The organism is Sanguibacter suarezii NBRC 16159 (genome assembly GCF_001552735.1).
In the GTDB taxonomy this organism is placed as follows: Bacteria; Actinomycetota; Actinomycetes; order Actinomycetales; family Cellulomonadaceae; genus Sanguibacter; species Sanguibacter suarezii.
In genome coordinates this window covers 1-57671 of the sequence record NZ_BCRT01000020.1, presented here as the reverse complement: position 1 = coordinate 57671, position 57671 = coordinate 1, and the positions used below count along the sequence as shown (strand labels likewise).

The 57671-nt window shown below is 70.5% G+C and carries 44 protein-coding genes, 1 tRNA gene and 1 pseudogene (1 of these 46 running past the window's edge); 32 read left to right on the top strand and 14 right to left on the bottom strand.

What is annotated here, in order from left to right; translation table 11 throughout:
* From SS2_RS13215 to SS2_RS13150, 14 genes are all read left to right on the top strand, one after another.
* Positions 1-2093, top strand: partial view of a glycoside hydrolase family 2 protein gene (locus SS2_RS13215; protein WP_066464922.1) — the 3' portion only. Its footprint begins 454 nt before the window's first position; only the last 2093 of its 2547 coding nucleotides appear in the window; its start codon lies beyond the left edge, outside the window; it ends in the stop codon at positions 2091-2093.
* Complete coding sequence (locus SS2_RS13210) at positions 2090-2971, top strand: LacI family DNA-binding transcriptional regulator (protein ID WP_066464917.1); 882 nt, start codon at positions 2090-2092, stop codon at positions 2969-2971. Before SS2_RS13215 ends, SS2_RS13210 begins: the two co-directional genes overlap by 4 nt.
* A 100-nt stretch (positions 2972-3071) precedes the next feature.
* A complete protein-coding gene (locus tag SS2_RS13205) occupies positions 3072-4517 on the top strand; it encodes a GH1 family beta-glucosidase (RefSeq protein ID WP_066464915.1) in 1446 nt (481 codons plus the stop codon).
* A 607-nt stretch (positions 4518-5124) separates the two neighbouring features.
* Complete coding sequence (gene nrdH, locus SS2_RS13200; protein WP_066464913.1) at positions 5125-5367, top strand: glutaredoxin-like protein NrdH; 243 nt, start codon at positions 5125-5127, stop codon at positions 5365-5367.
* A gap of 31 nt (positions 5368-5398) precedes the next feature.
* On the top strand, positions 5399-5815 hold the full coding sequence (nrdI, locus tag SS2_RS13195; protein ID WP_066464912.1) for a class Ib ribonucleoside-diphosphate reductase assembly flavoprotein NrdI: 417 nt from the start codon (positions 5399-5401) through the stop codon (positions 5813-5815).
* The gene (nrdE, locus tag SS2_RS13190; protein ID WP_066464910.1) at positions 5785-7929 is read left to right on the top strand and encodes a class 1b ribonucleoside-diphosphate reductase subunit alpha; all 2145 of its coding nucleotides are present in this window, start codon (positions 5785-5787) and stop codon (positions 7927-7929) included. The genes nrdI and nrdE overlap by 31 nt, the downstream gene beginning before the upstream one ends.
* 228 nt (positions 7930-8157) lie before the next feature.
* Positions 8158-9135 carry a class 1b ribonucleoside-diphosphate reductase subunit beta gene (gene nrdF / locus SS2_RS13185; protein WP_066464904.1) on the top strand — a complete coding sequence of 326 codons (978 nt, stop codon included), beginning with the start codon at positions 8158-8160 and terminating at the stop codon, positions 9133-9135.
* A 377-nt stretch (positions 9136-9512) separates the two neighbouring features.
* On the top strand, positions 9513-9725 hold the full coding sequence (locus SS2_RS13180; protein ID WP_066464902.1) for a heavy-metal-associated domain-containing protein: 213 nt from the start codon (positions 9513-9515) through the stop codon (positions 9723-9725).
* A complete protein-coding gene (locus SS2_RS13175; protein ID WP_066464900.1) occupies positions 9722-10666 on the top strand; it encodes a DUF8832 domain-containing protein in 945 nt (314 codons plus the stop codon). Before SS2_RS13180 ends, SS2_RS13175 begins: the two co-directional genes overlap by 4 nt.
* A 49-nt stretch (positions 10667-10715) precedes the next feature.
* Positions 10716-12986, top strand: coding sequence for a heavy metal translocating P-type ATPase (locus SS2_RS13170; protein WP_066464898.1), 2271 nt, complete (start codon positions 10716-10718; stop codon positions 12984-12986).
* Between the two features lie 49 nt (positions 12987-13035).
* Complete coding sequence (locus SS2_RS13165; RefSeq protein ID WP_066464894.1) at positions 13036-13308, top strand: YHS domain-containing protein; 273 nt, start codon at positions 13036-13038, stop codon at positions 13306-13308.
* 95 nt (positions 13309-13403) lie between these two features.
* Positions 13404-14630: an FAD-dependent oxidoreductase gene (locus SS2_RS13160; RefSeq protein ID WP_083942226.1), complete on the top strand. Its 1227-nt coding sequence runs from the start codon at positions 13404-13406 to the stop codon at positions 14628-14630.
* Positions 14609-15127, top strand: coding sequence for a carboxymuconolactone decarboxylase family protein (locus SS2_RS13155; RefSeq protein ID WP_066464893.1), 519 nt, complete (start codon positions 14609-14611; stop codon positions 15125-15127). The genes SS2_RS13160 and SS2_RS13155 overlap by 22 nt, the downstream gene beginning before the upstream one ends.
* 9 nt (positions 15128-15136) lie before the next feature.
* Positions 15137-15210: transfer RNA gene (locus SS2_RS13150), tRNA-Cys, on the top strand.
* Positions 15211-15226: 16 nt separating this feature from the next.
* On the opposite strand, the gene SS2_RS13145 is transcribed toward SS2_RS13150, so the two are convergent.
* From SS2_RS13145 to SS2_RS13135, 3 genes are all read right to left on the bottom strand, one after another.
* Positions 15227-15739, bottom strand: a complete 513-nt coding sequence (locus SS2_RS13145; RefSeq protein WP_066464891.1) for a phosphoribosyltransferase — start codon at positions 15737-15739, stop codon at positions 15227-15229.
* A 120-nt stretch (positions 15740-15859) separates the two neighbouring features.
* Entirely contained in the window at positions 15860-16795 is a 936-nt protein-coding gene (locus SS2_RS13140) for an FKBP-type peptidyl-prolyl cis-trans isomerase (RefSeq protein ID WP_083942225.1), read from the bottom strand.
* 63 nt (positions 16796-16858) lie between these two features.
* Complete coding sequence (locus SS2_RS13135; protein ID WP_066464887.1) at positions 16859-17809, bottom strand: FKBP-type peptidyl-prolyl cis-trans isomerase; 951 nt, start codon at positions 17807-17809, stop codon at positions 16859-16861.
* A gap of 144 nt (positions 17810-17953) precedes the next feature.
* On the opposite strand from SS2_RS13135, the gene SS2_RS13130 reads away from it, so the two are divergent.
* Together SS2_RS13130 and SS2_RS13125 are read left to right on the top strand one after the other, a co-directional pair.
* On the top strand, positions 17954-18241 hold the full coding sequence (locus SS2_RS13130; RefSeq protein WP_083942224.1) for an Rv1322 family protein: 288 nt from the start codon (positions 17954-17956) through the stop codon (positions 18239-18241).
* A 46-nt stretch (positions 18242-18287) separates the two neighbouring features.
* The gene (locus tag SS2_RS13125) at positions 18288-19103 is read left to right on the top strand and encodes an alpha/beta fold hydrolase (RefSeq protein WP_066464881.1); all 816 of its coding nucleotides are present in this window, start codon (positions 18288-18290) and stop codon (positions 19101-19103) included.
* Positions 19104-19164: 61 nt separating this feature from the next.
* Here SS2_RS13125 and SS2_RS13120 read toward each other — a convergent pair whose 3' ends face one another.
* Complete coding sequence (locus SS2_RS13120; RefSeq protein ID WP_066464879.1) at positions 19165-19599, bottom strand: hypothetical protein; 435 nt, start codon at positions 19597-19599, stop codon at positions 19165-19167.
* A gap of 5 nt (positions 19600-19604) precedes the next feature.
* Complete coding sequence (locus tag SS2_RS13115; protein ID WP_066464877.1) at positions 19605-21764, bottom strand: coiled-coil domain-containing protein; 2160 nt, start codon at positions 21762-21764, stop codon at positions 19605-19607.
* A gap of 252 nt (positions 21765-22016) precedes the next feature.
* On the opposite strand from SS2_RS13115, the gene SS2_RS13110 reads away from it, so the two are divergent.
* The 3 genes from SS2_RS13110 to SS2_RS13100 all read left to right on the top strand — a co-directional run bounded on the left by SS2_RS13110 (position 22017) and on the right by SS2_RS13100 (position 25310).
* Positions 22017-23297, top strand: a complete 1281-nt coding sequence (locus SS2_RS13110) for a hypothetical protein (protein WP_157607341.1) — start codon at positions 22017-22019, stop codon at positions 23295-23297.
* Entirely contained in the window at positions 23297-24289 is a 993-nt protein-coding gene (locus SS2_RS13105) for a DUF8094 domain-containing protein (protein ID WP_066464874.1), read from the top strand. Before SS2_RS13110 ends, SS2_RS13105 begins: the two co-directional genes overlap by 1 nt.
* Positions 24290-24368: 79 nt before the next feature.
* Positions 24369-25310 carry a co-chaperone YbbN gene (locus SS2_RS13100; RefSeq protein ID WP_066464873.1) on the top strand — a complete coding sequence of 314 codons (942 nt, stop codon included), beginning with the start codon at positions 24369-24371 and terminating at the stop codon, positions 25308-25310.
* A gap of 123 nt (positions 25311-25433) precedes the next feature.
* Here the strand turns inward: SS2_RS13100 and glgB are convergent, their stop codons facing one another.
* From glgB to SS2_RS13080, 4 genes are all read right to left on the bottom strand, one after another.
* Positions 25434-27647 carry a 1,4-alpha-glucan branching protein GlgB gene (gene glgB / locus SS2_RS13095; RefSeq protein WP_066464872.1) on the bottom strand — a complete coding sequence of 738 codons (2214 nt, stop codon included), beginning with the start codon at positions 27645-27647 and terminating at the stop codon, positions 25434-25436.
* Between the two features lie 76 nt (positions 27648-27723).
* Positions 27724-29280, bottom strand: coding sequence for a maltokinase N-terminal cap-like domain-containing protein (locus SS2_RS13090; RefSeq protein WP_066464869.1), 1557 nt, complete (start codon positions 29278-29280; stop codon positions 27724-27726).
* A 54-nt stretch (positions 29281-29334) separates the two neighbouring features.
* A complete protein-coding gene (gene treS / locus SS2_RS13085) occupies positions 29335-31128 on the bottom strand; it encodes a maltose alpha-D-glucosyltransferase (protein WP_066464867.1) in 1794 nt (597 codons plus the stop codon).
* Positions 31125-33182 carry an alpha-1,4-glucan--maltose-1-phosphate maltosyltransferase gene (locus SS2_RS13080; RefSeq protein WP_066464996.1) on the bottom strand — a complete coding sequence of 686 codons (2058 nt, stop codon included), beginning with the start codon at positions 33180-33182 and terminating at the stop codon, positions 31125-31127. Before SS2_RS13080 ends, treS begins: the two co-directional genes overlap by 4 nt.
* Positions 33183-33575: 393 nt before the next feature.
* Here SS2_RS13080 and SS2_RS13075 point away from each other — a divergent pair, with 393 nt between their 5' ends.
* Positions 33576-34115, top strand: coding sequence for a hypothetical protein (locus tag SS2_RS13075; protein ID WP_066464866.1), 540 nt, complete (start codon positions 33576-33578; stop codon positions 34113-34115).
* Between the two features lie 184 nt (positions 34116-34299).
* On the opposite strand, the gene SS2_RS13070 is transcribed toward SS2_RS13075, so the two are convergent.
* Positions 34300-35400 carry a hypothetical protein gene (locus SS2_RS13070; protein WP_066464865.1) on the bottom strand — a complete coding sequence of 367 codons (1101 nt, stop codon included), beginning with the start codon at positions 35398-35400 and terminating at the stop codon, positions 34300-34302.
* Entirely contained in the window at positions 35397-37676 is a 2280-nt protein-coding gene (gene glgX / locus SS2_RS13065) for a glycogen debranching protein GlgX (RefSeq protein WP_066464863.1), read from the bottom strand. Before glgX ends, SS2_RS13070 begins: the two co-directional genes overlap by 4 nt.
* A gap of 129 nt (positions 37677-37805) precedes the next feature.
* Between glgX and SS2_RS13060 the strand changes: the two genes are divergently transcribed.
* The 6 genes and pseudogenes from SS2_RS13060 to SS2_RS13035 all read left to right on the top strand — a co-directional run bounded on the left by SS2_RS13060 (position 37806) and on the right by SS2_RS13035 (position 44615).
* Positions 37806-38612: an electron transfer flavoprotein subunit beta/FixA family protein gene (locus tag SS2_RS13060; RefSeq protein WP_066464861.1), complete on the top strand. Its 807-nt coding sequence runs from the start codon at positions 37806-37808 to the stop codon at positions 38610-38612.
* Positions 38613-38631: 19 nt separating this feature from the next.
* Positions 38632-39633, top strand: coding sequence for an electron transfer flavoprotein subunit alpha/FixB family protein (locus tag SS2_RS13055; RefSeq protein WP_066464859.1), 1002 nt, complete (start codon positions 38632-38634; stop codon positions 39631-39633).
* A gap of 89 nt (positions 39634-39722) precedes the next feature.
* Entirely contained in the window at positions 39723-40976 is a 1254-nt protein-coding gene (locus tag SS2_RS13050) for a cysteine desulfurase family protein (protein WP_439646316.1), read from the top strand.
* A complete protein-coding gene (gene mnmA, locus SS2_RS13045) occupies positions 40976-42205 on the top strand; it encodes a tRNA 2-thiouridine(34) synthase MnmA (RefSeq protein ID WP_066464857.1) in 1230 nt (409 codons plus the stop codon). The genes SS2_RS13050 and mnmA overlap by 1 nt, the downstream gene beginning before the upstream one ends.
* A complete protein-coding gene (locus tag SS2_RS13040; protein ID WP_369405216.1) occupies positions 42127-43248 on the top strand; it encodes a uroporphyrinogen decarboxylase/cobalamine-independent methonine synthase family protein in 1122 nt (373 codons plus the stop codon). The genes mnmA and SS2_RS13040 overlap by 79 nt, the downstream gene beginning before the upstream one ends.
* 43 nt (positions 43249-43291) lie before the next feature.
* Positions 43292-44615: pseudogene (locus SS2_RS13035) on the top strand (MFS transporter).
* Between the two features lie 40 nt (positions 44616-44655).
* Here SS2_RS13035 and SS2_RS13030 read toward each other — a convergent pair.
* Positions 44656-46728 carry a prolyl oligopeptidase family serine peptidase gene (locus tag SS2_RS13030; protein ID WP_066464852.1) on the bottom strand — a complete coding sequence of 691 codons (2073 nt, stop codon included), beginning with the start codon at positions 46726-46728 and terminating at the stop codon, positions 44656-44658.
* Positions 46729-46814: 86 nt separating this feature from the next.
* Between SS2_RS13030 and ligA the strand changes: the two genes are divergently transcribed.
* The gene (gene ligA, locus SS2_RS13025; RefSeq protein ID WP_217995607.1) at positions 46815-49160 is read left to right on the top strand and encodes an NAD-dependent DNA ligase LigA; all 2346 of its coding nucleotides are present in this window, start codon (positions 46815-46817) and stop codon (positions 49158-49160) included.
* A 44-nt stretch (positions 49161-49204) separates the two neighbouring features.
* Here the strand turns inward: ligA and SS2_RS13020 are convergent, their stop codons facing one another.
* The gene (locus SS2_RS13020) at positions 49205-49891 is read right to left on the bottom strand and encodes a ThuA domain-containing protein (RefSeq protein WP_066464850.1); all 687 of its coding nucleotides are present in this window, start codon (positions 49889-49891) and stop codon (positions 49205-49207) included.
* Between the two features lie 15 nt (positions 49892-49906).
* On the bottom strand, positions 49907-51040 hold the full coding sequence (locus SS2_RS13015; protein WP_066464991.1) for an ROK family protein: 1134 nt from the start codon (positions 51038-51040) through the stop codon (positions 49907-49909).
* Positions 51041-51265: 225 nt separating this feature from the next.
* On the opposite strand from SS2_RS13015, the gene SS2_RS13010 reads away from it, so the two are divergent.
* From SS2_RS13010 to SS2_RS12990, 5 genes are all read left to right on the top strand, one after another.
* The gene (locus tag SS2_RS13010) at positions 51266-52795 is read left to right on the top strand and encodes a sugar ABC transporter ATP-binding protein (RefSeq protein WP_066464848.1); all 1530 of its coding nucleotides are present in this window, start codon (positions 51266-51268) and stop codon (positions 52793-52795) included.
* Positions 52792-53835 carry an ABC transporter permease gene (locus SS2_RS13005; protein ID WP_066464845.1) on the top strand — a complete coding sequence of 348 codons (1044 nt, stop codon included), beginning with the start codon at positions 52792-52794 and terminating at the stop codon, positions 53833-53835. The genes SS2_RS13010 and SS2_RS13005 overlap by 4 nt, the downstream gene beginning before the upstream one ends.
* A gap of 151 nt (positions 53836-53986) precedes the next feature.
* Positions 53987-55051, top strand: a complete 1065-nt coding sequence (locus SS2_RS13000; RefSeq protein ID WP_066464843.1) for a substrate-binding domain-containing protein — start codon at positions 53987-53989, stop codon at positions 55049-55051.
* A 78-nt stretch (positions 55052-55129) separates the two neighbouring features.
* Positions 55130-56353, top strand: a complete 1224-nt coding sequence (locus tag SS2_RS12995) for a Gfo/Idh/MocA family protein (RefSeq protein ID WP_066464841.1) — start codon at positions 55130-55132, stop codon at positions 56351-56353.
* A gap of 71 nt (positions 56354-56424) precedes the next feature.
* Positions 56425-57429: a sugar phosphate isomerase/epimerase family protein gene (locus SS2_RS12990; RefSeq protein ID WP_066464839.1), complete on the top strand. Its 1005-nt coding sequence runs from the start codon at positions 56425-56427 to the stop codon at positions 57427-57429.
* Positions 57430-57671 lie beyond the last annotated feature (242 nt).

The window sequence follows — 57671 nt, the reverse complement described above, 5'->3', positions numbered from 1 at the left end:
GCCCCCGCGCCTATGACCACCCCTTCAACATGGTGCGCAAGATGGCCTGCAGCTTCGGCTGGGACTGGGGCCCCGACCTGCAGACCGCCGGCCTGTGGAAGCCCGTCCGCCTCGAGCGCTGGACGACGGCGCGGCTCGCCCAGGTGCGCCCGCTGGTCACCGTCGACGACTCCGGGACCGGGCACGTCGACGTCCATGTCGACGTCGACCGTTCCCACCTCACCGACGCCGCGGACCGCCACGGCGACCTCGTGGTGACCGCGGCCCTGGGGGCCGCGCACGGCGTCGGCGACCACGTCGCCACGCTCGCGGTGCCCCACGACGGGAGCACCGCCGTCGTGCACCTGGAGTTCCCCGGCGTGCCGTTGTGGTGGCCGGCCGGGTACGGCGAGCACCCCCTCTTCGACCTCACGGTGACCCTGGGCACGACGGACGGCGACGACTACGGCAGCTACGAGCGCCGGATCGGGTTCCGCACGGTCGAGCTGGACACCACCCCGGACGAGATCGGCACGCCGTTCACGCTCAAGGTCAACGGGCAGCCGATCTTCGTCAAGGGCGCCAACTGGATCCCGGACGACCACCTGCTCACCCGGATCACGCGCGACAAGCTCGCCCGCCGAGTCGACCAGGCCCTCGACGCGAACATGAACCTGCTGCGCATCTGGGGCGGCGGCATCTACGAGTCCGAGGACTTCTACGACGTCTGCGACGAGCGCGGGATCATGGTCTGGCAGGACTTCCTGCTGGCCTGCGCGGCCTATGCCGAGGAAGAGCCGATCTGGAGCGAGCTCGAGGCCGAGGCTCGCGAGAACGTCGCCCGGCTCACCCCGCACGCCTCGCTCGTGGTGTGGAACGGCGGCAACGAGAACCTCTGGGGATTCCTGGACTGGGGCTGGCAGAGCGAGCTCGAGGGACGTACCTGGGGCCACCGCTACTACACCGAGTTGTTCCCGGCGATCGTGGCCGAGCTCGACCCGACCCGTCCCTACTGCCCGGGCAGCCCGTACAGCCCCGGCTTCGCCGAGGAGATCGCGGTCGGCGCGCCGCCCGCGGTGCACCCCAACGACCCGGACCACGGCACCCACCACCAGTGGGAGGTGTGGAACCGGATCGACTACACCCACTACCGCGACGACGTCCCTCGCTTCAGCTCGGAGTTCGGCTTCCAGGGACCACCTGCCTGGACCACCCTCACCCGATCCATCCCCGCCGAGGCCCTGACCAAGGAGTCCCCGGAGTTCCTCCTCCACCAGAAGGCGGCCGACGGCAACCTCAAGCTCGACCGCGGCTTCGCCCCGCACCTGCCCGAGCCGGCCACCTTCCAGGACTGGCACTGGACCACCCAGCTCAACCAGGCGCACGCCGTCCAGCACGCCATCGAGCACTACCGCTCGTGGTGGCCGCGAACAGCCGGGTCCATCGTCTGGCAGCTCAACGACTGCTGGCCGGTGACCTCGTGGGCCGCGATCGACGGCGACGAGCGGCCCAAGCCGCTCTTCTACGCGCTGCGCCATGCCTACGCCGACCGGCTGCTCACCGTCCAGCCGCGCGGGGAGGACACCGCCCTCGTCGCCGTGAACGACCACGCCCAGACCTGGCAGGGCGACCTCGTGCTGCTGCGCATCGACGTCAGCGGCGCCGAGCTCGCCCGGGCCGAGGCGACGCTCTCCGTCGATCCCCGCTCGGCGCACACGCTGATCATCCCGGCCGAGATCCTCGCCGCCGACGACCCGGCACGCGAGATGCTCGTCGCCGAGATCGACGGGGTCCGCACCGTGCACCTGTTCGCCGAGTACAAGGACCTCGCGCTCGACGCGGACCCCGTGCAGGTCACGGTCCGACGGACCGGCGACGGCGTCGCCTTCGACGTGGTCGCCACCTCCGCCGCGATCGATCTCGCCGTGCTGGCCGACCTGGTCGCCCCGGACGGGGTGGTCGACGACATGCTCGTCACGGTCCTGCCGGGGGAGTCGCACACCTTCACGGTCACCACCGCCCAGGAGATCTCTGACCAGCGGCTCGTCGAGCTCGGCGACCCGGCCGTGCTGGCGACGATCCTGCGCTCGGTCAACAGCTGCCTGCGGCCATGACCACAGCGCAGGACCGTCGCGCCCGCCCCGGCGCGATCGGCATGGTGCGCACCTCCTCACGGCGGGTGGTGAGCGTCGAACCGTTCTTCATGGAGTTCATCGCCGGAGCCGAGGAGGTGCTCAGCGAGGACGGGCTCTCCGTCCTGCTCGCCGTCGTGGCCGACGAGGAGGCCGAGCACGCGATGTACGCGCGCTGGGCCGCCTCGGGCATCGTCGACGCGGTGCTCGTGATGAACGTCCTCGTCGACGACCCGCGTCCGGAGCTGCTCGACCGTCTGGGCCTGCCGGCGGTGGCAGTCGGCAACTGGGCCGGGCCGCCCCCGCTGCCCTCGGTCCGGGCCGACGACGCCTCGGCCATGGAGGTCGTCGCGGACTACCTGCTGCGCCTGGGGCACCGGTCGATCGCCCACGTCACCGGGCCGCCCGGCTACCTGCACACGCGCGACCGGGTGACCACCCTGGCCCGGGTGTGCGCGCGCCATGCGATCACGCCGATGACCATCGAGGGCGACTACTCCGACCTGGTCAGCGCCCAGATCACCCGCACGCTGCTGACCGGGCCGGACCGGCCGACCGTCATCGTCTACGACAACGACGTGATGGCGGTGGCCGGACTGCACGTGGCACGCGAGCTGGGCGTGGCAGTGCCGCAGGAGCTGTCCCTCGTGGGCTGGGACGACTCCGCGCTGTGCCAGCTGACGCTCCCGCCGCTGACGACGATGAGCCTGGACGTGCACCTGCTCGGCCGGCTCGCGGGCTCGGCCGTGCTCGCCACCCTCGCCGGGTCGCCTCCCCAGGACCACCCGGTCGTGCCAGCGGTGCTGAGCGTGCGCGGGTCCACCGCAGCGCCCCCGGTCCCGCCTTCCCCGCAGGGGTAGGGCGGCGGTCTCTCGCCCTCCCCTCTCCTCCCGTCCTCTCTCCCCTCATCCTGACCCCGGTCCCTGGCCTCGGCCGGGGACGCACTCGCAAGGAGCAGCTGTGCCCGAATCTGCAGGACCGTCCGTCGCCACCACCGGCGCTCGCCAGTTCCCCGCCGACTTCGTCTGGGGGTCGGCCACCGCCGCCTACCAGATCGAGGGCGCGGTCGAGGAGGGAGGGCGTGGCGTGTCGATCTGGGACACGTTCTCTCGCACCCCGGGAAAGACCCTCAACGGAGACACCGGCGACGTGGCGGACGACCACTACCACCGGTGGGCCGAGGACGTGCAGCACATCGCCGACCTCGGCCTCGGTGCCTACCGCTTCTCGATCTCGTGGCCCCGGGTGCAGCCCGGCGGCTCGGGGGAGTTCAACGCCGAGGGCATCGCCTTCTACTCCATGCTGGTGGACGCGCTCCTCGCCGCGGGAGTCAAGCCTGTGGTGACCCTCTACCACTGGGACCTGCCCCAGGAGCTCCAGGACGAGGGTGGCTGGACCAACCGTGCGACGGCCTACGCCTTCGCCGACTATGCCCGTCGGATGGCCGTCGAGCTCGGTGACCGGATCGACGTGTGGACCACGATCAACGAGCCGTGGTGCGCGGCGTACCTCGGCTATGCCAACGGAGAGCACGCACCCGGCCACACCGACCCGGTGGAGGCGCTCACCGCCGCTCACCACCTCAACCTCGGGCACGGGCTGGCAGCACGGGCCATCCGGGAGGTGCTCGGCGAGGACGCCAAGGTCTCCATCACGCTCAACCTGCACGTCAACCGGCCCGCTGACCCCACCTCGGCGCTCGACCTGGAGGCCGTGCGCCGCGCGGACGCCGTCGGCAACCGGATCTTCCTGCAGCCGCTCCTGGAGGGGGTCTATCCCTCCGACCTGCTGGCTGACCTCGCGCACGTGACGGACTGGTCGTTCATCCAGCCCGGTGACGCCGAGCTGTGCCAGGTGCAGATGGACGTCCTGGGCATCAACTACTACTCCACCGGGATGGTGCGCTTCGTCGAGGGCGCTGGCCGCGTCCCGGAGGGCCAGACGCCGGCGTCGGTCCTGGTCGGCGTGCTCGACGTCGAGGGAGTCCCGGTCCCGGGGCCCTACACGGCGATGGGGTGGAACATCGACCCCTCCGGGATGACGGAGCTGCTGCTCTCGTTGCACGCCAGGTACCCCGGTCAGCCGCTCATGGTCACCGAGAACGGCGCGGCCTTCGGCGACGAGGTGTCCGCGGACGGCCGGGTGCACGACGAGCGACGGGTCTCCTACCTCCACGACCACATCGACGCCGTGGGCGCGGCGATCGACGCCGGCGCGGACGTGCGGGGCTACTTCGCCTGGTCGCTGCTGGACAACTTCGAGTGGTCCTTCGGCTACGACAGGCGCTTCGGCATCATCCGAGTCGACTACGACACCCAGGTGCGCACGTGGAAGGACTCCGCGTACTGGTACCGCACGCTGGCCACGAGCGGGGTGCTGCCTGCATCGGAGGACATCCGGTACTGAGCACATGCACAGCTCGCCGTCGGTCTCGACCTGTGGGCAGCGCGGAGGCTTGTGACGATCTTCACCCGGCCCGGGCTGGCCGGGTGGGCACCACCTGACAGGGGTCGTCCACCACCCGTGGACGATGGTCGTCCACAGGGGGTGGACGACCCCGCTCTGCATGCTCGGACCGGCGCGGAGCGCGGCGCGAGGCACCCAACTCCACGGAATGTCAGGGGTCCCGAGGAGACTGGATGCAGACCCCGCAGCGGGGCTCGTCAGGAAAGGTCGCAGACGCCATGACGGTCGCTGGAGTTGTCCACAGAGCAGTCCACACCCTCCGAGGCGTCACTGTGTCTTGCCCGACACGTCCTACAAGTTCTAGGGGTAGCGTCCCGGTCGAACCCCTAGGTATAGTGGTTACATGCTTAGCGCCCCGCAGTCATCGACAGCACAGGGCGCGAACATCACCCCCGTAGTTTCAGTCGTGTAGTTCAAGGTCACCCGCCGCTCCGGTCGACGGCGACCGGTCGGCGAAGCATCTGTGACAGTGCTCGCAACGCACGTGATCGACCCATCAGCATGAGAACCCCGGGCTGAAGAAGCCCCATACCGAGGAGACCCCAGGATGAGCATCACGGTCTACAGCAAGCCGGCATGTGTCCAGTGCGACGCGACCTACCGAGCTCTCGACAAGCGCGGCATCGAGTACACGATCGTGGACATCAGCCAGGACGCTGAGGCGCTGGAGATGGTGCGTGGCCTCGGCTACCTCCAGGCTCCGGTCGTCGTGGCCGGTAACGAGCACTGGTCCGGCTTTCGCCCCGACCAGATCAGCGCCCTGGCGGAGAAGGTCGCCTCGGTCGCCTGAGGCCGGGTGGAAGCTTGTGAGGTGAGGTGACATGGCGAATCTCGTCTACTTCTCATCCACGTCCGAGAACACCCACCGGTTCGTCCGCAAGCTCGGGATCGATGCTCATCGCATCCCCTTGCGGCCCACTGACGGATTCCTGCGGGTCGACGAGCCGTACGTCCTCATGGTCCCCACCTACGGCGGGGGCAACGAGGGCGGGGCCGTCCCCCGTCAGGTCGTGAAATTTCTTAACGACGAGCACAACCGCTCGCTCATCCGCGGTGTCATTGCTGCTGGCAACACGAACTTCGGTTCGGCGTACTGCATAGCCGGTGGCATCGTCTCTGCCAAGTGTGACGTCCCGTACCTGTACGGGTTCGAGCTCCTTGGAACTGCTGAGGACGTGCAACGCGTCCGCGAAGGATTGGATCAGTTTTGGCAACGACAGTCACGGATTCCGGCGTAGAGACCGAGTTCGACTACCACTCGCTCAACGCGATGCTCAACCTCTACGGGCCCGACGGTGAGATCCAGTTCGACAAGGATCGTCAGGCGGCGCGGCAGTACTTCCTGCAGCACGTCAACCAGAACACGGTGTTCTTCCACAGCCTCGCCGAGAAGCTCGAGTACCTCGTGGAGAACAAGTACTACGAGCCTGAGATCCTCGCCAAGTACGACGCAGACTTCGTCAAGCGTCTCTTCGACTTCGCGTACTCCAAGAAGTTCCGCTTCGAGACCTTCCTCGGCGCCTTCAAGTACTACACCTCGTACACGCTCAAGACCTTCGACGGCAAGCGGTACCTCGAGCGCTTCGAGGACCGTGTCTCGATGGTGGCCCTGACCCTGGCCGACGGCAACGAGCAGACCGCCCTCGACATCGTCGAGGAGATCATCTCCGGTCGCTTCCAGCCGGCCACCCCGACCTTCCTCAACGCGGGCAAGGCCCAGCGCGGGGAGTCGGTGTCCTGCTTCCTGCTGCGCATCGAAGACAACATGGAGTCGATCTCGCGCGGCATCAACTCCTCCCTCCAGCTGTCCAAGCGTGGTGGTGGCGTCGCTCTGCTGCTGAGCAACATCCGCGAGCACGGTGCGCCCATCAAGCACATCGAGAACCAGTCCTCCGGCATCATCCCCGTGATGAAGCTCCTCGAAGACTCCTTCTCCTACGCGAACCAGCTCGGCGCGCGTCAGGGTGCGGGTGCGGTGTACCTGCACGCCCACCACCCGGACATCATGCGGTTCCTGGACACCAAGCGTGAGAACGCCGACGAGAAGATCCGCATCAAGACCCTCTCCCTCGGCGTGGTCATCCCGGACATCACCTTCGAGCTGGCCCAGAAGAACGAGGACATGTACCTCTTCTCCCCGTACGACGTCGAGCGGGTCTACGGCGTGCCCTTCGCCGACGTGTCCGTCACGGAGAAGTACCGCGAGATGGTCGACGACGGCCGGATCCGCAAGACGAAGATCAAGGCGCGCGAGTTCTTCCAGACCCTCGCCGAGCTCCAGTTCGAGTCCGGCTACCCCTACGTCATGTTCGAGGACACGGTCAACGCCGCGAACCCGATCAAGGGCCGCATCACGCACTCCAACCTGTGCTCGGAGATCCTCCAGGTCTCCACGCCCTCGACGTACAACACGGACCTGTCCTACGACCACGTCGGCCGCGACATCTCCTGCAACCTCGGCTCGCTCAACATCGCCAAGGCCATGGACTCCCCGGACTTCGCCAAGACGATCGACACCGCCATCCGTGCGCTGACGGCCGTCTCGGACCAGACCAGCATCGAGTCGGTCCCGTCCATCAAGCGTGCCAACGAGGGCGGTCACGCCATCGGCCTGGGTCAGATGAACCTGCACGGCTACCTCGCTCGGGAGCGGGTCTTCTACGGTTCCGAAGAAGGCATCGACTTCACGAACATCTACTTCTACACGGTGGCCTTCCATGCGATCGCGGCGTCCAACCGCCTCGCGATCGAGCGCGGGCGCGCCTTCGACGGCTTCGAGGACTCCAAGTACGCCACGGGCGAGTACTTCGACAAGTACACCGAGCAGGAGTGGGTGCCGGCCACCGCCAAGGTCGCCGGGCTCTTCGAGACCGCGGGCGTGCACATCCCCACGCAGGACGACTGGCGCGAGCTCAAGGCGTCGGTCATGGAGCACGGCATCTACAACCAGAACCTCCAGGCTGTGCCGCCCACCGGGTCGATCAGCTACATCAACAACTCGACCGCGTCGATCCACCCGATCGCCTCGAAGATCGAGATCCGCAAGGAAGGCAAGCTCGGGCGCGTGTACTACCCGGCTCCCTACCTGACCAACGACAACCTGGAGTACTACCAGGACGCGTACGAGATCGGCTACGAGAAGATCATCGACACGTACGCCGCGGCGACGCAGCACGTGGATCAGGGCCTGTCCCTGACGCTGTTCTTCAAGGACACCGCGACCACGCGTGACGTCAACCGCGCGCAGATCTACGCGTGGCGCAAGGGCATCAAGACGCTCTACTACATCCGTCTGCGCCAGCTCGCCCTGGAGGGCACCGAGGTCGAGGGCTGCGTGTCCTGCATGCTGTAGTTCTTTGCTGTCGCTCGGACCGCACCTTCCGCGATCCGGGTCTGTGATCGCCGGGCCGCTGCGCGGCCTGCCAGGCCCGCCACGATCACAGACCCGGATCGCTCCAGGTGCTCGGTGCCCGTCGCCCCTTCGAGGGTGGCCGGGTGAGCAGGTCGGCTCCGGTAGACGGGGTGTTGTGCACTTTATGTATGTCAGGATCCCCGCCTTCGGGTGGGAGAGGGAGTAGAGATGTCCACCGGAAAGCTCAAGCTGGTCAGCCGAGTTCAGGCGATCAACTGGAACCGCATCGAGGACGACAAGGACCTTGAGGTCTGGGACCGCCTGGTGGGGAACTTCTGGTTGCCCGAGAAGGTCCCGGTGTCCAACGACATCCAGTCCTGGGCGACCCTCACGCCGGCCGAGAAGGAGCTGACCACCCGCGTCTTCACCGGTCTGACGCTCCTCGACACGATCCAGGGCACGGTGGGCGCTGTCAGCCTCATCCCCGACGCCGTCACCCCGCACGAGGAAGCCGTCTACACGAACATCGCGTTCATGGAGTCGGTGCACGCCAAGAGCTACTCCTCGATCTTCTCCACCCTCATCTCCACCCAGGAGATCGACGAGGCCTTCCGCTGGTCGGAGGAGAACCCGAACCTGCAGCGCAAGGCTGAGATCGTCCTGAAGTACTACCACGGCGACTCCCCGCTCAAGCGCAAGGTCGCCTCGACCCTGCTGGAGTCCTTCCTCTTCTACTCCGGCTTCTACCTGCCCATGTACTGGTCCAGCCGGGCCAAGCTGACCAACACCGCTGACCTCATCCGCCTCATCATCCGCGACGAGGCTGTGCACGGGTACTACATCGGCTACAAGTTCCAGAAGGGTCTGGAGAAGCTCACCCAGGCCGAGCGCGACGAGATGAAGGCCTACACCTTCGAGCTGCTCTTCGAGCTCTACGAGAACGAGGTCCAGTACACCGCAGACCTCTACGACGGCGTCGGCCTGACCGAGGACGTCAAGAAGTTCCTGCGCTACAACGCCAACAAGGCGCTCATGAACCTCGGCTACGAGGCGCTCTTCCCCAAGGACGAGACGGACGTCAACCCGGCGATCCTCTCGGCCCTGAGCCCCAATGCTGACGAGAACCACGACTTCTTCTCCGGCTCCGGTTCCTCCTACGTCATCGGCAAGGCTGTGAACACCGAAGACGAGGACTGGGACTTCTAGCTCGTCGACCTCGGTGAGTCTGCGGCCCCCGGCATCCATGCCGGGGGCCGCTTCGTCGTGGCCCCCAGCTGCAGCCCCAGCAAGCCCCCAGCAGCCCCCGACGGCGACGGATCCCGCCTCTCAGAGGCCGACGGCCGTGTCCTGCTGTTCTCTCACAAGCCCGCCTGACCTTGATGGTCAGGCGGGCTTTGTCGTACCACCGGCACGGGGGGGGGCGTCGGCTGGGCGCAGGGTCGTGTCCAGCCGACGGTCCCGGGCCGCGCCGACCTCCTCCCGCCTGGCTCGGTCACCAGCGTCTCGGCTTGTAGGAATACCCATGGGGGGTATACGGTGGCGATACGCATACCCGGTAGGGGTATCCATGGAAGGGGAAGTCGATGACTGCCAGCGAGTACCAGGTGACGGGCATGACCTGCGGACACTGCGAGCTGTCCATCCGCGAGGAGGTCAGCGAGATCGCTGGCGTCGAAGACGTTCAGGTCAGCGCCGCGACGGGCACGCTCGTCGTGACCGCCGCAGGCGAGATCGACGACGCGACGGTGCTTGCCGCAGTCGCCGAGGCCGGTTACTCGGCGGTGAGCGTCAGATGAACGCCGGAGCGCGGCTCGCGACCTTCGGGGCGGGGCTGGTGGTGGCCTTCGGTGGTGCTCTTGCAGCATCTGGCGCCGTCGTCCCCGACAGCTACGTAGCGCAGTGGTCGGAAGGAAACGACGTGAACACGCACGACGAGAACGGCAACGCGGCTGATCAGCAGCCGACTGCACCCACCTTCAGCGGTCTCTCGATCGATGCCGACGGCTTTGTGCTCTCGCCGGTCGAGGCTCCCGGGACCACTGGGGCCGCAGGCGACCTGAGCTTCCAGATCCAGACCGCGTCAGGCGAAGCCGTGAGGGAGTTCACCGAGGCCCACGACACGGACCTTCACCTCATCGTGGTGCGCACGGACGGCGCCGAGTACCGGCACGTCCACCCAGAGCTCGATGCGAGCAGCGGCACCTGGTCGGTGCCGTGGACGTGGGACGCGGCCGGCACCTACAGGGTGTACGCCACCTTCACACCCGGGGCCGCGGACGCGCACGACGCGGCGAGCATCACCGTGACGCGCTCGGTCGATGTCCCGGGGGATCTCACCCTTGCCGCACGGGAGGTGCAGCGTGCCACCGAGGTCGACGGCTTCACCGTCTCCCTCGACGGAGACCTGACAGCTGGGGAACCGAGCCGTCTCACGGTCACGGTCCAGCGTGGCGGACAGCCAGTGACCTCGCTCGAGCCGTACCTGGGGGCGTTCGGGCACCTGGTCGCGCTGCGTGAGGGGGACCTCGCCTACCTGCACGTGCATGCGGAGGGAGACGAACCTCAAGCCGGCGACCTGGCAGGGCCAGAGGTCGGGTTCATGGCTGAGGCGCCGACCGCGGGCCGGTACCTCATGTACCTGGACTTCCAGGTCGACGGTGAGGTTCACACTGCCGAGCTCGTGATCGATGCCGGGCACAGCGACGGCAAACCGTCGAATGACGAGGGTGGGCACTGACCCCCGGGTCAGGCCGTCGCACTCAGACTCTGAGAGAGAAGGAAGAAGCATGAGCACATCAGCACCCCTCACCGGTGGGCTGGGCATCGAGCTGGAGATCGGCGGGATGACCTGCGCCTCCTGTGCGAACCGGATCGAGAAGAAGCTGAACAAGCTCGACGGCGTCTCGGCGACGGTCAACTACGCCACCGAGAAAGCACGAGTCACCGTGCCCGCAGGATATGACCCCGCAGTGCTGGTGGCTGAGGTCGAGAAGACGGGCTACACAGCCGCGCTACCCCGACCGAAGAACGCCACGGGTGCGCAGGGCGGCTCGAGCGAGGCAGACGAGCTCGATCCCGAGCTCACCTCGCTGCGGTACCGGCTGATCGGGGCGATCGTCCTGACGGTTCCCGTGATCGCGATGGCCATGATCCCCGCGCTGCAGTTCACCTACTGGCAGTGGGCGTCCCTCGCCCTTGCCGCGCCGGTGATCGCGTGGGGGGCGTGGCCGTTCCACAAAGCCGCATGGACGAATCTCAAGCACGGCACCGCGACGATGGACACGCTCATCTCGCTCGGCACCTCGGTCGCGCTCCTGTGGTCGCTCTACGCGCTGTTCTTCGAAACCGCTGGGATGCCAGGCATGACGCACCCCTTCGAGCTCACCATCGCCCCGTCCGACGGCGCCGCGAACATCTACCTCGAGGTCGGTGCGGGCGTGACGATGTTCATCCTCGCCGGCCGCTACTTCGAGAAGCGCTCCAAGCGTCAGGCGGGAGCCGCGCTCCGTGCGCTGCTCGAGCTCGGTGCGAAGGAAGTCTCCGTGCTGCGTGATGGTGCAGAGGTCAAGATCCCGAGCGAGGAGCTCCTCGTCGGCGACGAGTTCGTCGTGCGCCCCGGCGAGAAGATCGCCACCGACGGCATCGTCACCTCCGGCTCCTCTGCCGTGGATGCGTCCATGCTCACCGGCGAGTCTGTGCCCGTCGAGGTCGGTGTCGGCGATGCCGTCACCGGTGCGACCGTCAACGCCGGTGGACGCCTGGTCGTCCGCGCCACCCGCGTCGGCTCCGACACGCAGCTCGCACAGATGGCCAAGCTGGTGGAGGACGCGCAGACAGGCAAGGCCGAGGTGCAGCGGCTCGCCGACCGCATCTCCGGCGTGTTCGTGCCGATCGTGATCGTCGTCGCCGTCGTCACCCTCGGTGCGTGGCTCGGTGCGGGCTTCCCCGTGGCCGCCGCATTCACGGCGGCCGTCGCGGTGCTCGTGATCGCCTGCCCGTGCGCCCTGGGTCTGGCGACCCCGACCGCGCTGCTGGTCGGCACCGGACGTGGCGCGCAGATGGGAATCCTCATCAAGGGTCCCGAGGTGCTGGAGTCGACCCGCAAGGTCGATACCGTGGTCCTGGACAAGACCGGGACCGTCACCACAGGCAAGATGACCCTCGTCGACGTCGTGACCGAGCCCGGCGTCGACCGCGCGCGGCTCTTGCGTCTGGCAGGCGCGCTCGAGGATGCCTCTGAGCACCCGATCGCGCAGGCGATCGCCAAGGGCGCCACGCAGGAGGTCGGTCAGCTGCCGACGCCCGAGGACTTCGCGAACGTCGAGGGCAAGGGCGTGCAAGGGATCGTCGAGGGCACCTCGGTCGTGGTCGGGCGTGAGTCGTTGCTGGCCGACTGGTCGCAGAAGCTCTCCCGTGAGGTCGCCGCCGCGAAGGCGAGCGCTGAGAACGAAGGCAAGACCGTCGTCGCGATCGGGTGGGACGGTCAGGCGCGCGGCATCCTCGTCGTCGCCGACACCGTCAAGCCGACGAGCGCCGAGGCGATCGCCCAGCTCAAGGCGATCGGCCTCACTCCGGTGCTGCTCACCGGTGACAACGAGGCGGTCGCCCGCCGGATCGCCGCCGAGGTGGGTATCGACCAGGTCATCGCGGAGGTCCTGCCCAAGGACAAGGTGGATGTCGTCGCTCGTCTCCAGAAGGAGGGCAAGGTCGTCGCGATGGTCGGCGACGGCGTGAACGACGCCCCGGCGCTGGCGCAGGCCGACCTCGGGCTTGCGATGGGAACCGGCACCGACGTCGCGATCGAAGCGTCTGACATCACGCTCGTGCGCGGCGACCTGCGCTCGGCAGTCGACGCGATCCGGCTGTCACGCAAGACGCTCGCCACGATCAAGACCAACCTGTTCTGGGCATTCGCCTACAACGTCGCCGCGATCCCGGTCGCAGCGCTCGGCATGCTCAACCCCATGCTCGCAGGCGCGGCGATGGCGTTCTCCAGCGTCTTCGTCGTCGGCAACAGCCTCCGCCTGCGCGGGTTCAAGAGCGTCGCCGCCCTGTGACGCCACGACCCACTCCACCAGTGACAACGACGAAAGGTTCTCACCGATCATGACAGACGAGACCCCGGCAGCTTCGAGCTGCTGCAGCACCCCCGCACCGAACTCTGCTGCTGACGGCGACGGCCGCGCCAACCTGCTCGGCGGAGGGACCGACGACATGACGACGTGCCCGGTCATGGTCGGGAGCCCGGTCAGCAAGACAGCTGCTGAGGCGGCCGGTCTCTTCCGCGACTACGACGGCCAGCGTTACTACTTCTGCTGCGCCGGTTGTGGCCCCGCCTTCGACTCAGACCCGGCCACCTACGCCGCCACCGTGGCGTAGATCATCAGCTCGTGGGGTGTCGCGGCCGCCCGGCCGCGACACCCCACCCCTCAGAGCGCCGCCCGCGTTGCAGCCGCCCAGCTCAGGAGACCCCCATGACCAGCCCGCCCCAGATCCTCATCCTCGGCGCAGGAGCGGCCGGCACCGCTGCCGCGCGCGTCCTTGCCCCCCGGGACGATGTCCGAGTCACCCTCCTCGGCCCCACCGGCGAGACGCCCTACAGCCGGATGCTCATCAAGGGGATCGCCTTCGGACCCGCATCCCCGGAGGCCATCAAGCTCCCGCTGCCCGACGTCCCCATCAGCTCCGACTCCGTCGTCGCAGTCGCCACCACCGCACGCGAGGTGGAGCTGGCATCGGGCACACGACTGAGCTACGACGCGCTCGTCGTCGCCACAGGGAGCCGAGCCCGCGCGCTGCCCGTCGACGTCGTCGGTGGCCTGACCGCGGCGACGGCCGGCCGTGTGAGCGCTCTGCACACCCTCGACGACGCACGACGCATCCGCGAGCTGCTGACCGGCCAAGGGCGACGCGCCCGCGTCGCGATCTACGGCGGAGGGATCATCGCGGCTGAGGCTGCCTCGATCCTGCGCGACGAGGGGCACAGCGTCGTGCTGATCTCTCGGAGCGCCATCCCCGGCATCGGTGCCTTCGGGGTTCACGTCGCCGAGCGCATGGCCGCTGAGCACAGCTCACGAGGCACCATCCACGTCGGCCGAACCGTGCAGCGCGTGGACGTGACCGACGCCGGGGTCGTGACCACGCTCGACACCGCCAGCCAGGTCGTCGCGGACCTCCTCCTGGTCGCGCTTGGCACGACGCCGGCGGCTCCGGCGCCCTGGATCGACGGCCTCGATGTCGACGACCGCCTCCGTGCGGACGCGCCAGACGTCTACGCAGCCGGCGGCGTCGCCACACACCACGACGCCCTCGGCACCTGGCGCATCGACCACTGGCAGGACGCCTCCGCGCAGGGTGCGCACGCGGCCGAGGTTGCGCTCCACGACCTCGGCCTGGGCGGCGATCCCGGCCCCTACCGTCCGCGCAGCCCCTTCATGGCGATGGTCTACGGACGCACGATCGCGGGAGTCGGACTCACGGGGGACGGCGGCCGTCTGGTGGCCGGCGACGAGTTCGTCGTGCACCACGAGCGGCAGGGGACAGTCGTCGGTGTCACGGGCATCGACGCCGTCGGCACGGTCTACCGGTGGGGGCAGCGGCTCCACACGGTCGAGGACGCCACCGACGAGATCACCCGCCTCGTCCACCGGCACGAATCAGCGACAACACAGGAGGCATCATGCCCCGTTTCCCCGCACTGACTCCCGCCTCCGCCACGGGGGCCTCGCGCGAGCTGCTGGGCGAGCTCGTCGCTCGCCACGGCTCCGTGGGTGACATGGTCTCGACGATGGCTCATTCGCCAGCAGTGCTCGGAGGCTATCTGCAGCTGAGCAAGGCCATGCGTCGCGCTCGGCTCGACCGCACGATCAGCGAGCTGATCTCGATCGCGGTGCAGTCCCAGCAGGGATGCGGCATGTGCCTGGGTTCTCATGTCAGCGCCGCGCGGTCCCTCGGCCAGACGGACGAGGCGATCTCCCTCGCCCAGGAGGGAAGGTCTGACATCCCGTCGATCGCAGCCATGATCCAGCTGGGTCTGCAGGTCTACCGCGCACCGACGTCGATCACGGACGACGACATAGCGCGGCTGCGTGCCTACGGCTACAGCGACCGGGAGATCGTCGACGTCGTCGGCATCGTGTCCCTCAACATCCTCACCGGCGCCTTCAACCTGGTCGCCGGTCTCACCCCAGGCGACTGATCTCGCTCTGGTGCCTTGGCCGAGTGGTGAGGCAGCGGCCTGCAAAGCCGTCGACACGGGTTCGAATCCCGTAGGCACCTCCATGTGGCTCCAGCCCTGCTACTCCCGCGCTGCGGGCAGGGCGCCCTCGACAGGCGGCTGGGCCGACCACGGGAAGGTGATCCAGCGGTCGGTGTTCTTCCAGGAGTAGTCGGGGCGGATGATCGAGGAGGGCTTGGTGTACAGGACCGCCGAGCGGGCCTGGACGCCCTTGTCCGCGAGCATGGACATGACCAGGGCGAGGGTCCGGCCGGAGTCAGCGACGTCGTCGACGACGAGCACCCGGGCGCCCGGGAGCTCAGAGGTGTCCATGAGCGGGGGGAGGACCCGCGGGTCCGCGAGGGTCTGACCGATGTCGGTGTAGAACTCGACGTTGAGCGTGCCGATGCCCTTGGTGCCCAGGGCATAGGCCACCGCGCCACCGGGCAGCAGACCGCCGCGCGCCACAGCGACCACGACCTCGGGCAGGAACCCGCTCGCCACGACCTGCTCGGCGAGCTGGCGGGAGGCGAGACCGAAGGTCTCCCAGCTGAGGACTTCACGGTCAGGTGCGGGGGACTGGTCGATGCTCACTGGATCACCCTACGCCGCCTCCGAGGGCCGTCGACCGAGACCTCGGTCCCGGGTACGGCGCAGGCCCACCCACCGTGGACGGTGGGTGGGCCTGCGCGCAGACGATCTGGTGGGAACTGACTAGGACGCGGCGACGATCTCCACGACGAAGATCAGCGTGGACCCGCCCGGGATGCTCCCGCCACCGGCAGCGCCGTAGCCGAGGTCCGGCGGGATGACCAGCAGCACCGTGCTGCCGACCTGCTGGCCGACCAGACCCTGATCCCAGCCGGCGATGACCTTCCCCGCGCCGATCGGGGCGACGTCGAAGGTGGTGCCGCGGTCCCAGGAGGAGTCGAACTTCGCGCCCGTCGACTGCAGCCAGCCGGTGTAGTTCACCGTGACCGTCTGCCCGGACTCGACCACCGCACCGTCACCCTCGCTGAGGACGTCGATGATGAGGTCCTCGGGGCCGGCAAAGCCGGGAGCGATCTCGATCGAGGGGATGCCGGCCTCGTCGAAGGTCACAGTCGGCATCCCTTCCTCGGAGGTCAGTGCGGGGGGTGTCTCGACGATCTCGAGGGCCGACAGTGCCGTCACGCTCGTGCCGTCCTGCTGCTGGAAGGGGCCGGCGTACAGGGACTGGGTGCCGACCTTCTTGCCGCTCAGGGCCGTGACCAGCGGGTGGTCCGCAGGCGCACCGCTCAGGTCGAGCATCTCCGGGACGTCCCACGACCCGACGGACTGGGCGAACTCCTCGCCCGTGCTGCCGTCGTAGGTCACCGAGCGGACCCACACCGTGCCGTCGTCCGCGGCCTCGGCCCCGGTGCCCTCGGTGACCACGCGCGACACGTCAGAGCTGACCGTCAAGGGTGCGGTGAAGGAGAGCACGGGCTGGCTGCCTGCCTCGCCCGACCACGTGACCGACTCCAGGAGCGCCACGTCCGCGGCGCTCGGCGTGGCAGCGGAGGTACCTGACGCGCTGGGCGCGTCCTCGGACGCGTCAGCACCGCAGGCGGACAGCAGGAGCGCAGCTCCGAGGGCGAGCGCGGTCATGCCGCGGGCAGTTCGGTTCATCAAGGCCGGTCAGTCCTTCAGTAGGTCCGTCGAGGGGGCGAGCGCAGCGTCAGAGACTGCCGGTCAGGTGACGCGCAGGATGTCGACGACGAAGACGAGGTCCTCGTCCGCGAGCTCGCTGGCGGTGCCCCCGTAGGCGAGAGCCTTCGGGATGACCAGGAGGACCTGGCTGCCGACCGTCTGGCCGACAAGTCCCTGGTCCCATCCGGCGATGACCGCGCCGGACCCGATCACGGTGGTGAACGGTGCGCTCTCCCAGGAGGACTCGAACTGAGACCCGTCGGAGAGCTTCCACCCGGCGTACTGCACCTGGATGGCCTGTCCGGCCTCCACGACCGGACCGTCACCCTTGATGAGGGTCTGGACGACCAGCTCGCTGGGGGCGGTGTAGCCCTCGGGGATGTCCAGGCTCGGCACACCCGAGTCGTCGAGGGTGACGGTCGGCAGGCCCTCGGCCGGGGTCACGGCCTCGCCCTGGGCGCGGGTGGGTGCCTCCCGGGTGGACAGCAGGTCCACCGCGAAGACGATCGTGTCGCTGGCGCCGTCCGCGGTGGTCTGCGGCTGGGCGTAGAGGATGCGCGTGCCGACCTTCTGGCCGACGACCGCCTCTTCGAGGGCGGGCGGCAGGTCGGCGCCGCTGAGCTGGGCCTCGAAGGGCTCGCTCTCCCAGGTGGACTGCAGCTTGGCGCCGTCGGACCCGGTGTACATGACGAGCTGGAGGCCCACGAGGGAACCCTCCGTGATCTCGTCGCCCGTGCCCTCTGAGGTGACGCGCGTGACGTCGGTGCTCGTCGTGAGCGGGGTGGGGATGGTGAGCGTCGGCTCGGTGCCGGGCTCGCCCTCCACGGTCACGCCCTCCAGGGCAGCGATGTCAGCGGCGGTCGGCTCTGCCACGGTGCTCTCCGAGGCTGAGGGCGACGGCGACTCGGCATCGTCAGAGCTTCCACAGGCGGACAGGAGGAGCGCAGCTCCGAGGGCGAGCGCGGTGATCCCGCGCACGGTGCGGTTCTTCAAGACGAGTCAGTCCTTCGATGGTCGATCGCGCGGCTCACACCGCACGCCTGGCCACCCTAGCGTCCCAGTCTGAAAGCGCGCTGTGACGTCCGGTGGAGAGGTAGCCGGTGGCACGCCGTCAGACATTGCTGGGAGAATGGCCCCATGCCGTCTTCACGCCGATCGTCGCGCCGTCCTTACACCGAGGAGTATCGCCCCCTCGACATGGACCGGGCCACCGGGGGCCGCACGACGCAGCAGCGCAACGGCGAGGACTGGACCGTCCAGAGCATCCGCTCGAGCGACAAGGCCTACCGGTGCCCCGGGTGCCACCAGGAGATCCCGGCCGGGACCGCGCACGTGGTCGCCTGGGCCAACGACTCCCTCTTCGGCGCGCAGGCCGCCCTCGCGGACCGCCGGCACTGGCACAACCGGTGCTGGGGCATCGCGTGAGCGGCGCCCGCACGCGACCCGCGCAACCACGAGAAAGGCCTCACCCATGACCGGACCTCGACTCGCCCTGACCACCTACGGTGCCCCCGTCGACTCCGGCGTGCCCGGAGCGCCGGTGCTCGTCCTGCTGCATGGCTTCCCGCTGGACCATCGGATGTGGGACGAGGTCGCCCAAGCCCTCCCCGACGACCTCACCGTGCTCGCCCCGGACCTGCCGGGACTGGGCCGGAGCGGGCTCGCCGGCTTCGGCGAGCCGTCCTTGGAGGCCGCCGCGGACGCCGTCGCAGCCACCGTGCGCGACGCCGGCGCCACCTCTGCCGTCGTGGCGGGGCTGTCCATGGGCGGCTATGTCGCCCTCGCCCTGGCGCAGCGCCACCCCGAGCTCGTCGCCGGTCTCGCCCTGGTGGACACCAAGTCCACCCCGGACGACGACGCCGCCCGCACCAACCGGTTGCGCCTGGCGGACGAGGTCGAGGCCGCCGGTGCGGTCGACGCCGTTCGCGCGACGGCGGCGGGCCTGCTGGGGGAGACGAGCCGGGCGACCCGCACGGACCTCGTTGCGAGGCTGGAGGGGTGGATCGTCGAGCAGCCGCCCATCGGTGTGGCGTGGTCGCAGCGGGCCATGGCCGCCCGGTTCGACCGCACGGAGGTGCTGCGGGCCTTCGCCGGGCCAGCCACCGTGGTGGTGGGGGACGAGGATCAGCTCACTCCGGCGTCGGCGGCTGAGCACATGGTGGCGGCGCTCACCGAGCCGGTCTTCGTCACGGTCCCCGGAGCGGGGCACATGAGCGCCGTCGAACGGCCGCTCGCGGTCGCTCGCGCGCTGGCTGACCTCATCCACCGGGTGCCGCCGACGTACTGAGGCTGGTCGGTCCTCGCCGCGCTCCACCGCCGTGCAGGCACGCAGACGTGCCTGCACGGGTTCAGGCGGGTCGTTCCGGGTGCAGGGCGCGGTCGAGCGCCTCACGCAGGTCGATCGACTCCCCGTCGCGGGCGCCCTGGCCGAGCACGAGCGGGGGATCGCTCGGGGTGAGCTGCGCCCCGCGCAGGCGCTCCATGAGCGAGCCCTGGACGGTGAGGATGTAGAACTCACCGTCCGTCCCCACGCCGACGCTGGCGTTCTTGCGCAGGTACCAGCCGTGGACCGAGGTCCGGTACGTCGTGCGCCCGCCGTAGCTGCGAGCGGTGAAGCGCTGGGTGGGCACCCCCGCGGCCTGGGCCGCGCGGACGAAGTCGGCGATCATCGCCCGGGCCTGGTCGGACTGCGCCTGACGCTTGCGTTCCAGCTCGGCGCGCTGGTGCGCGGCGTTCTGGGAGGCCTCGCGGCGCCAGTCGCTGGCAGAGGTGCTCTCACCCATGATGCTCAGAGCGCCTCAGGAGCCTCGGCGCGGTCGTCGTCGGCCTGCTGACCCTCGGTCGCGGCGGCGGGCTCCGGCGTGGTCGTCTCCTGTGCCGTCGTCTCCTGCGCCGTCTTCTCCGGCGAGGACGAGTCCTGCTGTGCCGTGCCCTGCTCCGCGTCCTTCTGGGCCGGCTCAGCTGCGGGAGCGTCGCCGGCGGGGGCGTCGGCCGGGCCGGACGCCTGCGCTGCCGGGCCGGACGCCTCTGCTGCTGCGCCCGACGCTGCCAGCGGCGCCGGGCGGGCGCCGCTCTTGCCGGAGGCCGCCTTGCGGGCCTGCTGAGCCGGGGTGCCCTGCGCGGACAACGGCGCGGGACGCGACTTCTTGGTCTTCGGCTGTGCGGTGCCCGAGGTCGCAGCGACGAAGGACTCCTCGACGGCTGCTGCCTTCTCCAGGGTCGACGCGCTCGGGATCGCCTCCGCGCCGAGCAGCGTGCGCAGCTCGTCGAGGTAGGTGGTGATGGACTCGCGCTGACGGTTGAGGTCCTCGACCTGGCGCTGGGCGGCGCTGCGCTCGCGCTCGGCCTCGATCAACGAGTCGCTGATCGTCTGCTCGGCCTGCTCGCGCGAGGAGGCGGTGATCGTCTCTGCGGCGATGCGGGCAGCCTCAGCGGACTCCTTGGCGAAGGCGTCGCTGTCCTTGCGGATCTGCTCGAAGGTCGCGAGGGCCTCGGCTGCGCGGTTCTCGGCCTCGGCCGCGTGCCTCTCGGCGTCGCTGAGCAGCTGGTCGGTCTTGGCCTTGCTCCGGGCGTGCAGCTCGCTCGCAGCCAGCTGGGCTTCCTCGTGCTTGGCGGCGATGTCCAGCTCTGCCTGGGCCAGGGTCTCGCGAGCGATGTCCAGCATCCGCGCGGACTCGGTGCGGGCGGCCGAGAGCAGCTCCTCGGCCTCGCGCTTGGCGTCGGAGATGAGCTTGGCGGCGTCGACGCTGGTCTGCTCGCGCAGCTCAGTGGTCTCCCGGTCGGAGCTCTCGCGCTGCTGGGTGGTCTCGCGGGCGGCGAGGTCGCGCAGCTCGGCGGCCTCCCGGGCTGCGCTCTCGACCAGGTGGGTGGCCTCGAGGTTCGCCGTGGTGAGCTGGTCGCTCGTGGTGCGCTCGGTCGTGGTCCGCAGCTCGTCGAGGTCGTGCTCGGTCTCCAGTCGCAAGGACTGGAGCTCCTGCTCGACGCCGGCTCGCAGCGCGGCGATCTCAGCCTCGGCGGCCTGGCGCACGGAGGAGAGCTCGCGGTTCAGCTCTGCACGACGTGCGTCGACCTCCTGCTGCGCCGCGGCGCGCATGGTGGCGGCGTCGGACTCGGTGCGCTGGCGCAGCTCGTCGGTCTCCCGCGTCGCGGACGCGCGGACCTGGGCGCTGTACTCGTCGGCGGCGGTGCGGGCTGCTGCCGTCTCGGTCTCGGTGCGGTGACGCAGCTCGGTGGTGTAGGCGTCGGCCGACTGGCGCAGCTCGCGGGCATACCGCTCCGCTTCTTCGCGCTCGGTCGTGGCCCAGGTCTCGGTCGAGGTGCGCAGGGCCTGGGCGTCGCGCTCGGTGGTCACGCGCAGCTCGGTGATCTCCCGCTCGGTGGACGCGCGCAGCGTGCCCAGCTCCCGTTCCAGGGCGGTGCGTCGCTCCGTGCCCTCGGTGATGATCGCGGTCTGGATCCGGGCGGCCTCACGCTCGGCGGAGCCGACGAGCTCTTCAGCGCGGCGCTCGGCCGAGACGGTCGTGGTCTCCGCCTCGTTGGCCGCGGCGGACCGCACCTCTTCTGCCTCGCGGCGAGCGGCGGCGAGGATCTCTGCCGCCTCGTTCTCGGCCCGCGACTTGATCTGCCCGGCGGTGGACTTGGCCCGGCCCACGACCTCTTCGGCGTGGGTGTTCGCCTGCGACATGACGTCTGTGGACTGCTCCTCAGCCGTCCGCATGAGCTGCTCGATCCGTGAACCGAGGCCGGAGTAGGACGGACGCTCGGTCTCGCGGAGCTTCTCCTGAGCCGCCTCCAGGTCGGAGGTCACCTGGCGCACGTGGGCTGCCAGAGCCTCGCTCTCGGCGGCCGTCCTGGCAAGGGTCGCCTCGAGGGACTGGATGCGCCCGTCGACCTGCGTTCGGTCGTAGCCGCGCATCACGACAGGGAAGATCGGACGATCGTCGGACACAACTAGCCTCCGTGGTCAGGGGTTGAGCATGCTCCACCGAACATTCACATGGGGGGTCGGGTCCGCGTCGAGAAGCATGGATACGTCGCTGTGACAAGGGATCCGCCACCGTGTGCCTCAGCCTAACGGCTCGGGACGACGCGGAGCGCGCCGGGTCCCGCAAGCCCGATATGAACGTTTTGATGGGCAAGGGCGGTTCTGCCGGACCCTATCGACGATAGGCTTGAAGCCCGCAGTCGAAGGGAACAGTCGGTGCTCCACAAAATAGTGACGGCCAGCCTCGTGCTCGTGGGCTTGGTCATCGCCGGGCTCTCGGTCGCTTCCGGGACGGTCTGGCGACCGAGCGACACCGTGGTCATGACCACCGGCACCCAGAGCGGGTCCACGTTGCTCGCGACGGCGCCCGGGGTGCTCGGTCTTGTCGACGACTCGGTGACCATCTCTGCGTCCTCGTCCCCGGATGCCACGGTCGTCCTGGCGATCGGCCGCGAGGTGGACGTCACCGGCTGGATCGGGGACAGCCCCGCCCTCCTCGTCACCGGACCGGCGAGCTGGGAGTCGTTGACGGTCACCACCGACGACGCCGGCGAGCCCAGCGCGGAACCGAGCGAGGACGCTCCTGCGGAGCCCACCGAGGAAGCTCCTGCGGAGGGGGCCCCTGCAGAGGATGCCCCCGCGGACGAAGCACCCGCAGAAGAAGCCCCCGCCGAAGAGGCACCCGCGGACGCGCCCCCCGCCGTGCAGCCCGACCCGCAAGGGTCAGACATGTGGCTGGCGAGCGCAGTCGGCTCGGGAACGGCCTCCATGGAGTGGGACGCCTCCTCGAGCGACCGCGTGCTGCTCGTGGCAGCGGTCGGCGAGAACGCCGAGACTCCCGAGCTCACGCTCTCCTGGCCGCGCACGGTCTCCACGCCCTGGATGTGGCCGGGCATCGCCCTCGGCGTGCTCCTCATCATCGCCGGCGGCGTCTACGGCTTCCTCACCTACCGGTCCCAGCGCGGACGGCCCGCCACCCCGACCAACAGCTCGGGACCGCGAACCGGCCCTGACTCCCCGGCCACCACGATCGGCGACGCCGACGGCGAGCCCGCCGCCCGGACCGCCACCGTGCCCGGCAGGGGCGCGGCCGTGGGCACGAGCGCCGCTGGTGGCGCCGTGGGCACGACGGCCGTGGAGGAGACCCGCACCGGCCTGACCCGCCGTGAGCTGCGCGAGCAGGCTGCCCGGGACGAGGCCGCTCGCCTGGAAGAGGTCAACGCCGCGGCTCGCCGGACCAAGCGAGCGTGGCCGTGGACCGGCGCCATCCCGACGGTGAAGAAGCAGGACACGCCTGCGCAGACCCCGACCCCCGCGCCCGCCGACCCGGCACGTCCGGTATGGCTGCCCGAGGGCAGCGCATCGACCTCCGGCTCCAGCTGGCGCCAGGCCTGGGGCGTGCGCCCGGACTCCGCCGAGGAGCCGACGACGCCGAGCCTGCACCCCACGGACGGCTCGGCCCCGCAGAACAACACGACGACGACGGAAGGACACTGATGCGTCGCCTGACTCCCGCACTGGTGCTGGGAACCGCCGGGTTCCTGGTGCTGTCCGCGTGCAGCCCGGCGCTGCCTGAGGTGCACGTCGACCCCCCGCCGGCCGAGCCGCCGGTCATGCTGACCGTCGAGCAGGACACCTCGATCCTCACCGCGATCGGGGAGACCCTCACCGCGGCGTCGGAGACCTTGGACCCGGCTGCGCTCCAGGTGCGCCTCAGCGGTCCCGCGCTGGCCCTGCGCACCGCGGAGTTCACGGTGGCGAGCTCGACCGGCAACGCGGACGCCATCACCGAGATCCCCACCGAGGTCCAGTCCGAGGTGCTGCCCACCACGCAGACGTGGCCTCGCACGACCTTCGCCGCCAGCGTGCGCCCGCAGAACCTGCAGACCGACCGCCTGCTCGTCACCGAGCAGGCCGCCCCCCGCGACCAGTACAAGCTGTGGGGCTGGATCCGGCTGTTCCCGGGCGTCACGCTGCCTGCCTTCCCGGCGACGGACATCGGCACCGAGGCGGTGCCCCCGGACGACGCCTCGCTGGCTCTGACGCCGGCCGATGCGATCGCGCACTACGCCGACGTGCTGACGAACGGGGACGCCTCGCCCTATGCCGCGGAGTTCGCCAGCGACCCGCTGCGCGAGCAGATGGCGGCACAGCGCGAGAAGCGGAGCGCCTCCGCGACCGAGATCGAGGGCACGTACTCCTTGCAGTTCTCCCCGGTGGACGGCGCCCTGCAGACGCTGCGCACCTCCGACGGCGGGGCGCTCGTGGTCGGGGAGCTCTCCTCCACCGAGACGCTCCAGGGTGAGGAGAGCGCCAAGATCTCCCCGTCACCGACGGAGCAGGCCTTCCTCGGCGGTGCGACGGCGAGCAACTCGCTCACCGTGGGACGCACGGGGCTCGTGGGGATCTACATCCCTCCGGCCGGCGGCGAGACGGGGCTCTCGGTCCTCGGCAGCGAGATCCTCATCACCTCGGCCTCCATCCCCTGACCCTAGCCGCCGGCGATCCGCGCGACGCTCCGCAGGCCACAGCGCACGTCCGGGCGCTGCAGATGGAAAGATAGGACCCATGAGTCAACCTGGTGCACCTGGTTCCCCGTTCGACGTCCGCGGCGCCGTGGACCTGTCCTCCTTCGGGCGGCCGGCAGCGCCGCCGCCCGGCGCTCCCGGCGGTGCGCCCGCGGCCGGCGGCTTCGTCGTGGACATCACCGACGAGATGTTCCCCTCGGTCGTCCAGCAGTCGGCGAAGGTGCCGGTCATCGCGCTGCTGTGGCTGCCGACCGACGCCGAGAACGCCAAGCTCGCCACGACCCTGGGTGAGCTCACCCAGGAGTACGGCGGCCGCTTCCTGCTGGCCCGCATCAGCGTGGTGGACTACCCCCAGATCGCGCAGGCCTTCCAGGTCGACGCCTTCCCCACGGTGGTCGCGATCCTCGCCCAGCAGCCGGTTCCCCTCTTCCAGGGCGTCGCCGAGGCCGAGCAGATCCGCGGTGTGCTCGAGGAGCTCCTCGCGGCTGCCGCGGCCAACGGCGTGACCGGTGTGCTGGAGTCCTACGACGGCGCGGCCGCGACCGGGGCGGACCTGCCCGAGCCGGAGCCCGAGCTGCCCCCGCTGCACCAGAAGGCCTTCGACGCGATCGAGGCCGACGACCTGCCCACCGCGGTCGCCGCCTACGAGCAGGCGCTGCGCGAGGACCCCCGCGACCAGCTGGCGACGGCGGGCCTGGCCCAGGCGCGGCTCTTGCTGCGCACGCACGACGCGGACCTGGCGGCGGTGCGCAAGGCTGCGGCGGACAACCCTGGCGACATCGACGCCCAGCTCGCCGTCGCTGACATGGACCTGCTCGGTGGGAAGGTGGAGGACGCCCTCAGCCGGCTCATCGAGCTCGTCCCGGACGCCCCCGACCGTGAGGTGCTGCGCAAGCGTCTCGTGGAGTACTTCGACCTGCTCGGTGCGCAGGACCCGCGCGTCGCCCCGGCCCGCCGCGCGCTGATGACCGCGCTGTACTGACCTCGTCCGCGACACCCGCGCCCAGCGCTGAACGACCGAGGCGGTCGGCCCCTACGGGCCGACCGCCTCGGTCGTTCAGTACCAGTCGTCTCACCAGCCCAGCCTGCGGCCGGACGGGTCCAGCTAGTCCTCCGGGACGAAGAACAGCGCGCCCAGGGGAGGTACGCGCAGCGCCACCGAGTACGGTCGCCCGGTCCACGGGACCTCCTCGGCCTGCACCGCGCCGAGGTTGCCCACCCCAGACCCGCCGTAGACAGGGGCGTCGGTGTTGAGCACCTCGCGCCAGCGTCCGCCCGAGGGCAGCGGGAGGCGGTAGCCCTCGTGGGGCACCCCGGAGAAGTTGATGAGCACTGCCATGACGTTGCCGTCGCGGTCACGGCGCAGGAACGACAGGACGTTGTGGTCGGCGTCGGAGGCGTCCAGCCACTCAAAGCCTGCCGGGTCGTGGTCCAGCGCCCAGAGGGTCGGGTGGTCACGGTAGAGCGTGTTGAGGTCACGGACCAGGCGCTGCACACCGACGTGGCCGGCATGGTCGAGCAGGTACCAGTCCAGGCTGGTGGACTCCGCCCACTCGGTGCCCTGGGCGAACTCGTTGCCCATGAACGTCAGCTGCTTGCCCGGGTGCGCCCACTGGTAGGCGAAGAGCAGACGGACCCCGGCCAGCTGCTGCCAGTCGTCGCCGGGCATCTTGCGCATGAGCGAGCCCTTGCCGTGGACGACCTCGTCGTGGCTGATCGGCAGGACGAACTGCTCGGAGTAGGCGTAGACCATCGAGAAGGTGACCTCGTGGTGGTGGTACCGGCGGTTGATCGGTGCCTCGGCCAGGTACCGCAGGGTGTCGTTCATCCACCCCATGTTCCACTTGAGGCCGAAGCCCAGGCCGCCGGCGCTGGTCGGCTTGGTGACCCCGGCCCACGCGGTGGACTCCTCGGCGATCATCATGACCCCAGGGCTGCGCCGGTAGGCCGTGGCGTTGGCCTCCTGCAGGAAGCTGATGGCTTCGAGGTTCTCGCGGCCGCCGTGGATGTTGGGGCGCCACTGCCCGTGCTCGCGGGAGTAGTCGAGGTAGAGCATGGACGCCACGGCGTCCACGCGCAGGGCGTCGACGTGGAACTCCTCGAGCCAGTACGTCGCGTTCGCGACGAGGAAGTTGCGCACCTCCGCCCGGCCGAAGTTGAACACGTAGGTGCCCCAGTCCATCTGCTCGCCGAGCATCGGGTCCGGGTGCTCGTACAGGGGCGTCCCGTCGAAGCGGGCCAGTGCCCAGGAGTCCTTGGGGAAGTGCGCCGGGACCCAGTCGAGGATGACCCCGATGCCTGCCTGGTGCAGGCTGTCCACGAGGAACCGGAAGTCGTCCGGGTGCCCGAACCGCGACGTCGGGGCGTAGTAGGACGTCACCTGGTAGCCCCAGGACCCACCGAAGGGGTGCTCGGCGACCGGCATGAGCTCCACGTGGGTGAAGCCCATGTCCACCACGTACTCGGTCAGCTGGACCGCGAGGTCCCGGTAGGACAGGGTCTGACGCCACGAGCCGAGGTGGACCTCGTAGATGCTCAGCGGACCGTTGTGCGGGTCCTTGCCGGCGCGCGCGGTCATCCAGTCCTGGTCAGCCCAGGTGTAGTCGGACTGCACGACGACGGAGGCGGTGGCCGGCGGGATCTCGGTCCCCTTCGCCACCGGGTCGGCCTTCTGGTGCCACGTGCCGTCCGGGCCCAGGATCTCGAACTTGTACCGGGTGCCGGCGCCCACCCCGGGCACGAAGAGCTCCCACAGGCCGGTCGAGCCGAGGGACCGCATGGCGTGGGAGGCGCCGTCCCAGAAGTTCAGGTCACCGACCAGCCGGACGGCACGGGCGTTGGGGGCCCAGACCGCGAAGGCGGTGCCGTGCACCTCACCGAGCTCGCTGGGGTAGGTCTTGAGGTTCGCGCCGAGAGCCCGCCACAGCTCCTCGTGGCGCCCCTCGCGCAAGAGGTGCTGGTCGATCTCCCCGACGGTGGGCAGGAAGCGGTAGGGGTCGTCGGCGACGGCTGTCTCCTCGCCGTAGCGAGCGCCGATGCGGTAGTCGGGCACCGCGGCGTCGGCGACGGGCAGGACCGCGACCCAGATGCCGTCCTGCTCGTGGACGGCGGGGTACTCGCTGTCACGGGTGATGACCACGACCTCGTCGGCGAGCGGGCGGCGGGCCCGGATCGTCACGGAGGAGCCTGACGGGTCCAGGTGCCCACCGAGCACAGCGTGGGGGTTGTGGAAGGTCCCGTGCGCCACTGCCGAGAGGTCGTCGGGTGAGACGGGCAGCGGAGCGAGCGGACCTGCAGGTGGCACTGTCGAATCGGTCATGGCCTTACCTTTCCACGCAGCGGGGGCCAATGCAGCCAGACGCATCGGCGCGTCCAGGACTTCTTGCCTGCCGGTGTCATGGCCTGTCCGCGTCTCCTGCCTGCGAGGGGCCGACCGCCAGGTGGGCGCACAGGATCCGGTCGACCGCGGTGAGCGGGATGGTGACCCAGTCGGGGCGGTTGCGCTCCTCGTAGACCACCTCGTACAGCGCCTTGTCCAGCTCGAAGGCGTCCAGCACGACGCCGCGGTCGTCCAGCGACGGCCGCTCCTGGCCCTCGCTGTTGCGGGCCGGGGCAGCGGCCGCGCCGTAGTACCCCTCGAGGAATCCGCGTCGGGCGTCCTGCGCCCACTGGGGGCCGTCGGCCTCACCGACGGCAGCGGCGTAGTCGAAGGACCGCAGCATCCCGGCGACGTCACGCTCACCCAGGTCGGGGCGGGTGCGCTCGGACAACGGCCGCAGCGGCTCGCCCTCGAAGTCGAGGATCCGCCAGCCGGTGGCAGTGCTGTGCAGCACCTGGCCTAGGTGCAGGTCGCCGTGGATGCGCTGGAGGGGAGGCAGAGACCTGCCGTGGTGGGCGGCGTCGTCGGCGGATACCCGCAGGCGGCACCAGAACGCTTCGATCGCTTCGGCCCGCTCGCGCACCGCCGGGCTCGTAGCGGTGGCGCTGCGCACCCGGTGGCGCAGCTCGGCGAGCAGCCAGTCGACGTCCGCCTCGGCGACGGCGTCGGGGAAGGCGGCTCGCAGCGCGGCATGCATGCCGGCGACCTGCGTCCCGAGATCGCGAGCCAGCTCGTCGAAGGGTCGCCCATGGCGGGCGTAGTCGCAGGCGAGCTCGAAGCCGTCGCGGGCATCGGGGACCAGCTCGGCCAGCACTCCCGAGTGCGAGGTCCACACGGGCGTTGCCGCAGCGCCCGGCTCCTGCTCGCGCTCCGGCGACGCCGACGCGGCCTCGTCCAGCGTGATCTCGCTCCAGGCGTACGGTGCCGGCACCCCGGCCCACCCGACCTCGGTCAGCGCGCGCGGCACCACGACGTCGGGGTTCTGCCCCGAGGCCAGGGAGCGGAAGACCTTGAACATCGAGCCCCCGCAGACGTGGGGCAGCAGCACCGAGGTGTTGGACTGCTCACCGGTGAGGACCCGCATCCCGCGCAGGTCGAGAGGGCCTGCGGTGCCCGGTGCGCTCGCGGACCAGGTGGCGGCCGCGAGCCACGCCGCGACGAAGGCGGGGTGGTAGGCGCCGTCGTAGAGGCGGGTCGTCTCGGTGTAGGCGATGAGCCCGGAGAGGGCGGGGGCGGGGTCCGCAGCGGGGTCGGGGGCGCCCTTCTCCAGCACGAGCGGGACCTGGAGGAGGAGGGGGGCGCCCTCGGGACCTGCCCCGAGGGCCCGCAGCACGTCGATGAAGACCAGCGGGGCAGGTGGCGCGGGACTGGGCAGCATCACCCGGGCGACCCGTTCGAAGGTCGCCTGGGTGCCCTTGGCCGGGAACCAGCGGCGCCCGGGCAGCCAGGTGCGCACCGCGGCGGAGACATCGAGCTCCGCCTGCGGTGCGTCGTCGGGCAGCGGCTGGCGACCCGGCTGGGCCGCCGTGTGGTCCGCTGACGACCCGGCCTCTGGTCCTGCGTGCTGCGTCATACCGCTCCACCTGTCCTCACGTCGTCGGGAGGTCTGCGTCGGGTGCTGCCGCGGTCAGGCCGGAGGTTCCGGCGCGACCGGTCTGACTGAGAGCCAGAAGAACTCGCGTGACCCCAAGGTCATCACGACATCGCCGTCTTCGCTGATCGAAGCGATCTGCGACCCTCCGAAGAGGTCGAAGAGCGCGGCCCCCGCGTGGCCTGGGACGCGGACCGTGGTGGCCCTGGCCGTGGCCGCGAGGTTCGTCACGCACAGGATCGTCTCCTCGGGGGTGACCCGCAGGAAGGCGAGCACGGACTCGTTGTCCGCGACGATCGGGATGTACGTGCCCGTCCCGAAGGCCGGGTGCGCGCGGCGGACCTTGAGCATGCCGTGCACCCAGTGCAGCAGCGACGTCGGCTGGGCCCACTGGGCTTCGACGTTCGCGTGCTGGTAGTTGTGCACGAGGGACTGGATGACTGGCAGGTACAGCTTGCCGGGGTCGGCCGTGGAGAACCCGGCGTTGCGGTCCGGCGTCCACTGCATGGGCGTACGCACGGCGTCGCGGTCCGGCAGCCAGATGTTGTCGCCCATGCCGATCTCGTCGCCGTAGTACAGGCAGGGGCTGCCCGGCAGCGACAGCAGCAGGGCGTGGGCCAGCTCGATCTCCTTGCGGGAGTTGTCCAGCAGCGGCGCGAGCCTGCGCCGGATCCCGATGTTCGCCCGCATCCGTGGGTCGGGGGCGTACCAGCCGTACATGGAGGCGCGTTCCTCGGTCGAGACCATCTCGAGGGTGAGCTCGTCGTGGTTGCGCAGGAAGGTGCCCCACTGGGCCCCGGCCGGGATGGCCGGGGTGTCGGCGAGGATGTCGATGATCTGCTTCGCCCGCTGGTCCTTGATCGCGTAGTAGATCCGCGGCATGACGGGGAAGTGGAAGCACATGTGGCACTCGGGGTGCTCGTCGGTGCCGAAGTACTCCACGACGTCCTCGGGCCACTGGTTGGCCTCGGCGAGGATGATGCGCCCGGGGAACTCCTCCTCGATCGTGGCTCGCACGGTGCGCAGGAAGACGTGCGTCTCGGGCAGGTTCTCGCAGTTGGTGCCCTCGCCCTCGAAGAGGTACGGCACGGCGTCGAGACGGAACCCGTCCACACCCACCTGGCACCAGAACCGGGCGACGTCGATCATCGCGGCGACGACCTGCGGGTTCTCGAAGTTGAGGTCCGGCTGGTGGGAGAAGAACCGGTGCCAGAAGTACTGGCGGCGCACCGGGTCGAAGGTCCAGTTCGAGGACTCGGTGTCGACGAAGATGATCCGGGCGTCGGGGTACTTCGTGTTGTCGTCGTTCCACACGTAGAAGTCCCCGTAGGGGCCCTCCGGGTCGGAGCGGGAGGCCTGGAACCAGGGGTGGGCGTCGCTCGTGTGGTTCATGACGAGGTCGATGATCACCCGGATACCGCGCTTGTGCGCCTCGTCGATGAGCTCGACGAAGTCGGACAGCGCACCGTACTGCGGCGCGATCGCGGTGTAGTCGGAGATGTCGTACCCGCCGTCGCGCAGCGGCGAGGGGTAGAACGGCGGCAGCCACAGGCAGTCGATGCCCAGCCACTGCAGGTAGTCCAGGCGCTGGATGAGACCGCGCAGGTCTCCGGACCCGGCCCCGGTGGAGTCGGAGAACGCCCGGACGATGACCTCGTAGAAGACGGCCGTCTTGAACCAGTTCGGGTCGTCGCTGAGCCCCGGGTACACCTGGTCGGTGTCCAGGAGCTGCTCGCTCGTGCCACCGCCGGGCACGGTCGGCTGACGGCGCGGGGGCAGGGCCGTGACGGGGATCGGCAGCGTGGCCGGGTTCGTGTCGGGGCGGTTCATCGCGTCCTGACCTCGATGATGTGGGCGCAGTTGGTGAACGGGTCCAGCTGCACGAAGGCCTCGGCGCTCCAGGTGTACGTAGCCCCGGTGAGCAGGTCGTGCGCCTCGAAGGTGGTGCCGTACCCGGCGTCGGGCAGGCCGAGAGCGGCGAGGTCGAACCAGACGTTCGCCGCGCGGGTGGAGTGCGGGTCGATGTTGACGATCGAGATCACCGTGTCCGCCTCTCCGGTGGGGGAGTGCTCGGCAGCCAGGTGCGAGGAGAAGGCGATGATCGCGTCGTCGCTGGTCGAGTGCACGGTGAGGTTGCGCAGCTGGCGCAGGGCCGGGTGCGCTCGACGGATCTCGTTGAGCCGGGTGAGCAGGGTGGAGATGCCCACCTCCGGCGCCCGGGACCAGTCCCGTGGTTTGAACTCGTACTTCTCGTTGTCGATGTGCTCCTCCGCGCCCGGGCGCGGGACCCGCTCGGCGAGCTCGTAGCCGGAGTAGATGCCCCACGTAGGTGAGGCGGTCGCAGCCAGCACCGCGCGGATCGCGAAGGCGGCGATCCCGCCGTGCTGGAGGTACGGCGGCAGGATGTCGTGGGTGGTGGGCCAGAAGCTCGGGCGCATGTACGCCCCGCTCGGGCCGGACACCTCACGGAAGTACTCCTCGAGCTCCGGCTTGGTGTTGCGCCAGGTGAAGTACGTGTACGACTGGTGGAAGCCGATCTTGGCCAGCGTGTGCATCATCGCGGGCTTGGTGAACGCCTCGGAGAGGAAGATGACCTCGGGGTTGCTCGCTCGGATCGCGCCCAGCAGACGCTCCCAGAACGGCAACGGCTTGGTGTGCGGGTTGTCGACCCGGAAGGCGGTGACGCCGTGGTCGATCCACACCCGCAGCACCCGCAGGATCTCCTGGTAGATGCCCTCGGGGTCGTTGTCGAAGTTCAGCGGGTAGATGTCCTGGTACTTCTTGGGCGGGTTCTCCGCGTAGGCGATCGAGCCGTCCACCCGGGTGGTGAACCACTCGGGGTGCTCGGTGACCCACGGGTGGTCGGGGGAGCACTGCAGCGCGAGGTCGAGCGCCACCTCGAGGTCCAGGCTGCGGGCCCGAGCGACGAAGGCGTCGAAGTCGTCGAAGGTGCCCAGGTCGGGGTGGATGGCGTCGTGCCCGCCCTCCGCGCTCCCGATGCCGTACGGCGACCCGGGGTCGCCCTCGACGGTCTCGAGGGAGTTGTTGCGGCCCTTGCGGTTGGTCGACCCGATCGGGTGCACCGGGGTGAGGTACACGACGTCGAAGCCCATGGCCGCGATGGCCGGCAGCCGCTCGCTCGCCGAGGCGAAGGTACCCGAGGTCCACGAGTCGGTCAGGGTGTCGTAGGTGGCGCCCTCGCTGCGGGGGAAGAACTCGTACCAGGCGCCGGCGAGGGCGAGCGGGCGGTCCACCACGAGCGGGTAGGTGGCAGACGCCGAGACCATGTCCCGCAGCGGCGTGCGGTCCAGGACCGCGTGCACCGCGGGGCTCGTGGCGACCGCGAGCCGGGTCAGCGGGGCCCGGTCGGCCTCGGCCAGGGTCAGTGCCACCCCGCGCAGGACGGCGGCGTCGTTGACGTCGAGCTCGGGGCGGTCCGCGGCCCGGGTGAACAGGGCGGCCCCCTCGGCGAGCATGAGGTCCACGTCGATGCCGGCCTCGATCTTGATCCGGGCGTCGTGCTCCCACGTGCTGTACGGGTCCGACCATCCTTCGACGAGCAGCCCCCACGCCCCGGGGGCGTCAGGGACCAGCTCGGCGCGGAAGCGGTCGAGGCCGGGCGCGACGTCGACCATCGGGGCGGTCCGGCGCTCACCGGTCGGGGAGACCAGGACCGCGGTGGCCGCGACGGCGTCGTGCCCCTCCCGGAAGACGGTCGCCTCGACCGGCACGACCTCGCCGACGACGGCCTTGGTCGGCCAGCGACCCTCGGCGATGACCGGTGCGACGTCGAGCACAGGGATCCGGCCGATCGGGCGGTGCGCGGAGGGAGTGGCGGGCAGTGCGGCACGCGGTGCCGTCACGGGTGGCTTCGAAGAGCGCATGGAGGTCACCTGACGAACCTACCGACTCCGGAGCGCCGATGACACCTGAATCGCGGAAGACGTCCTGGTGACTTGGTCACTGAGACGACCAGGGAGGGACTACGGAGGGCGCCTGGAGGGCGGTCAGGTCCTGCGCGCCACGGTTCTCCAGCGACACGCGGACGATAGTGACGCCCGGGGCGGCGCTGTCAGGAACTCGCTCCGACCGGCCAATCGCGGTCCGCGCGGCAAGAACCGCAGGATCATGCGGAAGTCGGCTGATGGATGTGACGCAGGCTACATCCGGTGTGAGTCCTAGGTCCCTCATGTGTCAGTTCCCCCGCCGATAGCGTATGAGACATCGCAACACACAAGACCGGGACACAGAAGGACCGGCATACTGAGGGGTATAAAATGTCTGCAGCAGTCAAGGCCCGCAAGCCCGTGGCCATCATCGGCATCCTGTCGATGATCGCTGGTCTGGTTCTCATCATCGCCGGTGGCGTCGTCTGGGGAGTCATCACCAGCCAGCTCAAGGCGGAAGAGATCACGGTCTCTGCAGTCACCGAAGAGAACCCCGGAGCGCTCGCGGGCAAGCCGGTCGCCGGCCCCTTCACCGCCTTCGCCCAGGCGAACGCCATCAACGAGCACGCTCTCGCCGGCAGCGGCGGCCTCACCTACGCCGAGCTCGGCGCGAAGGTCACCGAGCTCAAGGCAGCTGGCACCGACGCCAACGCCGAGGAGATCGAGGAGCTCACCGCTCAGCGTGCCACGGTCATGAACGGTTCGTTCCTGCGGGCCTCGCTGTTCACCTCGGTCGTCTCCTACGGTGTCTCGGCCCTGGTCATGGGCCTGGGGGTCATGTTCATCCTCATCGGCTGGAGCCTGCGCGAGCTGAGCGTCACCAAGACCGCCGTCAAGGTGGCCGAGGAGAAGGTCGCAGTCAACGCCTAGCACGAGACCCCGTCGCTGACGACGGGACGCACGAGGGCCCCCACCGCACGCGGTGGGGGCCCTCGTGCGTTGTGTCATGGATGTGCGCGGGCTACGCGGGCTACGCGGGCTACGCGGGCTACGCGGGCTACGCGGGTCGCACGGGTTGCGCACGCTGCCCGGTCACGACGACGGGCACGACGACTCAGCCCAGCAGCTCCCGATAGCGCACCCGGGCCGCGACCACCGTGCGCAGCTGACGCTCGATGCCGGTGGTGAACTCGGCCCGGTACATCGCGTCGGTCTGGATGGAGATGGCGAAGGACAGACCGGTGAAGGTGGCGATCGCGGTGGAGACCCGCAGCAGCGACTGGTTGAGGACGAGGTCCGCGCCCTGCAGCGTGAGCGGCACCGACCAGCCGCCGCCCACCGCCCAGACCTCCTGCACCGCAGGCGTCACGGTGAGCACGCCGATCCCCACGAACAACGCGAACACCCCGGCGCACACCACGACCACCTGGAGCAGCTGGCTGGCCCCGATCATGATCATGACGTTGACCCGCTGACCGCGCCCGAGCGGCGCCAGCGTCTGCGCCCCCGGGACTTCCGCACCGGCCTCGGCCAGCGCGGCGCGGGCCTCGGAGGGCAGCCGCAGGCCGACGAGGACGAGGATGAGCACGGCGAAGAGCACGCCGAGCACCACGGAGGAGACGGTGGGCACCCGGTCGAAGACCTGCCACACCTCGGCGTTGTAGAACAGCACCAGCGAGAAGATGAGCAGCGGCGGCAGCAGACGCACCAGCCGCAGCAACGACGCTCCCAGCTCGTCGACAGCCCGGGCCATGCCCCACCACACCGTCGAGGCGAGCCCGTACTGCACGGTGAACCACGTCAGGGCGAGCACCACGAGGTTCGTCACGGCCGTGACGACCGCCGCCGCCCACTGCCCACCGAAGAGCAGCGGCAGCAGCGCGGGCACGAGGACGAAGAAGGCCAGCTCCGGGGTGGCGATCTCCTGGGGCAGGGTGGACCACGCCCGCCCCCGGAGCCGGTTGAGGCCGATGTATCCGCCGATGATCACCGCGACGGCGCCCAGCACCGCCAGGACGTTGGTCGCCGGGGACCAGGACAGGTTGACCGCCCCGGAGAGCTGGGCCACCAGCACGAGCAGCAGGAACGGCGCCGCCCGGCCGAACACGTCCCGGCGCAGGGTGCGTCCCTGGACGAGCGTGGGCAGACCGTTGCGCCGGAAGACCCGCTCGCACCCGGCGGCGGAGTCCAGGCGCGCGGCGCCGTCGACGGTCACTGCGCGTCGTCGAGGTAGGCCAGGTACACCTGGATGCTCAGCGGCTCGAGCTGCACGGTGACCCCCGCGGCCAGGCTCGTGCCGCGCCCGTCTGGTCCGCCGTCGCGCTCGGCGGGGTTCTCCCACGTGCTGTCCCAGGCCAGGGACCAGCTGCGGGTGCTGTTGCCCCGCCCCGCCAGCACGACGTCGGCCGGGTCGAGGGTGCCGTTGATGACGAGCAGCACGTGGGAGTCGTCGATCTCGTCGCTCGTGCGCCCCTCGCGCTCGCGGCGCAGCATCTGCACGATGCGCGTCCCCGGGTCGTGCCACTGCGCGTGCGAGACCTCCTGCCCGCAGCCGTCGTACCAGGCGAGGTCCGGCTGGGTGGGCTCGTCGTGGGGCTGCGGGTGACCGAGGAAGAACTCGTCGACCCGCAGCGCCAGGTGGTCACGGCGCAGCGCCAGCAGGAACTGCGTCGTCGCGAGCAGGTCCTGCCGCCACGGGGACAGGTCCCAGCTGACCCAGGACAGCTCGTTGTCCTGGCAGTAGGCGTTGTTGTTGCCGCGCTGGGTGCGCCCCATCTCGTCACCGGCGGTGATCATCGGCGTCCCGGCAGACAGCAGCAGCATCCCCATGAGGTTGCGGATCGAGCGTCGGCGCAGCGGGGCGACGGCCACGCCGGGGGAGTGAGCCGGCACCGGACCTTCCACGCCGTGGTTCCACGACCGGTTGTCGTCGCTGCCGTCGCGCCCGTTCTCCCCGTTGGCCTGGTTGTGCTTGTGGTCGTAGGCCACGAGGTCGGCCAGGGTGAAGCCGTCGTGGGCGGTGACGTAGTTGACCGAGGCGATGGGGCCACGCACCAGGGGCGGGTCGCCGTGGCCGAACAGGTCCGCGGACCCGGCCAGCCGGGTGGCCAGCTCGCGGACGCCGTGACCGGGCAGGCCGTGCGCGGCGGCCGAGGGGTCAGAGAGCCAGAACGACCGGATGGCGTTGCGGAACCGGTCGTTCCACTCAGCCATCGGCGGCGGGAAGTGCCCGGTCTGCCAGCCGCCCATCCCCACGTCCCACGGCTCGGCGATGAGCTTGAGCTGGTTGATGACCGGGTCGGTCTGCAGCGCGACGAGGAAGGGGTGGTTGGAGGTGAAGCCGGCGCCGTCGCGCCCCAGGGTCACCGCGAGGTCGAAGCGGAAGCCGTCCACCCCGATCTCCTGGGCCCAGTAGCGCAGCGAGTCCAGCGCGAGCTGGACCACCCGCGGACGCCGGAAGTCCAGGGAGTTGCCGCAGCCGGTGACGTCGACCAGGTGCGCCGGCGCGCCGCCGTCGTGCAGGTAGTAGGCGGAGTTGTCCAGGCCGCGCCAGCAGATCTGCTGCCCCGGCTCCCCGCCCTCGCAGGTGTGGTTGTAGACGACGTCCAGGACGACCTCGAGACCGGCCTCGTGCAGCAGCTGCACCATGCCCTTGACCTCGTCGAGGACCGCACCGGGGCCGGCAGCCCTGGCGGCCGCGGTGGCGTAGGGCGCGTGCGGGGCGAAGAACCCGAGCGTGTTGTAGCCCCAGTAGTTCGTCAGCCCCTTGGCGATCAGGTGCGGCTCGGAGACGAAGGCGTGGATCGGCAGCAGCTCGACCGTGGTGACCCCGAGCTCGACGAGGTGGGCGATGGTGGCCGGGTGCGCCAGTCCCGCGTACGTGCCGCGCAGGTGCTCGGGCACGGCGGAGAGCTGCTGCGTCAGACCGCGCACGTGCGCCTCGTAGATGACCGTGTCCCGCCAGGGGACGTTGGGGCGCCGGACCGGCGGGTGGTGGTGGCGGGGTCCCACCACGACGGACAGCGGCACGTGGCCGAGGGAGTCGCGGTCGTCGGGAGCCCCGAACGGGTCCCCGGTGATGGCGCCGGTCTCCGGGTCGAGCGCGGCGACGTGACCGTAGGTGACCGGCCCGTAGTCGAGCTCGCCGACCAGCCCGCGCGCGTACGGGTCGACGAGGAGCTTGGCGGGGTTGTGCCGCAGCCCCGCGTGCGGGTCCCAGGTGCCGTGGACGCGGAAGCCGTAGCGCTGGCCCTCGTGCACCCCGGGCACAAAGCCGTGCCAGACGCCGTAGCTCTGCTCCACGAGCGGGACGCGCCGCTCGGTGAGCTGCGGCAGGCCGTCCGACGCGGACCCGGGCGCCGGGTCGATGAGGCACAGGTCCACGCCCGTGGCGTGAGAGGCCAGCACCGAGACCTGGACCCCGCTTCCGTGCCGGTGGACACCGAACGGGGGGACTGGTCCGTGGACGGAGGCAGCGGTCGTGGCCTTCATAGTCGCTATTGTGACGCCCTCGTCGTCAAACCCGTGCATGGCTGGGTCCACCTGGACACGATGCTCCCGGTGTGTGCACGCGTTGTAGGCTGCAGACGACTTGTCGCGATGGAAAGAGAGCCGCCTGCTATGAGGATCGTTGTCCCCGTGAAGCACGTCCCCGACATCCACTCCGATCGGACCTTCACCGATGAGGGACGGGTGGCCCGGGGCGCAGACGACGGCACTCTCAACGAGCTCGACGAGAACGCCATCGAAGCGGCCCTCCAGCTCGTCGAAGGGCTCGACGAGGCCGAGCGTGCGGTGAGCGAGGTCGTGGCTGTCACGGTCGGACCGCCCGAGGCCGACGCCGCCCTGCGCAAGGCCTTCCAGCTCGGGGTGGACCGCGCCGTCCGCCTGACCGACGACGCGCTCGCCGGCTCGGACGTGTTCGGGACGGCGAAGGCCATCGCCGCTGTGGTCCGCACGATCGCGGCGGACGGACAGGTCGACCTCGTCATCACCGGCATGGCGGCGCTGGACGGTCTCGCCTCGGTGATCCCCGCGCTGGTCTCGAGCGAGCTCGGCCTGCCGCAGCTCACCCTGGCCACCCGGCTGAGCGTGGAGCACGGCCAGGTCGAGATCGTCCGCGACCTCGACGGCGTCACCGAGGTGCTCAGCGCACCGGCTCCGGCCGTGGTGTCGGTGACCGACCACCTCAACACCCCGCGGTACCCCAACTTCAAGCTCATCATGGCTGCCCGCACCAAGGAGATCACGGTCTGGGACCTCAGCGACGTGGGCCTGGAACCCTCCCAGGTCGGTGCCGCCGGTGCGCGTACCGCGGTGCTGTCCAGCGCCCCGCGCCCGCCGCGCGCCGACGTGCAGCTGGTGACCGACAAGGGTGAGGGCGGGCTGGCGCTCGCCGACTACCTCATCCGCAACGACCTCGTCTGACTCGCGAACGGACTCAATCATGGCTGACTCAACCACTGCGGGACGGACCGTCCTCGTCGTCCTGGACACCCCAGACCGGGAGCTGCGCTCACCGGCCCGCGAGCTGCTGACCATCGCGCGGGACCTCGGGGAGGTCATCGCCGTCGCGCTGACCGAGCCGTCCGCGCAGACCGTCGCCGAGCTCGGTGCCTACGGCGTGCGCCAGCTCCTGGTCACCGACCTCCTCGGTGACGAGGCCGACTCTCACCTCACCCCGGTGGCGGCCGAGGCCCTGGTCGCCGCGGTCACCACGACCGCCGCCGACGTCGTGCTGCTGTCCTCCTCCTTCGTCAACCGGGAGATCGGTGCTCGTCTGGCCTACGCCGTCGGCGCCGGGCTGATCCTGGACGCCTCCGCGGTGAGCGTGGGGGAGCACGGCGTGGTCGGTGACAAGCGCGTCTTCGCCGGGACCTGGGACATCACCTGTGCGGTGACCACCCCCCTGGCCGTGGTGACCGTGCGCGCCAACGCCGTGGTGGCGTCCCCGGCGCCCGAGGCCGTCGAGACCGAGGTGGACCACCTCGAGGTGCGTCCCAGCGACTCCGCGACGTCGGCGGTCCTGGTCTCGCGCACGGAGCACGCCCCGGCCGACGGCGGGTCCGGTCGCCCGGCCCTGGCCGAGGCCGCCTACGTCGTCGCCGGTGGGCGCGGGACCCTCGGGGACTTCGGTCCGGTCGAGGACCTGGCCGACGCCCTGGGGGCGGCGGTCGGCGCGACCCGCGACGCCGTCGACGAGGGGTGGGTGACCCACGACGCGCAGATCGGTCAGACCGGTGTGACGATCGCCCCGCGGGTCTACATCGGCGCTGGCATCTCCGGTGCCCCGCACCACCGTGGCGGGATGCAGGCCTCCAGCGTGATCATCGCCGTGAACAACGACCCCGACTCCCCGATCTTCGAGATCGCGGACTTCGGCGTCGTGGGTGACCTCGCCGACGTCCTGCCGCAGGCCGCGCAGGCTATCCGCGCGCACAAGGGCTGACTCGGCGAGCGGTGATCGCGGCCGAGGGCCGTGATCACCGCCGCCCGCGGCGCACTCCGCCGTCGGGTCGGGCGCGGGCGGCTCGTAGACTGGTGTGCGTGACCCCCAACCCCACCGCCTACCTCGACCACGCGGCGACGACTCCCATGTCGTCGGCCGCGATCGAGGCGTACACCGACCAGCTCGCGGTGGCCGGAAACCCCTCGTCGTTGCACTCGGCCGGGCGCGCCGCGCGCCGTGTGGTCGAGGAGTCGCGAGAGCAGATCGCCGCCGCGCTCGGCGCCCGTCCCAGCGAGGTGGTCTTCACCGGCGGTGGGACCGAGGCGGACAACCTCGCGATCAAGGGCCTGTTCTGGGCCCGTCGGGTGGCCAACCCCGAGCGACGTCGCATCCTCATCTCCGCCGTCGAGCACCACGCGGTGCTGGACCCGGCGTTCTGGATGGCGGAGCACGCCGGCGCGGAGATCGTCCTGCTGGCGGTGGACTCCCGCGGTGTGCTCGACGTCGAGGCGCTGCGGGCCGAGCTGGCCGCGCACGGCCCCGAGGTCGCCTTCATCTCCGTGATGTGGGCCAACAACGAGCTCGGCACCATCCAGCCGATCGCCGACGTCGTCGCCGCGGCTCGTCCGTACGGCATCCCGGTGCACTCGGACGCGGTGCAGGCTGCCGGTCAGATCCCCCTCGACTTCGCCGCGAGCGGCCTGGACGCCCTCACCCTCACCGCCCACAAGCTCGGCGGCCCGGTGGGCGTCGGCGCGCTGCTGGCGCGCCGCGACCTCGACCTCACCCCGGTGCTGCACGGCGGCGGGCAGGAGCGCGGGGTGCGCTCCGGCACCCTGGACGCCGCCGGGATCCGCGCCTTCGCCGCGGCTCTGACCGAGGCGGTGCGTCTGCTGCCTGCCACGAGCGACCGCCTGGTGGCGCTGCGGGACCGGCTCATCCAGGGCGTGCGTGACCGCGTGCCCACGGCCACGCTGCGCGGCCCGGACCCGATGGCCGGCGACGCCGCGCTGCGTCTGCCGGGCAACGCCCACTTCACCTTCGCCGGCTGCGAGGGAGACTCGCTGCTCTACCTGCTCGACTCCGCCGGCGTGCAGTCCTCGACCGGGTCCGCCTGCCAGGCAGGTGTGCCACAGCCGTCCCACGTGCTGCTCGCGACGGGGGTGGGGGAGGAGGACGCGCGCGGTGCGCTGCGGTTCTCCCTGGGCCACACCTCGACCGACGCCGACGTGGACCTGCTGCTCGACGTCCTGCCCGGCGTGGTCGACCGGGCCACCGCCGCGGGCTTGGCCTCGGCGGGTATCGGTATGAGCCGCAACCGCGGTACACAGGAGGTGCGTTGATGCGGGTTCTCGCCGCGATGTCCGGAGGCGTCGACTCAGCGGTCGCCGCTGCACGTGTGGTCGAGGCCGGTCACGAGGTGGTCGGCGTCCACATGGCCCTCTCGCGCAACCGCAACCAGTTCCGCACGGGGTCGCGGGGCTGCTGCTCGATCGAGGACGCCGGTGACGCCCGCCGCGCCGCTGACATCCTCGGCATCCCCTACTACGTGTGGGACCTGTCGGAGAAGTTCCAGGACACCGTCGTGGCCGACTTCCTCTCCGAGTACGCCGCCGGGCGGACCCCCAACCCCTGCGTGCGGTGCAACGAGCACATCAAGTTCGAGGCGTTGCTGGACAAGGCGACGGCCCTGGGCTTCGACGCCGTGGCCACCGGGCACTACGCCCAGGTGATCACCCGCACCGCGCCGGACGGCACCGAGGTCCGTGAGCTGCACCGCTCGCCCAACACCGCCAAGGACCAGTCCTACGTCCTCGCCGTCATGGGCCCGGAGCGTCTGGCCCGAGCGATGTTCCCGCTGGGGGCCTACGAGACCAAGGACGAGGTGCGCGCCGAGGCCGCCGCCCGCGGGCTGAGCGTCTCGAACAAGCCGGACTCCTACGACATCTGCTTCGTGGCCGACGGTGACACCCAGGGCTTCCTGCGCGACCACCTGGGCTCCCAGCCCGGTGACATCGTCGACGCCGACGGGACGATCCTCGGAGCGCACGACGGCGCCTACTCCTACACCGTGGGACAGCGCAAGGGCCTGTCGATCGGCCGCCCGGCGCCCGACGGCAAGCCTCGCTACGTCCTGGACGTCCAGCCCGTCTCCAACCGGGTCGTGGTCGGTCCGGCCGAGATGCTCACGGTCGACCGGCTGACCGGTGACCAGAGCGTGTGGCTGGCCGACGACGTGCTGGCCGCCGCCGGCCTCGACCTGGCGGCCCCGCACTCGGACGGCACCGCGTGGTTCGACGCCGAGATCCAGGTCCGCGCGCACGGGGAGCCGGTGCCCGCCCGGGTGCGGGCGGTGCCCGACGCCTCCGGCCCCGCCGGCCGGATGGAGGTCGAGCTCACGGGTGAGACCCTGCGCGGCGTCGCCGCCGGGCAGTCCCTCGTCGTCTACCTCGGCACCCGGGTGCTCGGTCAGTCGACGGTAGTCTCGACCGCGTGGAGCGGCGCGCCCGACCGCGCGACGACGACGCCGGCCGCGGCGACGTCCGCCGCGACGGCTGCGCAGCACGCGTGACCGGGGCCACCGGCCCGGGCGTCTGGCCCGGCGTCGACGCCCTCGAGGCGTACCTGACGATCGTCGGCGACCTCTCCGACGTGCCCGACGGCGTCCAGGGCATGCCCTTCCTCGCCCAGCTGCCCGCGCGAGGAGCCGGCGCGCTGCCGGTGGCCCGCACCGCGGCGCTGCTGGCGGACATGCCGGTCGAGCTCGGCCCGCACGGCTGGAAGCTCAGCGACCACCCGGGGATGGACCTCGAGCGCGCCCTGGCGTTCCTGCGCGAGGACCTCGACGCTCTCGCCGTCGCCGCCCACGGCTACACCGGCCCGCTGACCGTCCAGGTCGTGGGTCCGTGGACGCTCGCGGCCACCGTGTACCTGGCCCGCGGCGACCGCGTCCTCGCCGACCACGGCGCGGTCGCCGAGCTGGCCGCCTCCCTGGCCACCGGTCTGGGTGAGCACCTGGCCGCGGTGCGCGGGCAGGCCCCCGGCGCCCAGCTGACCGTCCAGGTGGACGAGTCACTCCTCGGCCAGGTCGCGGCGGGAGTCATCCCCTCCTTCTCCGGATACTCCCGGCTGCGCGCGGTCCGCGGACCCGACCTCATCGACGGGCTGCGTCCTGTGCTCGAGGCGGCTCGCGAGGCTCAGGCGCGCAGCGTCGTCCACGTGGGCCAGGCCTGGGTGGGGATCGCCCCGGCCGTGCTCTCCGGGGCCGACGCCGTGGGCGTCGAGCTCGGCTCCACGACCGACGGACCGGGGTGGAACGAGCACGGCTGGGAGCTCGTCGCGCGGATGATCGAACGCGGGACCCACCTGTGGGCCGGGTTGCCGCCGGCGACCGTGTCCCAGTGCGCGGGCACCGACGTGCGCGGCCTGGCTGACCTGGTCACCGTCCCCTGGCGGCGGATGGGCCTGCCCGCGGCGGGCCTGGCAGACGTCGTGCTCACCTCGGCCGGGTCGGCTGCGACCCTCGCCGCCTCCGGGACGCCCGACGCGGCTCGTGGTGCCCTCGGTGCGGTCGTGCGTGCCGCGGCCATCGTGGCCGAGCGCTCGGCAGACTGAGTCTCCCGAGCACCACGACGACCGGGGGTACTACGATCCCTCGGTGCCCAGATTCCTCGCCGACACCACACCGCTGCGTGTCTCCCCGGCCTTCGCCCGGCTGTGGTGGGGGCTGGGGATCTCCAACCTCGGTGCCCAGCTGACGGTCGTCGCCGTCGGCCTGCAGGTCTACGACCTCACCAGCTCGACCCTCGCAGTGGGTGTCCTGGGCATCTGCGCGCTGGTCCCGCTCGTGCTCCTGGGGCTCTATGGTGGGGCGCTCGTGGACGCCTACGACCGTCGCAAGGTGGCCCTCATCGCGTCGTCGGTGCTGTGGGTGGTGACGATCGCCCTCGCGGTGCAGGCGTGGCTCGGCGCGGACTCGGTCACCCTGCTCTACGCCCTCGTCGCCCCCCAGTCCGCCGCCTTCGCGGTGAACAACCCGGCCCGCTCGGCGATCATCCCGCGCCTGCTCGACCCCAAGCTGCTGCCGGCGGCGAACACGCTCATGACCATCACCTGGAACATCGCGTTGACGGTCGGGCCGCTCGCCGCGGCGCTGATCGTCAGCCGGTGGGGCTTCGGGATCGTCTACACCGTCGACGTCCTGTGCTTCACCGCGGCGCTGTGGGCGCTCGTCCAGCTGCCCGGCATGCCGCCGGAGCACACCCGCGACGAGGTCCAGGGCGGCGACGGGGACGGCACCGCGGCGACCGGTCCCCGGCGCGTGGGTCTGTCCTCGGTGCTGGAGGGCCTGCGCTACCTCGCGACCCGACCCACCGTCCGCATGACCTTCCTCGTCGACCTCGTCGCCATGGTCTTCGCCATGCCCCGCGTGCTCTTCCCGGCCATCGGCGTGGTCATCATCGGCGGCGGCGCGACGACGACGGGCGCCCTGACCGCGGCCCTGGCCGTGGGCGGCCTGCTCGCCGGGCTGTTCTCCGGCGGCCTGACCCGGGTCCACCGCCAGGGCGTGGTCATCATGTGGGCGATCATCGCCTGGGGACTGTCGGTCGCGGGCTTCGGCGTGGTCCTCGTGCTCGCCGGCCGGAGCACCCCCGACGAGATCCTCGTCGTCGCGCTCGTCGCCGCGCTGGCCATGCTCGTGCTGTGCGGTGCCTCCGACGCGATCAGCTCGGTGTTCCGCCAGACCATCCTGCAGTCGGCGACCCCGGACGACATGCGCGGGCGGCTGCAGGGCGTGTTCATCGTCGTCGTGGCAGGAGGTCCGCGGCTGGGTGACCTCGTGCTCGGGGCGCAGTCGTCGTGGTGGGGCGAAGGCTGGGCGGCCGTCGTCGGGGGGGCTCACCTGCGTCGTCGTGCTCCTGGTGCTGCTGCGCTGGCAGCCGCGGCTGCTCGCCTACGACTCCCGCCACCCCGAGCCGTAGCTCGAGGTGGCGGGCCGGGGCGGCGCGGCTCGCAGGGCTCTCAGATGAGCCGCTCCCACAGGAAGCGGTAGGCCAGCGCCTGCATGTGCGCGGCCTGGGAGTTGTTGGCCGCGCCGCCGTGCCCGCCCTCGGTGTTCTCGTAGTAGGTGACGTCCTTGCCGGCGTCGATCATCGCTGCGGCGAGCTTGCGCGCGTGCCCGGGGTGCACCCGGTCGTCCTTGGTCGACGTCGTGAACAGCACCGGCGGGTAGGCCGTGGCAGGGTCGAAGAGGTGGTACGGGGAGAAGGTCTTGATGTACTCCCACTCCTCGGGCACGTCCGGGTCGCCGTACTCGGCCATCCAGGACGCCCCGGCCAGCAGGTGGGAGTACCGCTTCATGTCCAGCAGCGGCACCTGGATGACGATCGCCCCGAACAGCTCGGGGTACTGCGTGAGCATGTTGCCGGCGAGCAGCCCGCCGTTGGAGCCGCCCTGCGCGCCCAGGTGCGCGGGGGAGGTGATCCCGCGGGCGATGAGGTCCTTGGCCACCGAGGAGAAGTCCTCGTAGGCGCGGTGCCGGTTCTCCTTGAGGGCGAGCTGGTGCCAGCGGGGGCCGTACTCACCGCCGCCCCGGATGTTCGCGACCACGTACACGCCGCCGCGCGCCAGCCATGCCCGTCCCAGCCCGCCGGAGTACCCGGGGGTGAGGGAGATCTCGAAGCCGCCGTACCCGTAGAGCAGGGTCGGTACGGTGCCGTCGAAGGCGAGGTCGTCACGGCGCACCACGAAGTACGGCACCCGGGTGCCGTCGTCGGAGGTGGCGAAGTGCTGGTCGATGGTCAGACCGTCGGCGTCGAAGAAGGTGGGCATGGACTTCAGCAGCGTCGGTTCCACCGGGTCGCCGAAGGCGGTGCTCACCGTGGTGATCGACAGGGTCGTGGGGGTCAGGTAGTCCGTCGCGACGAGCCACACGTCCTCGCTGTCGTCGGAGTCGACGGCGGAGACCTCCACCGTGCCGATCTCGGGCGCACCGACGAAGACGCTGCGCGGCCAGGGACCGGATCCCTGGGCGGGCGGGGTGAGCACGTGGAGGCGGTTCTTCACGTCGTCGAGCACGTTGATCACGAGGTGGCTGCGCGTCCACGTCGCCCCGGCCAGGGAGGTGGTGGGCCCGGGGACGAACAGCACGGTGAGATCGCGCTCGCCGGCCAGGAACTCCTCGAAGCGGGCTGCCAGCAGGGACCCGGCGGTGTAGGTGGTCGACCCCACCGTCCAGTCGTCGCGCAGCTCGATGAGCAGCCACTCCCGCTTCACGCCGATCTCGGCCGAGCGGGGGACCTCGATCTTGGTGAGCTGGTCGTCTGCGCCCAGGACGAAGAGCTCGGAGCTGTAGAAGGCGATGGACCGCGCGACGAAGTCCCGCTCGTAGCCGGGGGTGTGGCTGCGGAAGGCCGAGATGTACATGTCCTCCGGCTCGCCCTCGTACACGGTCACCGCGGACTCCAGGGGGGTGCCCCGGCTCCACCGCTTGGCGATCCGCGGGTACCCCGACGGCGTCAGCGACCCGTCACCGAAGTCGGTGAAGGCGTAGACGGTGTCGTCGTCGATCCAGGCCAGGTCCCCCTTGGCCTCGGGCCGGAAGAAGCCGCCGTCCTCGGGGGCCACGAAGGTCTTGGTCACGAGGTCGAACTCGCGGGTGACGTCGGCGTCGGACCCGCCGGGGGACAGGCTCACCAAGGCCTTGCGGTAGTCCGGGCGCAGCACCTGCGCCCCGTGCCACACCCAGCTGACGTCCTCTGCCGCGCCGAGGGCGTCGACGTCCAGCACCGTCTCCCACTCCGGCTCGGGGCTGCGGTAGGACTCCAGGGTGGTCCGGCGCCACAGGCCCTGCGGGTGCTCGGCGTCCTTCCAGAAGTTGTAGAAGAGGTCGCCCACCTTGGACACGCCGGGGATCTTCGCGTCGGAGTCCAGGACCGCGCGGATCTGCGCCTCGGTCGAGGCGAACTCCGGGGTCGCAGCGAGCGTGGACTCGGTCGCGGCGTTGCGCTCGCGGACCCAGCTCAGGGCCCTCGCGCCCTCGACGTCCTCGAGCCAGAGGTAGGGGTCGGTCGGGGCGGTGGCCTCAGGGTTCATGGGACCACTCTAGGGACTGCGGGCGACACGCGGCGCCCGGTGCGGGCTGCCCCGCACATGTCGGTGGTTCGCGCGATGATGTACCCGTGAGCGAACAACCCCCCGCCCTGACCGTGACCGACGACGTGAGCCCCGCCGAGAGCGAGGCGCGCAGCGCCTGGACCGCGCTGGCCGAGCAGATCGAGGCGCACCAGTTCGCCTACTACGTGCGCGACGCCCCCACCGTCTCCGACGCCGAGTACGACGAGCTGCTGCGCGCGCTCGAGGCGCTCGAGGACGCCCACCCCGAGCTGCGCACCCCGGACTCGCCGACCCAGCGGGTCGGCGGCACCTTCTCGACGGACTTCGCGGCCGTGGACCACGTCGAGCCCATGCTCAGCCTGGACAACGCCTTCAACGCCGAGGACCTCGCGGCCTGGGCCGAGCGGGTGCACCGTGAGATCGGCACCACCGAGGTGCACTACCTGTGCGAGGTGAAGATCGACGGCCTGGCCGTCGCGCTGCTCTACGAGAAGGGGCGCCTGGTGCGGGCGGCGACCCGCGGCGACGGCCGGACCGGGGAGGACGTGACGCTCAACGTCCGCACCATCGAGACCATCCCCAAGACGCTGGGCGGGGACCCAGCCACGCACCCGGACCTCATCGAGATCCGCGGCGAGGTGTTCATGCTCACCGACCAGTTCGCCGCGCTCAACGAGGCCCAGATGGCCGCCGGCAAGCCGCCCTTCGCCAACCCGCGCAACGCCGCGGCCGGGTCGCTGCGTCAGAAGAACCCGAAGATCACCGCGAGCCGCCCGCTGCGGATGTACGCCCACGGCATCGGCGCGCTGCACTGGGACGCGGGCACTCCGTCGACGCTGCAGCGCCAGTCGGACGCCTACGCCCTGCTGGAGTCCTGGGGGGTGCCGGTCTCGGGCCACAACCGCGTCGTCGAGGGCCTCGCTGGCGTGCAGGAGATGATCGACTACTACGGCGAGCACCGCCACGACATCGAGCACGAGCTCGACGGGATCGTCGTCAAGGTCGACGAGCTGGCGCTGCAGCGTCGCCTCGGCGCGACGAGCCGGGCGCCGCGGTGGGCGATCGCCTACAAGTACCCGCCGGAAGAGGTCAACACCACGCTGCTGGACATCCGCGTCAACGTCGGCCGCACGGGACGGGTCACTCCCTTCGGTGTCATGGAGCCGGTCCTCGTGGCCGGGTCCACGGTCGAGATGGCGACCCTGCACAACGGCAGCGAGGTCAAGCGCAAGGGCGTGCTCATCGGTGACACCGTCGTGCTGCGCAAGGCGGGCGACGTCATCCCGGAGATCGTCGGCCCGGTCGTCGAGCTGCGCGACGGCACCGAGCGCGAGTTCGTCATGCCCACCCACTGCCCGTCCTGCGGCACGCTGCTGGCTCCGGCCAAGGAGGGCGACGTCGACATCCGCTGCCCCAACCAGCGGTCCTGCCCCTCTCAGCTGCGCGAGCGGGTGGCACACCTGTCCGGACGCGGCGCCTTCGACATCGAGGCGATGGGCTGGGAGGCCTCGATCGCCCTCGTCGACCCCGAGCTCAACCGCCCCCCAGGTGCGGACGAGGCCGGGATCGAGCGTCAGGTGCCGGTGCTGGCCACCGAGGCCGGGTTCTTCGACCTCACCGTGGAGGACCTCGCCGACATCAAGGTCTGGCGGCAGAAGAAGGTCAAGGGCGTGGTCACCGACGTCTGGGAGCAGGTGCTGTTCTTCTGGACCAAGCCCACGGCCAAGACGCCGTCCAAGCCGACCGCGACGACGGTGACCTTCTTCGCCGAGCGCGAGAAGGCCAAGTCCCAGCCGCTGTGGCGGGTGCTCGTCGCGCTGTCCATCCGCCACGTCGGCCCGACGGCGGCGCGCGCGCTGGCCACCAACCTCGGCTCGATGGACGCGATCATCGATGCGACGCAGGAGCAGCTGGCCGCGACCGAAGGGGTCGGGCCGACCATCGCGCAGGCTGTCCGGGAGTGGTTCGGAGACCCCGACGACCCGGAGAACTGGCACCGGGAGATCGTGGAGCGCTGGCGTGCGGCCGGGGTCCGGATGGAGGACGAGCGGGACACCTCCATCGACCGGACCCTGGAGGGCCTGACGATCGTCGTGACGGGCGGCCTCGAGGGCTTCAACCGGGACCAGGTCAAGGAAGCGATCATCGTGCGGGGCGGCAAGGCCTCCGGCTCGGTGTCGAAGAAGACCGACTTCGTGGTGGTCGGTGAGAACGCCGGCTCCAAGGAGGCCAAGGCCCGCGAGCTCGGGCTGACCATCCTCGACGAGGCGGCCTTCGTCCGGCTGCTCGCGGAGGGGCCGGCGGGTGTGGGGGCTGCCACGGCGCAGACCCTCGAGGTCGGTGACGAGGTCGACGCCCTCGACCCCGAGGCGGCTCCAGCGGCCGCGGACGAGGCGACGACGACGGACTGACGCGGGCGAGCCGGGCCACCGGCTCGGCTCGCGGGCTCGGCTTGTCAGCTCGGCTCGTCGGCTCGGTCCCGCGCGGCCCAGGCCATGCCGCGCTCGATGACCGCCGCGAGATCGGGGTTGGCGAGGTCGGCCATGTGGTGGCCCGGGGCGCACACGAAGATGCGTCCCGCGCCCCACTGCCGGGTCCAGATCGCGGGGCAGACCACGGGGTGGGCCCACGGGTCGCCCGGTCCGGGGTGGATCTCGGTGGTCGCGAGGACGTCGATCGCGGAGTCGGTGAGCACCCAGTACTGCTCGGAGTGCAGCGAGATCGACGAGATGCCCGCGACGACGGGGTGGTCGGCGCGGTCGGGCAGCACGGTGATCGTGTGGTCGACGAGGTCACCTGGGTGGGCGGCGAACTGGGCGCCCATCATCTGCAGATAGTCGGTGGCCACCCGGAAGGAGTCGATGACCCCGCCGTGCCAGCCGGCGAAGCCGGTGCCTGCGGCGACGGCTGCCCGCAGGCCGCGCAGCTCGTCGGGAAGGATCTCGCCCATCGTCCAGCACTGGACGATGAGGTCGACGCTGGCCATGAGCTCGGCGTCGGCGTAGACCTCCAGGGAGCCCTCGACGATGACCTCGAAGCCGGTCTCGGTCAGGTGGGGGATGAACAGCTCGGTCGCGACCTCGGGGGAGTGGCCGGGCCACCCGCCACGGACCACCAGTGCACGTCGCTGCGGGATGTTCATGAGTCCTCCGTCGGCTCAGACGATCAGGGCATCGATTGCTGCTGGTGAGAGTACGTGATCGACGGCCATGGCACTGGCCCCCAGGACGCCGGCCCGGCGTCGTGTCTGGGAGGTGACGATGCGCAGGTCCTGGGTGGCCAGCGGCAACGAGCGTTGGTAGACGATCTCGCGGATCCCGGCGAGCAGGTGCTCACCGGCGTCGGCCACGACGCCGCCGATGACGATCATCGACGGGTTGAGCAGGCTCACGCAGCTGGCGAGCACCGAGCCGATGTCTCGTCCGGCCTGGCGCACGGCGTGGCTGGCCACGAGGTCTCCGGCCCGGACGAGGTCGACGACGTCGGCGGAGGTCTGGGCCTCCAGGCCCACCTCACGCAGCGCGGCGGCGATCGCCTGGCCGCTCGCGACGGCCTCCAGGCATCCGGTGTTCCCGCAGCGGCACTGCACCTGGGAGCCGGTGGCGGTCGCGACGTGCCCGATGTCCCCGGCTGCGCCGCGGGCCCCGCGGCGGAGCTGGCCGTCGCTGATGACTCCCGCGCCGATCCCGGTGGCGACCTTGACGAAGAGCAGGTCGTCGACCTGGGGCCAGGCGGTGCGGTGCTCGCCGAGGGCCATGATGTTGACGTCGTTGTCGACGAGCACGGCCGCGTCGAAGTGCCGCGACAGGATGGTCGGGACGTCGGCGTCGTCCCAGGACGGCATGATCGGGGGGTTGATCGGGCGCCCGGTGGAGTGCTCGACGGGCCCGGGCAGTCCCACCCCGACGCTCACCAGATCCGCGTGGGTGCGCCCGATCGCGGCGATGAGCTCGTCTGCGCAGCGGATGACCCAGCCGAGGACGGCCTCTGGGCCGTCGGCGATGGCGATGGCCTCCTCGCGCTCGACGAGGACGTGGGAGCTGAGGTCGGTCACCGCCAGGTGGGCATGGGTGGCACCGAGATCGACTGCGAGCACGATCTTGGCGCTGGGGTTGAAGGCGAAGGTGGCCGGGGGGCGGCCGCCGGTCGAGCTCGCCTCGCCAGCCGGGGCGATGAGCCCGGCGGACATGAGCAGGTCGATGCGGGCCGCGATGGTCGAGCGCGCCTGTCCGGTGACGGCTGCCAGGTCTGCGCGGGTGCGGGGTTGGCCGTCGCGCAGCATCTGGAACATCTCTCCGGCGCCCGTGGGGCGGGGAGCGAACTTCAGCAGTTCCTCCGTGGGCACAGGGAATCACGGGCCTCTCGGTCGGCGGTCGTTCGACGGACGAGCAGCGTATCGCCGCTCGGTTCTTCTGAAGGCTACTCTCTCCGGTTCTGATAAGTCACGAGCAGATAACGATTGATAATCATGCATCTTTTGATTGCGAGCCGACAGAAGTTGGGTTAGGTTCGACCCATGGTCAACGTGGACCCCATGCCGGATCACCGGCCGCTCCTGCAGATGCAGGGCATCGTCAAGCAGTTTCCCGGCGCCCGAGCCCTCGACGGCGTCGATCTCGAGATCCTCCCCGGTGAGGTGCACTGCCTGCTCGGTCAGAACGGTGCCGGCAAGTCCACCCTCATCAAGATCCTCGCCGGCGCCCACCAGCCCGACGAGGGACAGATCCTCCTCGACGGCGCCCCCGTGGTCATCACCCACCCGGTCGCGGCCCTCACCCTCGGTGTGGCGACGATGTACCAGGAGCTCGACGTCGTCGACGGCCTCACCGTCACCGAGAACATCTTCCTCGGCCACGAGCTCGCCACGGCCGGCTTCTCCCAGCGCCGGGCAGCGACGCGGCGCACCCGCGAGCTGCTCGCCCGCCTGGGGCACCCGGACATCTCCCCGCACAAGGAGGTCGGGCGCCTGTCCGCAGCGGGCAAGCAGATCGTCTCGATGGCCCGCGCCCTGTCCTACGACGCCCGGATCATCATCATGGACGAACCCTCCGCCGTCTTGGACTCCGAGGAGGTGGCCAACCTCTTCCGCGTGGTGCGTGAGCTCGCCCGCGACGGCGTGGCCGTCGTCTACATCTCCCACCGTCTGGACGAGATCCGCCAGATCGGTGACCGCATCACGGTGCTCAAGGACGGCCGGGCGGTCGCCCAGAACCTCGACGTCGCCCAGACGCCTACCCCCGACCTCATCCGCCTCATGACCGGCCGCAGCGTCGACCAGGTCTTCCCCGACCGCCTCCCCGTCGCCCCCGAGGCCGAGGTCCTGCTGCGGGTGACCGGGCTCGGGCTCAAGGGCACCTTCCACGACGTCTCCTTCGAGGTCCGCGCCGGGGAGGTGCTCGGCCTGGCCGGGCTCGTCGGCTCGGGCCGCTCGGAGATCCTCGAGACCGTCTACGGCGCCCGCACAGCGACGTCGGGAACCGTCGAGGTCGCCGGACGGCGCACCCGGCGCGGCTCGGTGAAGTCCGCCGTCGACTCCGGCGTCGGGCTGTGCCCCGAGGAGCGCAAGAGCCAGGGCCTGCTCCTCGACGAACCGATCTACCGCAACATCACCCTCTCCGCCTTCGCCCGCTTCGCCTCCGCCGGCTTCCTCGACGAAAGCGCGGAGCGGCGAGCGGCCCAGCAGCAGGTCGAGGCCCTCGACATACGGCCCCACGACGTGGACCGCACCGTGCGCACCCTCTCCGGAGGGAACCAGCAGAAGGCTGTGCTGAGCCGCTGGCTCGTGCACGGCTGCCGGGTCCTGCTCCTGGACGAGCCGACCCGCGGCGTCGACGTCGGCGCCCGCGCGGAGATCTACAGCCTCATCCGCGCCCTCGCCGCCGCCGGCACCGCCGTCGTCGTCGTCTCGAGCGAGATCGACGAGGTCCTGGGGATGTCCGACCGCGTGCTGGTCATCTCCGAAGGGCAGGTGGTCTTCACCAGCCCCGCAGAGTCCATCGACGAGCACCAGGTGCTCGCACTGGTCATGGAAGGAAGTGCAGCGTGAGCTCGCAACACGTCTCCGCCAAGCCCTCGCCGGCAGGCGCCGGGCCTCAGGGCGCGCCGACCGCCACCCGCCCACGCCGCACGCTCCTGCGGGGGTCCTCCGGCCGCAGCATCGGTCTGGTGCTCGCCCTCGTCGTGCTGTGCGTCGTCGGGTACGTCACCGGAGGCGAGCGCTTCGCCAGCGTCGACAACCTCATGACCATCCTGCGCCTGGCCGCGGCGCTGGGGGTGCTGAGCATCGGGATGACCTTCGTCATCACCGGGGGAGGGATCGACCTCTCGGTCGGCTCGGTCATGGGGCTCGCCACCGTGTGGGCCACGACCGTCGCCACCCAGACCATGGCCCAGGACTTCCACTGGATCGTCATGGTGCTGGTCGCCCTCGCCGTCGGCACCGCGTGCGGCCTCATCAACGGCGTGCTCATCGCCTACGGCAAGGTGGTCGCCTTCATCGCCACCCTCGCCATGATGGTCGGCGCTCGCGGTCTCGCCGAGATGATCGCCAACCGTCAGACCCAGCCGGTCAAGGTCCGGGCCTTCCTGGACTTCTTCCGTGCTGAGGTTCTGGGCATCCCGGCCCTGGTGTGGATGTTCGTCCTCGTGGCGGTCGCCGGCTGGGTGCTGCTCAACCGCACCACCTTCGGGCGGCGCACCATCGCCGTGGGCGGCAACCCCGAGGCCGCGCGCCTGGCCGGGGTCAACGTCAAGCGGCACACCATGTACCTCTACGGCCTGGCCGGGCTGGCTGCCGGGATCGCCGGCGTGATGATGCTCGTGCGCACCACGGCGGGGTCCTCGACCACCGGCCAGCTCTACGAGCTCGACGCCATCGCCGCCGTCGTCGTCGGTGGCACCCTCCTCGTCGGCGGTCGCGGGACCATCGGCGGCACCGTCCTGGGCGTGCTGATCTTCACCACCCTGACCAACGTCTTCACCTTGAACAACATGTCCATCTCCGCCCAGTCGGTGGCCAAGGGCGTCATCATCGTCGTCGCCGTCCTGCTCCAGCAGCGCTTCGCGGCCCGCGGCAGAGCCACCTGACCCGCACGCCACCACCGGATCGCCTCCGGGCGACCCCACCGCAGCACGCCCGCCAGCGTCACCTGCGACCCTCACCATCCGTGGCACCACCACCCGCTCCGCGCACCACCACCTGCTCGGCCGTCATCAGACCGGATCAAAGGAGATTTCCATGTCTGCTCGCCTCACCACCTCTCCCCGCCGCGGGCTCCTCGCCCTCACCACGACCGTCGCCGTCGGCGCCCTCGTGCTGGCCGGCTGCACCTCCAACGAGGCGCCTCAGGCCGAGGGCACCGCCGCCTCGAGCGCACCCGCCGCCGTCTCCGACAACGACGACGACGGCGACACGGTCGTCATCGGCTTCTCCGCCCCCGCCGCCGACCACGGCTGGATGGGAGCCATCACCTCCGCCGCGAAGGCGGAGGCGGAGAAGTACCCCGACGTCGAGCTCCGGGTCGCCGAGGGCACCAACGACGTCAGTCTCCAGATCTCCCAGATCGAGACCTTCATCAACGACAAGGTCGACGCGATCGTGCTGCTGCCCTTCGACGGTGCCGCGCTGACCGAGGTCGCGACCCAGGCGATGGACGCCGGGATCACCGTGATCAACGTCGACCGCGAGTTCTCCAGCCCCTTCGCCGCCCGCACCACGGTGCTCGGCGACAACTACGGCATGGGGGTCAGCGCGGGCACCTACATCTGCGAAGAGCTGGGAGGCAACGCCGACGCCGTGGTCGCCGAGATCGCCGGGATCGACTCGCTGCCGCTGACCCAGGACCGCAGCCAGGGCTTCTCCGACGCCCTCTCCGACTGCGGGCTGACCGTCTCCAACCGGGTGGCCGCCGACTTCACCATCCAGGGTGGAGAGACGGCGACCGCGAACCTGCTGCAGGCCGCACCGAAGATCGACGCGATCTGGAACCACGACGACGACCAGGGCGTGGGTGTCCTCGCCGCGATCGACAGCGCCGGACGTGACGAGTTCTTCATGGTCGGCGGGGCCGGCTCGGCCAACGTCATGGAGTCCATCAAGGCCGGTGACTCCGTCCTGCAGGCCACGGTCGTCTACCCCTCCACCCAGGCTGCCGACGGCATCAAACTCGCCCGCCTCATCGTCCAGGGCAAGTCGATGAGCGACCTCGGCTCCCTCGGGGTGCCGCGTCAGGTGCAGCTCTACGCACCCGTGGTGACGCAGGAGAACGTCGACCTCTACCTCCCGTCCGCCTTCCAGTCCTGATCCACCATCGAGCTCCGGTCGGGGCTCGGGACGCGGCCAGCCGCGCACCGGGCCCCGACCGCGGAAGGGAGTCCCACCATGTCTGACCACCCCTCTGACCACCTGCCTGACGACGAGCGCCCCCGCCTCGGGGTCGGGATGGTCGGCCACTCCTTCATGGGTGCAGCGCACTCACAGGCGTGGCGGACAGCACCACACTTCTTCGACCTGCCCCTGCGCATCGAGATGACCACGGTCGCCGGGCGTCGTCTGGCCACGGCGCAGGCCGCAGCCGACCGGCTGGGCTGGCTCGGCGCGGACCCGTCCTGGCAGTCCCTCGTGGCGCGCGACGACGTCGACCTCGTCGACATCTGCACCCCGGGCAACACCCACGCCGAGATCGCGATCGCCGCGCTGGCCGCTGGTAAGCACGTGCTGTGCGAGAAGCCCCTGGCCAACTCCGTGGCCGAGGCCGAGCGCATGGTGGCCGCCGCCGACGCCGCCGCGGAGCACGGCGTCATGGCGATGGTCGGGTTCACCTACCGCCGTGTCCCCGCGGTCCAGCTGGCCCGCCAGCTGGTGGCGCAAGGACGGATCGGGGAGGTGCGGCACGTGCGCGCGCAGTACCTGCAGGACTGGCTCACCGACGAGGACGCCCCGCTGTCCTGGCGGCTGGACCGCACCCTCGCCGGGTCGGGGGCGCTCGGAGACATCGGCGCGCACATCATCGACCTCACCCAGTTCATCACCGGCGAGGAGATCATCGGGGTCGCGGGGCTGCTCGAGACCTTCGTCGCCGAGCGACCGCTCGCGCAGGCCTCCTCGGGTCTGTCCGGGGTGGCCGGCACCGGCCGCGGCCCCGTCACCGTGGACGACGCCGCAGCCTTCCTCGCCCGCTTCTCCGGCGGGGCGATGGGCGTCTTCGAGGCCACCCGCTTCGCGGGCGGGCGCAAGAACGCCATCCGCGTGGAGATCAACGGCTCGCTCGGGTCGGTGGCCTTCGACTTCGAGGACATGAACGTCCTGCACTTCTTCGACGCGACCGAGCCGGCCGCCGTCGCCGGCTTCCGCCGGATCGTGGTGACCGAGGCGGAGCACCCCTATATCGCGAGCTGGTGGCCGGCCGGGCACGGCCTGGGCTACGAGCACGCCTTCACCCACCAGGTGGTGGACCTCGTCGGAGCGATCGCCTCCGGCACCCAGCCGACGCCGTCCTTCCACGACGGCCTCGTCGTCCAGAAGGTGCTCGACGCCGTCGAGCGCAGCGCCGCCGACCGCAGTGCCTGGTGCGAGCCGCGGTCGAGCGCGTCGGTGCTGACCTGAGCTGGTGCTGCCTGACCTGTTCTTGCCTGACCTGAGCTGTGCTGACCCGAGATCGTCCGAAGGAGAGCGACATGGCACGACCGATCACCTTGTTCACCGGCCAGTGGGCCGACCTGCCCTTCGAGGAGGTCGTCCGTCTGGCGGCCGGGTGGGGCTATGACGGGTTGGAGATCGCCTGCTGGGGTGACCACCTCGACCCCTGGCGCTGGGACGACGACGCCTACGTCCAGGGCAAGCTCGACCTGCTCGCTGCCCACGGGCTGTCCGTCTACGCGATCTCCAACCACCTCAAGGGTCAGGCGGTCTGCGACGACCCGATCGACCAGCGTCACCGCGACATCCTGTCCGACAGGGTGTGGGGCGACGGCGACCCGGAGGGCGTGCGCCAGCGCGCGGCCCAGGAGATGACGTGCACGGCCCGCCTCGCGGCCAAGCTCGGGGTGAAGACCGTCGTCGGCTTCACCGGCTCCTCCATCTGGAAGTACGTGGCGATGTTCCCCCCGGTCACCCAGAAGGCGATCGACGCCGGGTACCAGGACTTCGCCGACAGGTGGAACCCGATCCTCGACGTCTTCGACGAGGTGGGGGTGCGCTTCGCCCACGAGGTGCACCCCAGCGAGATCGCCTACGACTACTGGACCACGGTGCGCACCCTCGAGGCGATCGGTCACCGGGAGGCCTTCGGCCTCAACTGGGACCCGAGCCACATGGTGTGGCAGGACATCGACCCGGTGAGCTTCTTGTGGGACTTCCAGGACCGGATCTATCACGTGGACTGCAAGGACACGAAGAAGCGGATGACCAACGGTCGCAACTCCCGGATGGGGTCCCATCTGGCGTGGGCGGATGCCCGCCGTGGCTGGGACTTCATCTCCACCGGTCACGGGGACGTGCCCTGGGAGGACGCCTTCCGGATGCTCAACACCATCGGCTACGCCGGGCCGATCTCGATCGAATGGGAGGACGCGGGCATGGATCGCCTCGTCGGTGCCCCCGAGGCCCTCGAGTTCGTCCGCCGTCTCGCCTTCGACCCGCCCGACGCCGCCTTCGACGCCGCCTTCTCCAGCCGCGGCTGAGGACGGGACGCCGGCAGCTGGCAGAGAACTGTGTGCAGACGGAGGGGACCGACGGGTGGCCGCCGGTCCCCTCCGTCGTGGCAGGTCAGTCGCGGGGGAGCGGGGGAGAGACGAGGGGGTGCCGGGCCGTGGTGGCTATGTGGTCGCGGTCACGTGGGGCTGGGTTGACGTCGCGGCGGGCGGGAACGTAATCTTCTGGATGTCAGCCCGACTGGGAGGCACAGACACCACTGCGAAGCTCA

Bases quoted from the DNA above. Each gene is read 5' to 3' on its own strand.
- SS2_RS13210 (WP_066464917.1), top strand. From the start codon at position 2,090: ATGACCACAGCGCAGGACCGTCGCGCCCGCCCCGGCGCGATCGGCATG.
- nrdH (WP_066464913.1), top strand. From the start codon at position 5,125: ATGAGCATCACGGTCTACAGCAAGCCGGCATGTGTCCAGTGCGACGCG.
- nrdI (WP_066464912.1), top strand. From the start codon at position 5,399: ATGGCGAATCTCGTCTACTTCTCATCCACGTCCGAGAACACCCACCGG.
- nrdF (WP_066464904.1), top strand. From the start codon at position 8,158: ATGTCCACCGGAAAGCTCAAGCTGGTCAGCCGAGTTCAGGCGATCAAC.
- SS2_RS13180 (WP_066464902.1), top strand. From the start codon at position 9,513: ATGACTGCCAGCGAGTACCAGGTGACGGGCATGACCTGCGGACACTGC.
- SS2_RS13175 (WP_066464900.1), top strand. From the start codon at position 9,722: ATGAACGCCGGAGCGCGGCTCGCGACCTTCGGGGCGGGGCTGGTGGTG.
- SS2_RS13170 (WP_066464898.1), top strand. From the start codon at position 10,716: ATGAGCACATCAGCACCCCTCACCGGTGGGCTGGGCATCGAGCTGGAG.
- SS2_RS13165 (WP_066464894.1), top strand. From the start codon at position 13,036: ATGACAGACGAGACCCCGGCAGCTTCGAGCTGCTGCAGCACCCCCGCA.
- SS2_RS13160 (WP_083942226.1), top strand. From the start codon at position 13,404: ATGACCAGCCCGCCCCAGATCCTCATCCTCGGCGCAGGAGCGGCCGGC.
- SS2_RS13155 (WP_066464893.1), top strand. From the start codon at position 14,609: ATGCCCCGTTTCCCCGCACTGACTCCCGCCTCCGCCACGGGGGCCTCG.
- SS2_RS13140 (WP_083942225.1), bottom strand. From the start codon at position 16,795: ATGAACCGAACTGCCCGCGGCATGACCGCGCTCGCCCTCGGAGCTGCG.
- SS2_RS13130 (WP_083942224.1), top strand. From the start codon at position 17,954: ATGCCGTCTTCACGCCGATCGTCGCGCCGTCCTTACACCGAGGAGTAT.
- SS2_RS13125 (WP_066464881.1), top strand. From the start codon at position 18,288: ATGACCGGACCTCGACTCGCCCTGACCACCTACGGTGCCCCCGTCGAC.
- SS2_RS13120 (WP_066464879.1), bottom strand. From the start codon at position 19,599: ATGGGTGAGAGCACCTCTGCCAGCGACTGGCGCCGCGAGGCCTCCCAG.
- SS2_RS13105 (WP_066464874.1), top strand. From the start codon at position 23,297: ATGCGTCGCCTGACTCCCGCACTGGTGCTGGGAACCGCCGGGTTCCTG.
- SS2_RS13100 (WP_066464873.1), top strand. From the start codon at position 24,369: ATGAGTCAACCTGGTGCACCTGGTTCCCCGTTCGACGTCCGCGGCGCC.
- glgB (WP_066464872.1), bottom strand. From the start codon at position 27,647: ATGACCGATTCGACAGTGCCACCTGCAGGTCCGCTCGCTCCGCTGCCC.
- SS2_RS13090 (WP_066464869.1), bottom strand. From the start codon at position 29,280: ATGACGCAGCACGCAGGACCAGAGGCCGGGTCGTCAGCGGACCACACG.
- treS (WP_066464867.1), bottom strand. From the start codon at position 31,128: ATGAACCGCCCCGACACGAACCCGGCCACGCTGCCGATCCCCGTCACG.
- SS2_RS13080 (WP_066464996.1), bottom strand. From the start codon at position 33,182: ATGCGCTCTTCGAAGCCACCCGTGACGGCACCGCGTGCCGCACTGCCC.
- SS2_RS13075 (WP_066464866.1), top strand. From the start codon at position 33,576: ATGTCTGCAGCAGTCAAGGCCCGCAAGCCCGTGGCCATCATCGGCATC.
- glgX (WP_066464863.1), bottom strand. From the start codon at position 37,676: ATGAAGGCCACGACCGCTGCCTCCGTCCACGGACCAGTCCCCCCGTTC.
- SS2_RS13060 (WP_066464861.1), top strand. From the start codon at position 37,806: ATGAGGATCGTTGTCCCCGTGAAGCACGTCCCCGACATCCACTCCGAT.
- SS2_RS13055 (WP_066464859.1), top strand. From the start codon at position 38,632: ATGGCTGACTCAACCACTGCGGGACGGACCGTCCTCGTCGTCCTGGAC.
- mnmA (WP_066464857.1), top strand. From the start codon at position 40,976: ATGCGGGTTCTCGCCGCGATGTCCGGAGGCGTCGACTCAGCGGTCGCC.
- SS2_RS13030 (WP_066464852.1), bottom strand. From the start codon at position 46,728: ATGAACCCTGAGGCCACCGCCCCGACCGACCCCTACCTCTGGCTCGAG.
- SS2_RS13020 (WP_066464850.1), bottom strand. From the start codon at position 49,891: ATGAACATCCCGCAGCGACGTGCACTGGTGGTCCGTGGCGGGTGGCCC.
- SS2_RS13015 (WP_066464991.1), bottom strand. From the start codon at position 51,040: ATGTTCCAGATGCTGCGCGACGGCCAACCCCGCACCCGCGCAGACCTG.
- SS2_RS13010 (WP_066464848.1), top strand. From the start codon at position 51,266: ATGGTCAACGTGGACCCCATGCCGGATCACCGGCCGCTCCTGCAGATG.
- SS2_RS13000 (WP_066464843.1), top strand. From the start codon at position 53,987: ATGTCTGCTCGCCTCACCACCTCTCCCCGCCGCGGGCTCCTCGCCCTC.
- SS2_RS12995 (WP_066464841.1), top strand. From the start codon at position 55,130: ATGTCTGACCACCCCTCTGACCACCTGCCTGACGACGAGCGCCCCCGC.
- SS2_RS12990 (WP_066464839.1), top strand. From the start codon at position 56,425: ATGGCACGACCGATCACCTTGTTCACCGGCCAGTGGGCCGACCTGCCC.